Annotated in this window: 50 protein-coding genes; 18 read left to right on the forward strand and 32 right to left on the reverse strand. The window is 45.1% G+C overall.

What is annotated here, in order from left to right; genetic code table 11:
- Nucleotides 1-47: 47 nt before the first annotated feature.
- The 6 genes from ALT761_RS00935 to ALT761_RS00960 form a co-directional block, all read right to left on the reverse strand.
- Nucleotides 48-2,144 carry a TonB-dependent receptor gene (locus ALT761_RS00935; protein WP_129735730.1) on the reverse strand — a complete coding sequence of 699 codons (2,097 nt, stop codon included), beginning with the start codon at nt 2,142-2,144 and terminating at the stop codon, nt 48-50.
- A 93-nt stretch (nt 2,145-2,237) separates the two neighbouring features.
- Nucleotides 2,238-2,705: a group I truncated hemoglobin gene (locus ALT761_RS00940; RefSeq protein ID WP_129735731.1), complete on the reverse strand. Its 468-nt coding sequence runs from the start codon at nt 2,703-2,705 to the stop codon at nt 2,238-2,240.
- A 10-nt stretch (nt 2,706-2,715) separates the two neighbouring features.
- The gene (locus ALT761_RS00945) at nt 2,716-3,669 is read right to left on the reverse strand and encodes a DUF3034 family protein (RefSeq protein ID WP_129735732.1); all 954 of its coding nucleotides are present in this window, start codon (nt 3,667-3,669) and stop codon (nt 2,716-2,718) included.
- A gap of 73 nt (nt 3,670-3,742) precedes the next feature.
- A complete protein-coding gene (locus tag ALT761_RS00950; protein WP_129735733.1) occupies nt 3,743-5,680 on the reverse strand; it encodes a diguanylate cyclase in 1,938 nt (645 codons plus the stop codon).
- A 96-nt stretch (nt 5,681-5,776) separates the two neighbouring features.
- Complete coding sequence (locus tag ALT761_RS00955) at nt 5,777-6,370, reverse strand: class I SAM-dependent methyltransferase (RefSeq protein ID WP_013786049.1); 594 nt, start codon at nt 6,368-6,370, stop codon at nt 5,777-5,779.
- Nucleotides 6,367-7,254, reverse strand: a complete 888-nt coding sequence (locus tag ALT761_RS00960) for an ArgP/LysG family DNA-binding transcriptional regulator (protein ID WP_129735734.1) — start codon at nt 7,252-7,254, stop codon at nt 6,367-6,369. The genes ALT761_RS00955 and ALT761_RS00960 overlap by 4 nt, the downstream gene beginning before the upstream one ends.
- 150 nt (nt 7,255-7,404) lie before the next feature.
- Between ALT761_RS00960 and ALT761_RS00965 the strand changes: the two genes are divergently transcribed.
- Together ALT761_RS00965 and ALT761_RS00970 are read left to right on the forward strand one after the other, a co-directional pair.
- Nucleotides 7,405-8,007, forward strand: a complete 603-nt coding sequence (locus tag ALT761_RS00965) for a LysE/ArgO family amino acid transporter (RefSeq protein WP_129735735.1) — start codon at nt 7,405-7,407, stop codon at nt 8,005-8,007.
- A 58-nt stretch (nt 8,008-8,065) separates the two neighbouring features.
- Nucleotides 8,066-8,383 carry a DMT family transporter gene (locus ALT761_RS00970; protein ID WP_126872661.1) on the forward strand — a complete coding sequence of 106 codons (318 nt, stop codon included), beginning with the start codon at nt 8,066-8,068 and terminating at the stop codon, nt 8,381-8,383.
- Nucleotides 8,384-8,459: 76 nt separating this feature from the next.
- Here the strand turns inward: ALT761_RS00970 and ALT761_RS00975 are convergent, their stop codons facing one another.
- A complete protein-coding gene (locus ALT761_RS00975) occupies nt 8,460-9,176 on the reverse strand; it encodes a DUF1499 domain-containing protein (protein WP_129735736.1) in 717 nt (238 codons plus the stop codon).
- 227 nt (nt 9,177-9,403) lie between these two features.
- On the opposite strand from ALT761_RS00975, the gene ALT761_RS00980 reads away from it, so the two are divergent.
- The 6 genes from ALT761_RS00980 (at nt 9,404) to ALT761_RS01005 (ending at nt 18,202) form a co-directional block, all read left to right on the forward strand.
- Nucleotides 9,404-10,075, forward strand: a complete 672-nt coding sequence (locus ALT761_RS00980) for a DNA-J related domain-containing protein (protein ID WP_129735737.1) — start codon at nt 9,404-9,406, stop codon at nt 10,073-10,075.
- Nucleotides 10,076-10,502: 427 nt separating this feature from the next.
- A complete protein-coding gene (locus ALT761_RS00985; protein ID WP_129735738.1) occupies nt 10,503-11,645 on the forward strand; it encodes an efflux RND transporter periplasmic adaptor subunit in 1,143 nt (380 codons plus the stop codon).
- A 17-nt stretch (nt 11,646-11,662) separates the two neighbouring features.
- A complete protein-coding gene (locus ALT761_RS00990) occupies nt 11,663-14,761 on the forward strand; it encodes an efflux RND transporter permease subunit (RefSeq protein ID WP_129735739.1) in 3,099 nt (1,032 codons plus the stop codon).
- Nucleotides 14,762-14,782: 21 nt separating this feature from the next.
- Nucleotides 14,783-15,283: an alpha/beta fold hydrolase gene (locus tag ALT761_RS00995; protein WP_129735740.1), complete on the forward strand. Its 501-nt coding sequence runs from the start codon at nt 14,783-14,785 to the stop codon at nt 15,281-15,283.
- A 112-nt stretch (nt 15,284-15,395) separates the two neighbouring features.
- Entirely contained in the window at nt 15,396-17,237 is a 1,842-nt protein-coding gene (locus tag ALT761_RS01000) for a bifunctional acetyl-CoA hydrolase/transferase family protein/GNAT family N-acetyltransferase (protein WP_013786040.1), read from the forward strand.
- Nucleotides 17,234-18,202 (forward strand): histone deacetylase family protein, encoded by a 969-nt coding sequence (locus ALT761_RS01005; RefSeq protein WP_129735741.1) that lies wholly within the window; start codon nt 17,234-17,236, stop codon nt 18,200-18,202. The genes ALT761_RS01000 and ALT761_RS01005 overlap by 4 nt, the downstream gene beginning before the upstream one ends.
- On the opposite strand, the gene ALT761_RS01010 is transcribed toward ALT761_RS01005, so the two are convergent.
- The 8 genes from ALT761_RS01010 to ALT761_RS01045 all read right to left on the reverse strand — a co-directional run bounded on the left by ALT761_RS01010 (nt 18,199) and on the right by ALT761_RS01045 (nt 28,507).
- Nucleotides 18,199-18,732, reverse strand: a complete 534-nt coding sequence (locus tag ALT761_RS01010; RefSeq protein WP_129735742.1) for a DUF6436 domain-containing protein — start codon at nt 18,730-18,732, stop codon at nt 18,199-18,201. The genes ALT761_RS01005 and ALT761_RS01010 overlap by 4 nt on opposite strands.
- Nucleotides 18,732-20,213 carry a methyl-accepting chemotaxis protein gene (locus tag ALT761_RS01015; protein WP_129735743.1) on the reverse strand — a complete coding sequence of 494 codons (1,482 nt, stop codon included), beginning with the start codon at nt 20,211-20,213 and terminating at the stop codon, nt 18,732-18,734. Before ALT761_RS01015 ends, ALT761_RS01010 begins: the two co-directional genes overlap by 1 nt.
- Nucleotides 20,214-20,376: 163 nt before the next feature.
- Nucleotides 20,377-21,366, reverse strand: coding sequence for a zinc transporter ZntB (locus ALT761_RS01020; protein ID WP_129735744.1), 990 nt, complete (start codon nt 21,364-21,366; stop codon nt 20,377-20,379).
- 102 nt (nt 21,367-21,468) lie between these two features.
- The gene (locus tag ALT761_RS01025; protein ID WP_129735745.1) at nt 21,469-22,851 is read right to left on the reverse strand and encodes a DUF3300 domain-containing protein; all 1,383 of its coding nucleotides are present in this window, start codon (nt 22,849-22,851) and stop codon (nt 21,469-21,471) included.
- A 163-nt stretch (nt 22,852-23,014) separates the two neighbouring features.
- Nucleotides 23,015-23,629 carry a GTP cyclohydrolase II gene (gene ribA / locus ALT761_RS01030; protein WP_013786034.1) on the reverse strand — a complete coding sequence of 205 codons (615 nt, stop codon included), beginning with the start codon at nt 23,627-23,629 and terminating at the stop codon, nt 23,015-23,017.
- 154 nt (nt 23,630-23,783) lie between these two features.
- Nucleotides 23,784-26,645: a putative bifunctional diguanylate cyclase/phosphodiesterase gene (locus ALT761_RS01035; protein WP_232043513.1), complete on the reverse strand. Its 2,862-nt coding sequence runs from the start codon at nt 26,643-26,645 to the stop codon at nt 23,784-23,786.
- Between the two features lie 102 nt (nt 26,646-26,747).
- Complete coding sequence (locus tag ALT761_RS01040) at nt 26,748-27,056, reverse strand: DUF3630 family protein (RefSeq protein ID WP_129735747.1); 309 nt, start codon at nt 27,054-27,056, stop codon at nt 26,748-26,750.
- Nucleotides 27,044-28,507 carry a protein adenylyltransferase SelO gene (locus ALT761_RS01045; protein WP_129735748.1) on the reverse strand — a complete coding sequence of 488 codons (1,464 nt, stop codon included), beginning with the start codon at nt 28,505-28,507 and terminating at the stop codon, nt 27,044-27,046. Before ALT761_RS01045 ends, ALT761_RS01040 begins: the two co-directional genes overlap by 13 nt.
- 206 nt (nt 28,508-28,713) lie before the next feature.
- Here ALT761_RS01045 and ALT761_RS01050 point away from each other — a divergent pair, with 206 nt between their 5' ends.
- Entirely contained in the window at nt 28,714-29,382 is a 669-nt protein-coding gene (locus ALT761_RS01050) for a glutathione S-transferase family protein (protein WP_129735749.1), read from the forward strand.
- 137 nt (nt 29,383-29,519) lie between these two features.
- On the opposite strand, the gene recQ is transcribed toward ALT761_RS01050, so the two are convergent.
- Nucleotides 29,520-31,358: a DNA helicase RecQ gene (gene recQ / locus ALT761_RS01055; protein ID WP_129740536.1), complete on the reverse strand. Its 1,839-nt coding sequence runs from the start codon at nt 31,356-31,358 to the stop codon at nt 29,520-29,522.
- A 162-nt stretch (nt 31,359-31,520) separates the two neighbouring features.
- Between recQ and ALT761_RS01060 the strand changes: the two genes are divergently transcribed.
- From ALT761_RS01060 to rarD, 3 genes are all read left to right on the forward strand, one after another.
- Nucleotides 31,521-32,015 (forward strand): thioesterase family protein, encoded by a 495-nt coding sequence (locus ALT761_RS01060; protein WP_129735750.1) that lies wholly within the window; start codon nt 31,521-31,523, stop codon nt 32,013-32,015.
- A 30-nt stretch (nt 32,016-32,045) separates the two neighbouring features.
- On the forward strand, nt 32,046-33,383 hold the full coding sequence (locus tag ALT761_RS01065) for a magnesium transporter (protein ID WP_013785925.1): 1,338 nt from the start codon (nt 32,046-32,048) through the stop codon (nt 33,381-33,383).
- A 139-nt stretch (nt 33,384-33,522) separates the two neighbouring features.
- Nucleotides 33,523-34,473 carry an EamA family transporter RarD gene (gene rarD, locus ALT761_RS01070; RefSeq protein WP_129735751.1) on the forward strand — a complete coding sequence of 317 codons (951 nt, stop codon included), beginning with the start codon at nt 33,523-33,525 and terminating at the stop codon, nt 34,471-34,473.
- Here the strand turns inward: rarD and ALT761_RS01075 are convergent.
- Nucleotides 34,461-35,717, reverse strand: coding sequence for a GGDEF domain-containing response regulator (locus ALT761_RS01075; protein WP_129735752.1), 1,257 nt, complete (start codon nt 35,715-35,717; stop codon nt 34,461-34,463). The two genes, rarD and ALT761_RS01075, sit on opposite strands and share 13 nt — an antisense overlap.
- A 36-nt stretch (nt 35,718-35,753) precedes the next feature.
- A complete protein-coding gene (gene uvrD, locus ALT761_RS01080) occupies nt 35,754-37,925 on the reverse strand; it encodes a DNA helicase II (protein ID WP_013785922.1) in 2,172 nt (723 codons plus the stop codon).
- A 321-nt stretch (nt 37,926-38,246) separates the two neighbouring features.
- Here uvrD and cysE point away from each other — a divergent pair, with 321 nt between their 5' ends.
- Complete coding sequence (gene cysE / locus ALT761_RS01085; protein WP_129735753.1) at nt 38,247-39,065, forward strand: serine O-acetyltransferase; 819 nt, start codon at nt 38,247-38,249, stop codon at nt 39,063-39,065.
- Between the two features lie 40 nt (nt 39,066-39,105).
- Here cysE and ALT761_RS01090 read toward each other — a convergent pair whose 3' ends face one another.
- Genes ALT761_RS01090 through ALT761_RS01125 form a run of 8 tightly spaced genes read right to left on the reverse strand, consistent with a single transcriptional unit; the run spans nt 39,106 to nt 45,417 of the window.
- Nucleotides 39,106-39,828, reverse strand: a complete 723-nt coding sequence (locus ALT761_RS01090; protein ID WP_129735754.1) for an HAD-IA family hydrolase — start codon at nt 39,826-39,828, stop codon at nt 39,106-39,108.
- A 30-nt stretch (nt 39,829-39,858) separates the two neighbouring features.
- Entirely contained in the window at nt 39,859-40,782 is a 924-nt protein-coding gene (locus ALT761_RS01095) for a tyrosine recombinase XerC (protein WP_129735755.1), read from the reverse strand.
- A 5-nt stretch (nt 40,783-40,787) separates the two neighbouring features.
- Nucleotides 40,788-41,483, reverse strand: a complete 696-nt coding sequence (locus ALT761_RS01100; protein ID WP_129735756.1) for a DUF484 family protein — start codon at nt 41,481-41,483, stop codon at nt 40,788-40,790.
- The gene (dapF, locus tag ALT761_RS01105; protein ID WP_013785917.1) at nt 41,480-42,310 is read right to left on the reverse strand and encodes a diaminopimelate epimerase; all 831 of its coding nucleotides are present in this window, start codon (nt 42,308-42,310) and stop codon (nt 41,480-41,482) included. Before dapF ends, ALT761_RS01100 begins: the two co-directional genes overlap by 4 nt.
- A 35-nt stretch (nt 42,311-42,345) precedes the next feature.
- A complete protein-coding gene (lysA, locus tag ALT761_RS01110) occupies nt 42,346-43,596 on the reverse strand; it encodes a diaminopimelate decarboxylase (protein ID WP_129735757.1) in 1,251 nt (416 codons plus the stop codon).
- The gene (gene lptM, locus ALT761_RS01115) at nt 43,596-43,817 is read right to left on the reverse strand and encodes an LPS translocon maturation chaperone LptM (protein ID WP_129735758.1); all 222 of its coding nucleotides are present in this window, start codon (nt 43,815-43,817) and stop codon (nt 43,596-43,598) included. The genes lysA and lptM overlap by 1 nt, the downstream gene beginning before the upstream one ends.
- 12 nt (nt 43,818-43,829) lie before the next feature.
- Nucleotides 43,830-44,897 (reverse strand): MJ1255/VC2487 family glycosyltransferase, encoded by a 1,068-nt coding sequence (locus tag ALT761_RS01120; RefSeq protein ID WP_129735759.1) that lies wholly within the window; start codon nt 44,895-44,897, stop codon nt 43,830-43,832.
- Nucleotide 44,898: 1 nt separating this feature from the next.
- Nucleotides 44,899-45,417 (reverse strand): phosphatase PAP2 family protein, encoded by a 519-nt coding sequence (locus ALT761_RS01125; protein ID WP_057794702.1) that lies wholly within the window; start codon nt 45,415-45,417, stop codon nt 44,899-44,901.
- Nucleotides 45,418-45,774: 357 nt separating this feature from the next.
- Here ALT761_RS01125 and rraA point away from each other — a divergent pair, with 357 nt between their 5' ends.
- On the forward strand, nt 45,775-46,260 hold the full coding sequence (rraA, locus tag ALT761_RS01130; protein ID WP_013785912.1) for a ribonuclease E activity regulator RraA: 486 nt from the start codon (nt 45,775-45,777) through the stop codon (nt 46,258-46,260).
- Nucleotides 46,261-46,428: 168 nt separating this feature from the next.
- On the opposite strand, the gene ALT761_RS01135 is transcribed toward rraA, so the two are convergent.
- The 3 genes from ALT761_RS01135 to mpl form a co-directional block, all read right to left on the reverse strand.
- Complete coding sequence (locus ALT761_RS01135; protein WP_129735760.1) at nt 46,429-47,229, reverse strand: S1/P1 nuclease; 801 nt, start codon at nt 47,227-47,229, stop codon at nt 46,429-46,431.
- A gap of 78 nt (nt 47,230-47,307) precedes the next feature.
- The gene (locus ALT761_RS01140) at nt 47,308-47,943 is read right to left on the reverse strand and encodes a flavin prenyltransferase UbiX (protein ID WP_013785910.1); all 636 of its coding nucleotides are present in this window, start codon (nt 47,941-47,943) and stop codon (nt 47,308-47,310) included.
- Entirely contained in the window at nt 47,940-49,322 is a 1,383-nt protein-coding gene (gene mpl, locus ALT761_RS01145; protein ID WP_129735761.1) for a UDP-N-acetylmuramate:L-alanyl-gamma-D-glutamyl-meso-diaminopimelate ligase, read from the reverse strand. Before mpl ends, ALT761_RS01140 begins: the two co-directional genes overlap by 4 nt.
- A gap of 274 nt (nt 49,323-49,596) precedes the next feature.
- Between mpl and ALT761_RS01150 the strand changes: the two genes are divergently transcribed.
- From ALT761_RS01150 to ALT761_RS01160, 3 genes are all read left to right on the forward strand, one after another.
- On the forward strand, nt 49,597-50,574 hold the full coding sequence (locus tag ALT761_RS01150) for a class 1 fructose-bisphosphatase (RefSeq protein WP_129735762.1): 978 nt from the start codon (nt 49,597-49,599) through the stop codon (nt 50,572-50,574).
- A 118-nt stretch (nt 50,575-50,692) separates the two neighbouring features.
- Nucleotides 50,693-51,223: an inorganic diphosphatase gene (gene ppa / locus ALT761_RS01155; protein ID WP_013785907.1), complete on the forward strand. Its 531-nt coding sequence runs from the start codon at nt 50,693-50,695 to the stop codon at nt 51,221-51,223.
- A 96-nt stretch (nt 51,224-51,319) separates the two neighbouring features.
- The gene (locus tag ALT761_RS01160; protein WP_129735763.1) at nt 51,320-51,802 is read left to right on the forward strand and encodes a DUF3299 domain-containing protein; all 483 of its coding nucleotides are present in this window, start codon (nt 51,320-51,322) and stop codon (nt 51,800-51,802) included.
- Between the two features lie 91 nt (nt 51,803-51,893).
- Here ALT761_RS01160 and ALT761_RS01165 read toward each other — a convergent pair whose 3' ends face one another.
- A complete protein-coding gene (locus tag ALT761_RS01165) occupies nt 51,894-52,595 on the reverse strand; it encodes a 2OG-Fe(II) oxygenase (protein ID WP_013785905.1) in 702 nt (233 codons plus the stop codon).
- Nucleotides 52,588-53,022 (reverse strand): acyl-CoA thioesterase, encoded by a 435-nt coding sequence (locus tag ALT761_RS01170; protein ID WP_172602832.1) that lies wholly within the window; start codon nt 53,020-53,022, stop codon nt 52,588-52,590. Before ALT761_RS01170 ends, ALT761_RS01165 begins: the two co-directional genes overlap by 8 nt.
- Nucleotides 53,023-53,191: 169 nt before the next feature.
- Here ALT761_RS01170 and ALT761_RS01175 point away from each other — a divergent pair, with 169 nt between their 5' ends.
- The gene (locus ALT761_RS01175; RefSeq protein ID WP_129735764.1) at nt 53,192-54,691 is read left to right on the forward strand and encodes an Hsp70 family protein; all 1,500 of its coding nucleotides are present in this window, start codon (nt 53,192-53,194) and stop codon (nt 54,689-54,691) included.
- 131 nt (nt 54,692-54,822) lie between these two features.
- Here the strand turns inward: ALT761_RS01175 and uvrA are convergent, their stop codons facing one another.
- Nucleotides 54,823-57,657, reverse strand: a complete 2,835-nt coding sequence (uvrA, locus tag ALT761_RS01180) for an excinuclease ABC subunit UvrA (RefSeq protein ID WP_129735765.1) — start codon at nt 57,655-57,657, stop codon at nt 54,823-54,825.
- Nucleotides 57,658-57,671: the final 14 nt, after the last annotated feature.

The following is a 57,671-nucleotide window of genomic DNA, read 5'->3' on the forward strand; positions in this document are numbered from 1 at the left end:
TTGAGAGCTATATCTATATATAGCTGTAGGCTCATCCATGTATCCTCTTAATATTTAATCCCAAAGGTAAGCCTAACTGTTCTGGGCTCTACTGGGTGGTAGTGTAGGTCTTCTACCCCTTCTTCGGGCTCGCCAGGTAAGCGAGAGGCATAATAGTAATCAATGTCGTGAGCATCGCTATCAAGCAGGTTCAATACTTCTAAGCCTATCTGCCAATCGGTATCTTGGTAGGCAATTTGGGTGTTTAGTAAAAAGGTTGAAGGTGGCTCAATGGTATCGAAGCTGTCTACCGTGCGTGAGCTTAAATATCTTGCGCGTAAGGTATAACTGAAGCCTTGTTGATTGCTTTGCTGGTACCAGGTTGCGCCTGCACTCACCACGGCGGGAACTGTGCCATCGATGTGGTCGCCTTCGCCCGCGACGGTATCACTAAACCGCGCTTTGGTGTAAGCAGCTTCAATGTCTGCTGTTAGGTGGTGGCTTAACCAGTAATAGGCGCTTACCTCAATACCATAACGTTTAGAAGGGCGGCTAGCTTCCGTAAAACCAGCGTCGCCTACGTAAACTAATTCACTGTCTAATTCTAATTGCCATAAGGCGGCAGAGACATTATAGGTTTTGTTGTCTGTCCAGTTTATGCCGGTTTCGTATCCAAGTGAGCGCACTAATAAAGGCGCAGACGCTATAGACTCGCCTGTTGTCGGGTCTTGGGTAATGGTAACTCCCCGGGCATCATTAGAGTGATAGCCTTGGCCAATATTGGCAAACATCGTCATGGTGTCGGTGTATTGATATTTTAAGCCAGCTTTTAAGCTAAACATGCCGTCTTTTTCATCGCCACTATTTGCAGCTATTTGGCTGTCTACCTCAATGTCGAAGTAGTCGTAACGCCCACCTAAGGATAAGGTAAGTGAATCTGACAGTACGATATTAGATTGAGCAAACGCGGCGTACGAGCTGCTGTCTATGGCGTCTTCTCGAATGGTACTAAGGCGTTCTAGGTTTTGAGTACGATACAGTCCTACATTGCCAATATCATCGTAACGCCATTGGCCACCAAGGGTAATACTGCTACCTTGGGTTACGGCAAACGGTAAAGTGGTTGATAATTCACCGCCGTAAATTTTTCTATCATCAGCTTGTTCGAACTGATCGCCAGTTTCTGGGTTATCAAGGAAATAGGTGAAGTTTGAAAACAGAGTAAGGTCGGTATCGATAGCGTATAGCGATGCATTTACTGTGTCGCTATTGTATTGGGCAGACAAGCTGTACCGCGATGACTCGCCGCCAACTTGAGTATCAATCGAGCCTAAACGGTCTATCACACCACTTTCAATAGCTCTAGCGGGAACTTGGTCGGCGCTATTCCAGCTATTTTCATACGCCATGCCGCTAATGGCCAATTCACCATCAAATAAAGGCACTATATAACGCAGGTTAGCGTTTTTTTTCTTCACGTCTTCGTCGATGTCTGTCCATGGGCCGTCATACGTTTGGTATTCCAATGCAGCAATGGCTGTACCTTTACCAATACTGGCTGAATTTAAAGTGACGGCACGACGATAGTTATCTTCACCCAAGGTGACAAGAAGCTGGTTACTCTCAAGGCTATCTTTAGAGCTGAAGTATGCTCCGCCAGCGCTGGAGAAGTCGCCAATGTTGGCGTAATACGTGCCTTTGAAGTAACTCAAGTTGTCTACCATTTCGGGAATGACAAAATTGAGATCTGAATAGCCCTGTCCGTGGCCATGGCTTCGCATATTCACCGGCATACCATCTACACTGACCGCAAAGTCAGTACCATGATCTAAATTAAACCCGCGTAAAAAGTACTGATTCGCTTTGCCTGAACCGCTGTGTTGGGTCACCATCATGCCTGGAATAAACTCTAGCATTTCACCCGTGCGAAGCATGGGTCGCTCAATTAATGTATCGCCCGACACCCAACCTTGAGATGCTGAAACAAATTGTCCACTTTGTGTTTGTGCTTCGCCTTGAATACGTATTCGTTCTACATCTTGCTCTGTTTCAACATCAGGATCATCTAGTGCGAAACTGACGGGTATGAAAAGGGTTGAGGACAGCGCAATAGCAATAGCTATAGGAGAGAAACGTAGCGGCAATTTAGCAAAGCGTAAATACATGGAAATTTGTCTTTTTTGATAGTGATATTAACCTTACGTATAAGATAACGTATTAGACGCAGCTTTTTAGAGACAGCCGTTAAAATTTACATTTTATAGGTAAATGGTTTCAGATTTGATAGGCGCTAATTTTTGCAGAATTTGATTTTCTTGTTGATAGGTTAAGCCAACATCACGCATAGCGTCTTGCACATACTCCACTAAAATATAAAACTCTCGCTCTTTAATGTTTAAATCTTTGTGGGTCTCTAACATGGCCTTGCCTTCGTAAACACAAGGGCCGCCAATAAGCTCGCACGTTTGTGATACCAGTTGTTTTCGTAAATGGCTTTTCGGTACACCATTAAAATAGTGCCCTATAACCGGGTCTTTATAGATGCGATTAATGGCAACACCAAACACAGTATTAAGGGTTTTACTGCCACCGATTTCATCGTACAGGCTGGTAGCGTTTTGCTTGGCAGTGTGCGTGTTAGAACACCCACTGATACCGCCTAACAGAGTAAAAAGTAGTGTAATTACGGCTGTCGTTATTCTTGTTTTGTGTAAATAGGTACTCATCATCACCAACTTAAAAATTAGCAGTGGCAGTTAGATAGAAGCCTGTCGAGCTAGGCTGCATAGGCAAGTTGCCTAAATCTACATAAGCTGCGGTGAGGGAAAATGACTTATTGGGAAAGTAAGCAATGAAGGCGTCGGTTACCGTATCTTCTTCTGCTAGCCCGCCTAGGCGATTGGTTTGCGTTCTAAACTCAACGCCGGCCACGGTTGACGGGCTGGTTAGTAGCGCCAAAGAACCTTCCCATTCCACTTTATAACTATCGTCATTTTCACTAGCAAAACCAAGTAACCCAAAGGTGTTTGCTTTGGTATAGCGGGCGGTCAGATTGGTCAATAGGTTAAAACCGTTAATATGACCTAAATAAAGCTTGGTTGCAGAAACAAAAAAATCAGTGCCGCTATCATCTTTAGCCCCAAGTATGCGCGCTACACCTTGATTAGGAAGCGGGCCGGTGCCATCGGGCAATAGAAGCGTGGTATCAAAATCTCGGTGTTTTTTATATTGTGCGCCAACAGCCACTTGGGGTACCCAAGTGCGTTGGCTAAAAACGCCATCACCCAATATTTTCACTTTTGCAGATACAATATCCATGTCGATACGGGTAGATTGTGCGGCGTTAATTGCTCCATCGGTAAGTAAGCTGAAAACACTGCTGGTAATGCCTGATGAAATATCTAGGCTTTGGCGTTGTACGCTTATTTCAACGCGATCGTAAATGCCAAGGCTGGCACCAAAAGTGGTTAAGGTGTAGTCGTTTAAATGAAGGTATTGAACATTCGCGGTACCGTTTATTTCTTCTCTACTGCCATAGCCGCTAATAAAAGCCCAAGGCGTGATACCGCCACCGGCGGTACCTTCAAACCCAGTAATACCGCCCGTCGCAGTTAAGCGAGAGCCCGTATTTGCACAGCTTAAAAAGGAAACTAAACAAAAGCTTAGGCAAAAAAATATTGCTTTGGTCATATTGTCTTTTTCTTGAGGTTTAATTAAATAATAGGTAAGCCTTGCTAAAAAGAAAGCTCTGAACGAATTTTTCCTAAGCGGCTACGGTAAAACGGTTTTTGCCTGCACGTTTAGATTGATATAGCGCTGTGTCGGCAGACTCCATTAATGATTTTACATCAAAGGTAACGGACTTATTTTGATGATGATATGCCACGCCCAAACTCGCCGTTACACTAAAATCTGCGCCTTCTTTCGTGATGAATCGGTGGCTTCTTATATTTTCGAGGATTCGATTAGCTATTTCTTTGGCTTGCAACAGCGTAGTGCGGGGAAGGGCAATAATAAACTCGTCTCCCCCAATTCGTGCAATAACGTCATTAGTACGTAGTGTATTTGCCGCAGTTTGCGCCACAGTTTTAATGACTTCATCGCCCACGTGATGACCTAAATTGTCATTAATGTGTTTGAAGTTATCAATATCAAAAGAGATGAGTGCCAACCCTACGTGATGAGGGCTTAACTTAACGAGGTTATGCTCAAAATAATCAAAGAAGTAACGCCGATTGTGTAAGCCAGTAAGGTCGTCTCGAATAGAAAGCGCCAGTAGTTTTTTAGAGTTTTTATATTGAAAAATCACAAAAATAAGTAGCAAAGCGAATATTAGAACTACCCCTGACAGCATCATATTCTTCTGCCGCACTTTCAGAGATTGCTCCCTTGCCGTTACCGCTTGAAGTTGTGTTTGTTGTTTTAGGAGGGCAATTTCTTTGTCTTTACGCTCGGCCTCCATCGTGGTTTGTACTTGGGTGACATATTCTGAATTGTTTAAACGCTGTAATTCGAGGAAGTCTTTGTAATAACTATGAATAAATTCAAAAGCCTGCTCAAAGCGATTATCTTTAAATGCTACTAAGCCTGCAATATAATCAAGCTCCAAGTGCCATTGCGTATTGTGCAATGCTTCTATGCCGTTAAAAATAGTGCGTGCTTTCGATAAATCTTGTTTAGCCTCAGCTAAGTTATCAAGGGTTAAATTGCAAAGGGCGCGTTTTTTGTAAAGTTCTGCGTTGTAATCAATGGGGCCCGATAAGCCCAGCGCATCATCAATAGCACCAATAGCAGCGTTACACTCTCCTCTTTCTGCCATTGTCATAGCACGGCCATAATGCAAATAGAAATTTTCGCTGTGCTTGTTGGTAAAATTCAACGCTATTTCGTAACGGTCAAAGTAGGAAAGTGCATCATTCCAATTCTCCAGCTTTCGGTTCACCATAGCTAGGCCCAATAAGGTACTGGCAACATGGGGTTGGTAGCCAATGGACTCGAAGAAGGTAAGTGCACCTTCGTAATACTCAATGGCTTTTGTGTAATTACCTAAATAGTTATAGGTGTCGCCTAAGCTCTCTTCTAACAACCCATTAAAAAAGGGGTTGTTTAAAATGACGAGATTTTTATAAGCATCTTGCAGTATGAGGGTGGCCCGGTAGTAGTCTCCGGAAAGTGCAAATCCGTAACCTAACTCCCTAATAGCAAGCACGTAAATAGTACTGTTAGGATCTTCTTTAGCGACTTCAACTGCATACTTCAGCGTGTCGATAGCGCCAGAAATATCGCCTGTTTGGTGCATCCGGCTCCCTTTTAAATAAAGCCACAGTGCATTTTGTTCGTTCGTCATCACATTGGTGAAGGTTGCGACAGTGGCAAGGGTGGCATCCATTTCTTTGTATAAGGTTAATACACTCTCGGTTTGGGCTTTTCGTAACAACAGCCAAACTTTGCCGTCATCACTGAAGTCATTTGACTGCGCAAGTGTAACTAATTTTCGGTAGGTTTGCTGAGGGTTTAGAAAAATAGCATTTTCAAAGTCGTGTAATGCATTTTCACTAATTGTGCCTGGCATAGTGTCAGAAACAGGTACCGCTGTAGTTGCGGTATCAAGAGTTGCAGACACAGGAAAAGAAAGGCTAACCAGCACCCCCCAAATGGCGAAAAGCATCAAGAAACAGGTGCGTCTATGTACTACAGCCAAAAAAAGCCCTCCGAATGGCTACAAATTTGCTTAATTAACCTGCAATCTGGCACTAGGTTAGTATGAAAAGTGTTCGGAGTGAAGCGACATTTTTGCTTATTTTGTAAAGACTAGAGTTTGCCAACTGACACCTTGGCGGTGCAGTTTGTCGCTAGAATCTGTGTTATGAATTAAGGTTAAGCCACAGGATTTTGCGAACTCGATGGTGTCCCTAGCATTAACCGGATTAGCCACCCGTTCGTCATCAAATTTCCCGTGTCGCAAAGTAATGACTAGGAGCCCTTCGGTTAAAAGCAATTGGCTACATCGTTGCAAGCTTTGTTGTTGCTGAACGTGGGTTAAGTGCATCCATACCGCGCTAATCAAAATTAACCCGTAGTGTTGCTTTTTCTGTGATGTGAGTAAGGGCAGGGTATCTTTAATCCACGTTACTGACTCTCCCGTAAAGGCAATGCCTGATTGCATTAGCGCGGTTGCAGGCTCAATAGCGGTTACGTGATTTCCCAAATCGGCCAGGGCTTTCGCGTCTCTGCCTGCTCCTGCACCTATGTCTAAGATAGTGGTATGGGTTAGCGACGGTATATGTGACAACCAATCGCCATGTACATCCTCAAATGCAACACTAGTGTATTGTGAAGCAAGCTTTGAAGCGTGCTGGTGGTAATACGCGATGTGTTTATTGTACTTCATGGTGTTAGCTGTTCTTTTGAAATGTGTTTAACCACTTGGCTAAAATCGCCAAGGGCATGTGATGCCTGTTCTGTCCAATGCCAGAACAAAGACACACCTAATTGTTTGCTAGGAAATAGCGAAATGAGCTGGCCCGATGCCACTTCTTGTTTAACTTGTAAGGTTGGCAACATCGCCCACGCTACGCCTTCTACGGCCATTTTTGCAAACCCATGAGACGACGGATACCAATGACATGTGGTTAGCGACGGCGGAAAGTCTAAACATTCTCGCTGATAGTCGGTGAGTAGGGTGACATCAAATTCGTCATAAAGTAACCCCGGAGTGCTCATTACTCGTTCAGGGCTTATGTCATTTTGAAGGTAACGCTGTATAAAGCCAGGCGAAGCATAGAGTTGATAATTCATAGTACCTAGCCTTGCTGATTGCCCGCCGGTAATGGGAGTGCCAGTTTGGCTAATGCAGGCCATGACTTTACCTTGCTGCAATAAGGTGCGAGTTTGGGTTTGATCAGCATTATAAATATGTACGGGGTTAGAACGTATTTCACTGAATCTTGCCATCACCTCAGTAAACCAGGTAGCCAGCACATCGTTGTTTACTGCAACACTTAGTGGCGAAGCATAGTCAGCCGCCCCGCTGCGTGTGGTTAGCTGCTCTTCTAGCACACTCACTTTTTGCACGTGAGATAAGAGTTGTTCGCCAAGTGGCGTGGCTTTAAGCGGTTTCATGCGCACTAAAACCGGCCCGCCTACTTGTTGCTCTAGTCGCTTTATCTTTTGTGAAACTGCCGACTGAGTCAAGTTGAGCGCTTGAGCGCCGCGCTCAAAACTACCGTAGCGTAGCACTTCGCGAAAACTGTGTAGGGCAGCATAATCAAGCATGATGAAAGTAGGCACTCTTATTTAAATAGGCCTTTCTACTGTTATTAATTAATTTAATAACAAAGAAAAATTATTAATTTAATTTAGTTGAAAAGGGTGGCTAAAATCAACGCCTATTTTTTATTCATTCCAATTTTTGAGGTTTAGTTCATGTTTGCGGCAGCGTTGAGTGGTTTTGTGATGGGCGGCACCCTAATAATTGCCGTTGGTGCGCAAAATAGTTTTTTAATCGAACAGTCTTTGAAGCGTCAATGGACAGGGTTGTTCGTACTGCTGTTTATAGTGAGCGATGCCATTTCTATTAGCTTAGGAGCGATGGGATTCGGGTTACTGTTACAAGAATACCCGTTATTGGTATCAGTCACTAAGTGGGCGGGCGTGGTCTTTCTCTTGTGGTTCGCGTTTAACAAACTCAAAGCCTCTATGGCTGATGATGCGCTGGTACTTGAAATGTCGAAGAAGCAAACGTCATTCAAGCGTGCGTTTCTGATTGCTATGGCGGTGACGTGGTTGAATCCTCATTTTTACTTAGATACGCTGCTATTAATGGGTAACTTGGCCAGCCAGTGGCAGCTAAATAAATGGTGGTTTGTCCTCGGTGCAGTTTGGGCATCTATCGTATGGTTTGTTGGGCTAAGTACCCTCACCGCTAAATTTGCGCACCATATGCAGCGCCCGTCATTTTGGCGTTGGTTTAACCGCTTAAACGCAGCGGTACTAGGGGCGGTAAGCATTCAATTGGCTAGCTTGTAGTATAAAAATATTAGTGAAAGCTTTTCGGTAAGCAGCCAATCGCAAGAAGGAGAGGCATATGAGCTGGATTTATTTGATTGTGGCTGGCTTATTAGAAATAGGTTGGCCGGTGGGGTTAAAGCTATCTCAAGAAGCTGAAACCCGCGTGCTGGGGATACTGTTAGCCGTAGGATTTATGGCGGCCAGTGGTTTTTGTTTATGGATGGCGCAAAAAAATATTCCGATAGGTACTGCTTACGCGGTGTGGACTGGCATAGGTGCGGCGGGTACGTTTCTAGTTGGGGTTGTATTTTATGGCGATCCGACTTCTGTCGCGCGCTACTTTGGCGCAGCACTTATCGTGGCGGGCGTAGTGGTATTGAAATTAGCCCACTAACCCCACTAAAAGAATGTGGCGTATAAAAAAGCTCAGGGAATACCTGAGCTTTTTTGTGTGCGGCTAACAGTAACTTTTAGTTTGCGTTTAGCTGGGCGCGAAGTGCAGTTAAAAAGGTGTCGATGCGTTCGGCGTTTTTACCTAAATCGCTTTTTCCAACCCGAGATTTACTGCGAATATCTACAAGGGTGTTATCGTCTTTTGCTTTTAGGCGAATAACCACATCATCTTTGAATCCAAACCACTGGGTGGTGTCAGTCGCTTCTAACGTATAGGGCAATGCGCCATCGGACACACGCTCCCAGCCTAATACGTCAATAGTTTGTTCACTAGCTGCAAAGACTTCATCAATGCTTTGCGCCAATAATTGGGTTCTAATTTCAGGGTAAGCATCGATTTGCTGACGTGTTACCTCACCACCCTCATAAGCAATAGGGTTAGGTGCATTTTCACGTAGCGGCGCAATGGCCACAAACGCCGGAGGGTTAGTCACATCGGTAGTAATATCGTGAATAGGCGGTACGGTACTGGCTTTGCCCATCATGCTAACCGGCATGGCGACGGCAATTAACGCGAGTACAGCGAAAACAAATGTACTGCCCCAGCTGACGCTTTTACGTTTTATTAGCACTTGTAGAATGATAAGTATAATGGCTGCGCCACCTACATATACGCCATAGCGCAGAGAGGTAAATGCAGTACCTAAATCAACGCCTGCGTACTGATATAGCGGGCCTGGTAATACCACCATCAAAAATCCGATAATGCTGGTCAGTGCAATGAGTGCTTTCAAGTTAGCTCCTAATTATTATTGTTGCTTTGAATAACATAACTTTAACAGCCATTTGGCTATTTTGGTTCAAATTTTCCACTAAATTTGTTGAGGAGGTGTTTGATATATTACAAAAATCATATAAAGCAGTGAAATTACAAAGGTGTCAGAAGCCCGAGTGGATTTTACATAAGGGAAATTGAGAATCCTCTGCTATGCTATAAGCTGATAAAAACATGAGGTTTACCATGGGAAGTTCCCAAGAGATACCTTCTTTTAACGCGACTAATGCGCAAAAAGTCGAGTTGTTGCTAGATATACTTTCTACCCAAAAAGCAGAGTTTGAAGAAGGGATGACAGAGTATGCGCTAATTTCCCAACTTAAGTCGCCACCCTATCAGCTGTTCAATGACAATGCGCTGCGCGATTCCCTCGCTTTGTTCAATACTCACTTCATCCTGTTTCATGCCCTGTATTTACTAAGAAATCTTTGGCGAGATACCTCGGTGGGGGAGCTAGATATTCATACCACACGTATAGTACTACGGCCCTTGAAAGCAAGTAGCCAATGCGACTGTGGAACTAACGCCACTACATTAGATAAAAGCGACCCGCTTGCAGACTACTACCTGAATTGGCAAAACTTGGTCAGCACTGGGGAGGCTGATGTAGAGGCCTTATTGAATGGCTTTTGGCAGCGAATGATGGGGGCTGAGCCCGCTTTTGATTCAAAAGAAAGTATTGTGCAATGCCACGCTTTACTTAACTTAGACGAGTCTGTGCCAATCACGCTACCGACGCTTAAAAGGCACTACAAAAAGCAGTTGGCAACAGTACACCCAGACAAAGGAGGCAGCCACGAGGCGGCGCAAAATGTTATTTCGGCTTACCAAACTTTATTGCGATATTACGGGCTTTAATGCTCAAAGTTGAATGAAAAGCGAGTTTTTCATTCTTAGGCTACCGCTATAGTATGAAAATACTGCAACTGACCGATAAGATCTGCATCTTTAACTCCCTTTACTTTTAATCTTTAGTATAAGCGCACACAATGTAAAGATTGTGTCAGATATGTCATGAATAGGGTGCCCCATTATTCATACTAGCTGATGAGTAACCCTTTCGTCACAGTCATTTGCTACTTTGCTGAGTTACTGCAATGTCGCGCTGTATTGGAAGCGTATGATCTCATTAGTCCAGTTGATGTGATCGGGCTGACTAATGCCAAGGTATTTATAACTCGGCGCATGGAAGCTACCTAAATTATTACAGGTTCAAAATTTAAGTTTATGGGTTAAACGTTCTCGTTTGCCGGTAATCGTCAGTTTTTAAATTCGAGAAATTATTATGAAACGCGTTTTTTATGTCATCACTACCCTAGCTTTGTTGGTAGGTGCGATTGGGTGTTCGTCTGAGTCTGAACAGGCGGGCGCAGGGCAGCAAGCTATGCCGCCACAGTCCGTGTCGGTGCTTACTATTGCACGCCAATCAGTAACCCATGAAATGATTCTGCCAGGAAGGGTTACGCCGTCTCGTCAGTCTCAGGTACGCCCCCAGGTTGATGGGGTGATTACAGAGCGTTTATTTGAAGAAGGTGCACAGGTTGAAAAAGGCCAGCAACTCTATCAAATTGATGATGCGCGTTATCGTGCCCAATTAAACAGCACCATTGCTGACGTTAAAAGTGCAGAAGCGAATTTAAAAACCTTAGAAGCCAAAGCTCGCCGCTACGATGACCTAATTAAACAAAATGCGATTAGTCGCCAAGAATACGATGATGTTATTGCGCAGAAAGAACAAGCGCAAGCAGCGATTAGTGTTGCTCAAGCGGCGGTAGATTTAGCGCGAGTGAACTTAGGCTATACCAAGGTGTATGCGCCAATTAGTGGCCGTATCAGTCGCTCGTTTGTAACTGAAGGTACGCTAGCGACCACAAACCAAACGCAGCAACTTGCCACTATTACCCAGTTAAACCCTATCTTCATCGATATGCAGGAGTCGGGTCGGGCCATACTGACTCTTCGCCAAGCCATGCAAGAACAGGGCTCTATGCCTGTGGAATTAACTGTGGACGAGGCGACGGGTAAGAAATACGAACATACGGGTAGCGTGAAGTTTTCAGAAGTTACCGTGGATGAAAGTACCGGCTCAGTCGCCCTTCGCGCCGAAATGCCAAATCCAGACGGGTTGTTGTTACCAGGCTTATTCGTGAAAGGCCACGTTATTACAGGTACAGAACAGGCTCTACTCGTACCTCAGCGCGCTACTATGCGTCAGCAAGACGGTTCATTGTCAGTCTATGTGGTGAACAGTAACGACGAGGTAGAAGCGCGTGCACTGAAAACTAGCGACATCTACAAAGACCAATATATTGCCACCTCGGGTATCAAAGAGGGTGACAGACTTATTGTTTCTGGTTACCAAAAAGTGAAACCTGGCAGTAAAGTAAACACCAGCGAGTGGCAGTCATCGTCACGCGGCTCACGTTAAGATAGGATTAGTTTACTATGGCTCGCTTTTTTATCGACAGACCCGTCTTTGCGTGGGTACTTGCAATTATTACGATGATGGCAGGTGTACTTGCCATTTATACCCTGCCAATTGAACAATACCCTAAAGTTGCGCCGCCCACGGTGACGATTACTGCAACTTACCCTGGCGCCTCAGCAGAAACTGTTGAGAACTCGGTCACGCAGGTGGTTGAGCAAAACTTATCAGGCATCGATAACTTACGTTATTTTTCTGCCAGTAGCTCTAACAGCAGCATGTCTATTAGCCTTACTTTTGAGCCAGGCACCGACCCAGATATTGCGCAGGTTCAAACCCAAAATAAAGTGCAAGCTGCACTGCCATTGCTGCCGACACAGGTGCAGCAACAAGGCGTGACGGTTGCGAAATCTAACTCGGCGTTTTCATTAGCCATTGGCTTTTATGACGAAACGGGGCAAATGAGCCAGTACGACTTAAGTGACTTATTGGTGTCTCAATTTCGCGATTCGGTATCCCGTGTTAACGGCGTGGGAAGTGTGCGGGTGTTTGGTGCCCAGCGTTCGATGCGAATTTGGTTAGACCCAGACAAACTGTACAGTTACAACTTAACGCCAGTAGATGTACAAGCCGCTGTAGAAGTGCAAAACACCGATGTATCTGCGGGGCAACTCGGAGGCTTACCTGCCATTCAAGGCCAGCAAATTAACGCCACTATTCAAGCTCAGTCACGTTTACAAACTGTAGATGATTTTGAAAGCATTGTGCTGCGGGTAAATACCGATGGTTCTCAGGTTCGAGTCCGCGATGTGGCGCGGGTTGAACTCGGTGCGCAAAGCTACGACGTTATCGTTCGTTACGATCGTCACCCTGCCTCAGGTATGGCTATTAGCTTAGCTTCCGGTGCGAACGCGCTTGATACTATCAATGCGGTAAAACAGCGTGTTGAAGAGCTACGAGTCAACCTCCCAGACAGCGTTAAAGTGGTTTATCCGGTTGATGCGTCGCCCTTTATTGAATTGTCGATTGAATCAGTGGTACACACGCTGATTGAAGCAGTGGTATTAGTGTTCTTCGTCATGCTGCTATTTTTGCAGAACTGGCGCGCTACCCTTATTCCTACTATTGCGGTTCCGGTGGTATTGCTAGGTACCTTTGCAGTACTACTGGCATTTGGTTACAGCATTAACGTACTAACGATGTTTGCCATGGTGCTAGCCATTGGTTTGCTTGTTGATGACGCTATTGTCGTGGTTGAAAACGTTGAACGTATTATGGAAGAAGAGGGCTTACCGCCCGCTGAAGCGACTAAAAAATCCATGACACAAATTACTGGTGCGCTAGTAGGTATTGCCGCAGTGTTATCCACGGTATTTATTCCTATGGCCTTTTTTAGTGGGTCTGCTGGGGCTATTTATCGCCAGTTCTCAATTACTATCGTGTCTGCCATGGGCTTTTCGGTTTTGGTAGCAATTATACTGTCACCTTCATTATGTGCCACGCTACTGAAACAACACGATCCTGAACATGACAAAGACAAAGGCTTCTTTGGTTGGTTTAACCGCACATTCAACAAAGGCCGCGACCGCTATCAGCGCACCACTACCCACATGGCGAAACGTGCTAAGCGTTACTTCGCGGTATACGGTATTTTAGTGGCAGGAATGGCGTATATTTTCGCCCAATTACCTGGTGCATTCTTACCCGATGAAGACCAAGGCCGCCTAATGGTGCTAATAAGTACGCCTCCTGGCGCAACCGCTGGGCGTACCTTAGAGTCGGTTAAAAAGGCAGAAGACTTTTTCTTAGACCAAGAGCAGGGTGCAGTTAACGGCTTGTTTACGGTGGTCGGTTTTAGTTTTGCAGGCCAAGCACAGAACGCAGGTATGGGTTTTGTAAACTTGAATGACTGGAGCGAGCGCGATGATAGCGATTCAGCCTTTGCATTAGTGGGTCGCGCCTTTGGGGCGTTTAGTCAAATTGAAGATGCTTCGGCATTCCCAATAGTGCCGCCGCCTATTATGGAATTAGGTAACGCCACAGGGTTTGATATGCAGCTTGTGGATCGCGGAAGTAATGGTCACGAAGCCTTAATGAATGCCCGTAATCAGTTACTCGGCATGGCTGCACAAAACCCTAAACTTGCTGGAGTTCGCCCGAACGGTTTAAGCGACGTACCTCAGTTCAAGGTGAATATAGACAGCGAAAAAGCATCGGCGCTGGGATTAAACCTAAGCGAAATTAACAGTGCACTGCAAATTGCCTGGGGCTCAAGTTACGTAAATGACTTTATTGATAAAGGCCGTATTAAACGGGTTTATATGCAGGCGGATGCAAAGTATCGCATGTCGCCCGACGATTTAGACAAGTGGTTTGTGCGTAACGCAGACGGCGACATGGTGGCCTTTAGTACCTTCGCTTCTACACAATGGGTGTATGGTTCGCCAAAACTAGAGCGTTTTAACGGTATTTCATCGGTTAACATCCAAGGTAGCCCCGCTGAAGGTATTTCATCTGGTGAGGCTATGGCAGAAATGGAGAAACTGGTTGCTCAATTGCCTGATGGTTATGCCATTGAATGGTCCGGCCTATCTTTTGAAGAACAACAAGCTGGTTCGCAAGCGCCTATGCTGTATGCTATTTCTATTCTCATCGTATTTTTATGTCTAGCGGCATTGTATGAGAGTTGGTCTGTCCCATTTGCGGTTATGCTGGTGGTGCCTTTGGGTATATTGGGGTCGGTGACGGCAGCGTTTTTATTCAATTTACCAAACGATGTTTACCTACAAGTTGCGTTTTTGACCACGGTGGGTCTGGCGGCGAAAAATGCCATTCTTATTGTTGAGTTCGCAAAAGAGCAATACGAAGAAGGCGTAGATTTAATGACGGCAGTATCAAACGCAGCTTCTCAGCGTTTTCGCCCAATATTAATGACATCTATGGCCTTTATACTCGGTGTAACACCGCTGGCAATGGCTAGCGGTGCAGGTTCAGCAAGCCAAAACGCGATAGGTATTGCGGTGATGGGGGGCATGTTTGCTGCCACCTTCTTAGCTATTTTCTTCGTACCTATGTTTTACGTTATGGTTGAAAAGCTGTTTCATAAACAAGATAAATAACTTAGACGTTGAGGTTTTACGATGACAACTGTCATTTTTTCTCATGGAAAAGAAAGCGGCCCTTGGGGCAGTAAGATCACTACATTGTCTAACGTAGCTAGCGATGTTGGCTTTAATGTTATTAGTGTGGATTACCAAGATTTACCTTCGCCAGAAGATCGCATCACCCGATTGGTTGATACGGTAGAAGAGCAAGGCGACGAAGTTATACTGGTAGGATCTAGTATGGGCGGTTACGTGTCTTTGGTGGCCGCTGAGCGTGTGTCTGCACGGGGTTTATTTTTGCTAGCGCCGGCGCTATATATGCCAAACTACGAAGTGCAAGAATATAACTACACTGGCAAAACCAGTGTAATCCACGGCTGGAATGATGATGTCATACCTGTCAGCCACAGTATTGATTATGCGAAGTTGCGTAATTCTCAGTTGTTACTGTTAGAAGACGGTCACAGACTGTCAAACAGCATGTTTGCGATATCACCTTTCTTTCGCAATTGGCTGCATCCGTTCACACTGAACTAACGGAAACTTTACTGCTGTAACGTTTTTCCTGTTGTCTTACCAGCTTGGTAACGCACAACGGGAAAAATGTGTCATTATAGAGGTACAGATTAGCGGGAATAAGGCCGAGGGTATGGCAATAGGTTTACCGTCTGAACCAGATTGGAAAGCGCTGATAAAGTCGGGCTGTCGATTATTTGTGGGTGGCAATGCATCAGTACCTTACGCACTGATTCAGCACCTAATCGATAATAGCGATGGCTTTAGCGATATTGAATTAGTACACATGCTTGCACTTGGCGATACACGCTGGGTCAATGATGAATATAAAAATCTATTTAAAGCCAATACCTTCTTTATTGGTGGTCAAGCGATGCGGCAAGCCGTTGATGAAGGCCGAGCCGATTACACCCCCGTCTTTCTCTCTGAAATTTCAAGTTTGTTTAGTGATGGCACGCTTTCTTTAGACGCCGCACTGGTAAATGTAAGTCCTCCTGATGAATTCGGCTATTGCTCCTTAGGTGCGGCGGTTGATATTGCTATGTCGGCAGTGCGTCAAAGTAAATATGTGATTGCACAAATTAACCCGCAAGTTCCCCGAACGGCTGGTCATTCCTATATTCACGTCAGTGAAATTACCGCCTGTATTGAAGCGAATGAACCCTTAGTTGAAGTGATGCCGCCACCTATTGATAGCGTGGCCGAACGTATTGGGCAGTACGTTTCCATGTTGGTTGATGATGGGGCTACCTTACAGTTCGGTATTGGTAAAATTCCAAGTGCCACCCTTAAATACCTGTGCCATCACAAAGATTTAGGTATTCACAGCGAAATGCTGACAGACAGTATTATTGAGCTGTTAGCATCAGGTGCGGTTACCAATAAGAAAAAAACCTTCCACCCAGGCAAGGTAGTGACCAGTTTCGCTATTGGTACCCGTAAGCTCTACGATTTAATCGATAACAACCCGCATATTGAATTTTACCCTAGCAGTTATGTGAATAAACCCACCAATGTTGCCAAAAACGATAACATGGTGGCAATTAATAGTGCGTTGGAAGTCGATTTAACGGGGCAGGTAGTTGCCGACTCGCTAGGATATGATTTTTATAGTGGTATTGGGGGGCAGGTCGATTTTGTAACAGGCGCCTCTATTAGCAAAGGGGGGAAAGCCATTATTGCGCTGCCATCAACGGCAAAAAATGAGACCATATCTCGCATTACGCCACGGCTTGCTGAAGGGGCTGGCGTAGTAACCTCGCGGGGGAACGTGCAATATGTTGTTACCGAGTACGGTATTGCCTCGCTTAAAGGTAAAAGTATTCGTGAGCGCGCGCTTGAGCTTATTCGGGTGGCGCATCCTAAATTCAGATCTCAGCTATTGGAAGAAGTTAGGCAGCATTATTGGGTACCGCATTACCAAGAAAAGTACCCAACAGATATCCCCGAGCTAGGCGCTATTCAGCTTAAACGGCTGAATATTCAAGGCGAAAAATTTTATATGCGCCCGCTGAATCCCGCTGATGAACGCCGCTTACAAGAGTTCTTTTATTCTCACACCAAAGAAACGCTGCGATTGCGCTACAACTACGACCCAAAACAAATGTCGAGAGAGAAGTCGTGTAACTTAGTGAGTGTAGATCAAACCTCTGACGTAGCCTTGTGTATAGTACGCCAAGAAGGGTCTCGAATTACCATTCACGCAGTAGGTCGATTTTATTACAACGCCAGCAATAACTCCTGTGAAGTGGCGTTTGTTACCCGAGAAACGCAGCAGGGTAAAGGTATGGCAAGCCGCTTGTTGAACGAGCTTATTCGTATAGCGAAAGCCCGTGAGATTAACCAAATGGTGGCCTATGTCAGGGGAGAGAACACCCCCATGATCACTATCTTTGAACAAATGCAGTTTAAGCGGCTTTTTACCGGTGACCCCAGTGACGTTGAATTAGTATTAAACGTGAGTGAGTTACCATGACCATTCGAATTTACCGCACTAAACATGGCGTTAAACATGATTTAGGCCCAGAGCATCCTGAGTCGCCAGACAGGCTATACGCAATAGACGATCAGCTATTAGCGTCAGGTTTAGAAATGGTGTGTGAGCACGCCGATGCAAAGCCCATCGCTGAGGCTTACCTTACTTTGGCGCATAGCCCAGAGTACGTGCAAAGTGTATTTGCTCGCGCGCAACACCTGTCCGAAGCCACGAAAGCGCACCCCGATGCAAATCATAGCGATAGCAACCCCGTTACTTGGTTAGATGACGATACTGGCATGATGGAGTACACCTTGCCCGCCGCTTTGGAATCGGCCGGAGCGGGTTGTAACGCAGTAGATTGGGCCATGCAGGGCGAAGATAGACAGGCATTTTGTTTGGCTCGCCCCCCTGGTCATCACGCTACCTACGATGGCTCAATGGGTTTTTGCCTGTTTAATAATGTGGCCATTGCTGCACGCTATGCATTACAAAACTATCAACTCTCTCGCGTGGCTATCATCGATTTTGATGTGCATCACGGTAATGGCACTGAAAATATTATCGCAGGAGATCAGCGCATCATGATGTGCTCTAGCTTTCAGCATCCGTTTTACCCTCATAGCGGTGCGCCTGTGTCAGCGAGTAATATTTTATCTGTGCCTATTGAAGCGGGCTCCACCGGCGAGGTGTTTCGAGAAAAAGTATCCCATTGGTTTAACGCGCTAGAGAACTTTCAACCCGAGCTTATATTTATATCGGCTGGGTTTGATGGTCATGCTGAAGATCCTATGGCGCACCTTCGCCTTACCGAAGATGATTATTTTTGGGTGAGCCAGCGTATCAGGCGTGTTGCTGATAGTTGCTGTAATGGCCGTGTTGTGAGTACGCTTGAAGGAGGATACGATTTAAGCGCACTTGGGCGCAGTGTAGTGGCACATTTGAAAGGGCTATCTCACCCCTAACGGTGCGGGCTGCAAAAACACCCATCGGCTTCGGTTTTTACTACGGCATTGATGTAAGACGAACTTGATGCATACCCGCTAATTTCATCCACTAAATTTTTACCGGTGAAACAACCGTACCCTGTAGCGTAAGGCCCTAAATAGCGAAGGTTATACTGGGTGTCTACAACAATAAGGGTAGGTACCGAAGGCAATATAGAGGCGAGTTCTGGCACATCTTCAATGTCTAGTCTTAAGCCGCTGTAGCCTAATTGACTTAGTTTGTTGATCAGCTGAGTTTGATGAGAATCGGTAAGGGTGTCGCAATAACACTTCTCCTGCGTACCCACATGAACAATACTGCCAGCAGGCACATCATAGTTTTTAAGCAGAGATATCAACGAAGCGTCAAAGGTGACGCTTGTTGATTGATGCAGTAAGGTGCCTTTAGGGTCGAACTCAGAAATTTGACGCTGGCTATAAAACAAAACAGCACTTAGTAAACTAATTGCCCATACGAGCAACAGCGTCCAACTTCCCTTTTTCGACATTACAGCTTAAAGCGACCTATAGCAGAGCGCATTTGTTGTGAAATTTGTGACAAAATTTCTACTTCTGCTGACAACGATTCCGCCGTAGCGAGCTCTTCAGAAGTCAGTTCACTTAACCGAGCTGTACTTTCTGCGATGGAAGCCGATGCGGTTTCTTGCTCAACGGCAGAGGTCGCAATTTCAGTCATGCTTTCACTGGCAAACTGAATTTGCGTGGTGATTTCAGACATTGCTTGGGTAGCAGTATCAGCCGACAGTACAGCTTCATCAACAAGCTGAATACAGGTTTGCATTTGGTCTACCGAACTTGCCGTTTGGCTTACTAATTGCTCGGTTACCGAGGTAATTTGATCAGCACTTTCTTTTGAACGAATGGCCAAGGTACGCACTTCATCAGCAACCACAGCAAACCCTCTACCGTGCTCACCAGCACGCGCCGACTCGATGGCCGCATTTAGCGCCAGTAAGTTAGTCTGCTCTGCCACTGAAGTAATGGCACGCATAGCTTCTGAAATGTGCGAACATTGCTCGTTAAGTGCAGTGTTAGTTTTAGCGGCATTATTTAACGTACTACGCAGCGAATCAATGGTTCGACCGGTGGTTACAATAGTGTCGCGCGTTGAACCTGAAGAGGCCTCTGCCGCAGACGCTTTGTCGCTAGCACGGGTGGTTTGTTCGGCAGACATTTGCATAGTTTGCGCAATTTCTTCAGACGAAGCAGACACCATGGCAATTTCTTGATCGGTATTACGGCTAATTTCAAACATATTGCTAGCCGCCGTTTCCATTTTCTCACAGCCCTTTACGACCTCATTCATTAATGAAGCCGCTAACGCCACCAAGTCTCTTACTTGATCAATCAGTTCGCCAAAGGGACGGAGTATTTCGTTTTCTCGCTCAAAGGGTACAGATAAATCTATTTGCCCTTCAGATTTTTGCATATTTTCTATAGCGACACGTAATTCTGCGGCGCCCGCTCCTTCTTGATGGGCTTGTTTGGCCATGTACATTAGAAGGCCGCCTTCTACCAATGCAAAAGCGGCATGCATTAATAGTATAGGGAACGTTAAATCACCTTCTTGAAAGATGAATACCGGGGCTCCCTGAATAGCCAGAATATAGAAACTGATATGGTGTACCGCAACCACCGCAGTGGCTGTTGCAATCACCTTCCAGTCTCTAAAATAGGAAAGAAACGCCAGTGTCACGAATATTTCAAAGTGCATTTCAATAAGCCCGAAGGTTTGATGAATATGCAAGGCGGTAAGTAATTGTATACCTATTGCAACAGCATGCTTACTTACTACAGCATGGGGCTGTTGAAGGCTGAAATATAAAGGCACAACAGCAATAGGAATGCCAAGTACAACGGCAGTGATGATATCGCCAGTAACAAAGCCAATAACAAAAGAAATGACTAATTGGATCAGTATTACAACTCGAAAGATCTTGTGTCCTTCTAGTATCCAAGGGTACCGCATGTTGTTCTCCACTGAAGCGTTTTGCCTAAGTGTAGGCAAGAAATGCAAAGAGCGCTATTTTGAACAATCATACGAATTAAAAAAATTAAAATATATTAGCCTTTGTGCTAATGCGTTGAATATTAATTATTTTTAATGGTATTAAAGGTTAGATAAACACTAGCTAAAGCCATCGCCTCCACAGCATCGCCACCAACATAAAGATGCTTAATGCTCCCATACCTAGCATTAAGTAAATAAAAGCATTAGCAGACTCAGTGCCTGGTAATCCGCCAACGTTCATACCAAACACACCCGTTAAAAAAGATAAGGGCAAGAAAATAGCCGTTACCATAGACAAAACATACATTCGCACGCCTTGTTGCTCCGCTATGCGGTTTCGCAACTCGTCTTGAAGTACGATTGCTCTTTCCCGCAATAAGTCCATGTCTTCTACATAACGGCTCATGCGGTCGGTTTGCTCACGTAGTTCAAAACTCTGATTTTGGGACAATGCATCGGGCAAACGAAACAGGGCATCTAATGCATCGCGTTGTGGCGCAAGGTAGCGTCTGATTGAGGCGGCTTGGCGTCTTACGATAGATAAATTTTGTCTATCTTCTTTTCGAAGTTGTTCGCTGGTTTCAAACCCTACTAAGCTCTCGTCCATTTCATCAACGGTGTCTAAAATGGTATCAGCGACTTTAGCAATCATGTTCAGAAAGAGGGCCGGTGGGCTAATTGGCACCTGTTCTGATGCTATTTCATCTCGAAGGTTTTGGATGGAGGTTAATCGCCTGTTTTTACGACGAGCACTAATAATAATATCTTTGTTATACCAAGTACGTAGCGACACCATATCTTCTGGGTCGGCATCGGGATTTTTATTAATGCCTCGCAAATACACCAAGGTACCCTGATGCAGGCTCATGGCTCTAGGCCTTGTTTCTAAAGCAAGTAAGCTGTCTATAACCGTTTGGTGTAAGCCACTAAATTGTAATAAGGTGCCAGCGTCTTCAGCATCTGACTGTACGTGTAACCACAGGTAATCATCACTAGCCGAACATTGTGCTAAGGCGTCGGGAATGGCTTTCGCTTCAATGGTTTTAACTTCACCATTGGGAGATAGTAAGTAAGCCCATAATAGGGCTTGAGGAGGTGAGGCTGCGTGCATTTGAAACCAAAACCATCAAAAAAGTTGCCTCATACTACGCAGAGATAAAGCCGCTTGCCATCTAAAAAACGCGCTTAGGTGAAACTAAGCGCGTTTAATATTCTATCTTTCACGGTTTTGGGTTCGTTTCACTTTCGGCGTGGAGCGCTGTTGCGACATCGCCGAACGGTTAGACGAAGAACGATTACTTCTAACATCTGTTTTAGCGCGTTTTACATGCGTAGAAGCGCGCTGCTGATACTTCTGCCCTGATACCCGATTACTGTCTCTTTTTACGGTTTTAGTTGTGGTTACCGTACGCGTTGTGGTGCGACTTTTAGGTTCCACATGCTGACGTGGGTTTTTAACGCTGCGAGGTGCAGTAACCTGCCTGTTATTGCTGTTCACATTCCGTGCAGTGTGTTCTTTGATACGGTTCTTTTTAACCTGGCGCTCCTTAAGCTGGCTTTCGCGCAACTTATTTGACGACTTATTGTTAGGTGATTGGGCATGCAGCGGTGATTGCTGACGCACAATATTTCTATTCACTGTTTTGGTATGACTTACCTTATTGTGACTCACCTTAGTAACGGCTCGCTCGTTGCTTCTTACTTTCACTGAACGAGTGGCGCTATATCGTTTCGGTGCACTATGCACTACGCGGTTAGAATAACGGGCTCTGCGATGGTCAGCATTATGCTGCCAGCGTTGATACCCTTTACTATAAACACGTTTATTCGGCGTCCCTCTGTAATAGTGGCGCACAGGTTCTCTGTGGATCACTACATGGCGGTTGCTCCAACGAATACCGCCAAAGTAGAAGAAGCTTGAAAGCCTAACTTGCGGTGCCCAGAAAAAATTCCCGCGATGGCGGTAGCTAACCCTATGATGCCAGTGTACAGGCGCTATCGCATGTGACCAAAGCCCGAACACAACAAGCGGGTCGTAATATGGCACGTAAACCACATCTCTATGGCGAGGGGCGATAACAATCACGCTGCGTTCTTGTTCTATCTCCCGTTCTACTTCAAGGTAATCATTCGATTGTAAGTTACCCGTGTTGAGGGCGTGTTGGCGAAGCAACTGTACTCTATCAAGTACACGGGCTTCGCTAATTAGCACGTTATCACCAAGTTGCTGTAACCAGTTTAGATCTTCGGCCATGGTGTGCAGAATATCGGTAAATGCAGCCAAGGCTTTTACACTTGGATCCCATGTAACCGGGTCTAGCGCTTGCTCTACTTGTTCAGGGGTAAGGTGCAAATTGCTTTGACGCCACCTGTCTGCAGCCACAACGTCAAGAGGGTAGGTGGCCGCAATCATAATATGAGTAAGTAAGGTGTCGGGGTAAAGTGCAATAGGCGCAAGTAAGCTATCTAGCTCAGCATCTGAATACTGGTAGTTATCTACCTTGGTTTCTGGCTCAACCGATGCTGAAGCCAGCATGGGGAATGAGGTAGATAGGGTTCCCATGGCTACGAGTAAAGCTAAAGTCAGTTTTTTCATACGTTCTCCTTACATTACTCTGCATGGAAATGCTTAAACTAAGCACTTTTTACAGGCAATGTCACAAAGTCTGTATGTGTTATAACGCTTCTGGTATTAACGTAACCTGAACCAACCTGAATTAATGTTATTCAGGTTGGAATAGATTGAAGGGAAAAATGACTTACTTAAAAGAGTGGGGGTCGAATGCATGACCAAGTTTTTCAGTCTTGGTTTTGATGTAGTTCTTATTGTCTTTTGTAATACCATGATCAATAGGCTTGCGTGCCACTACATCAATGCCTAACGATTTTAACGCCGCTAACTTCTTGGGGTTGTTGGTCATCAACTCAACGCGCTGTACACCCAAGGTATCAAGCATTAGCTTACAAATATCATAGCTACGCAAGTCGGCATCAAAACCTAAATGTTCATTGGCTTCAACCGTATCCATGCCGCTATCTTGTAAATTATAAGCGCGAATTTTATTCAGCAACCCAATACCACGACCTTCTTGACGAAGGTAAAGCAACACGCCAAAGCCATTTTCGGCAATGTTCTGCATGGCTTTTTCTAACTGAAAACCACAGTCGCAACGGGTGCTGAAAAGGGCATCTCCCGTTAGGCACTCAGAATGAATGCGGATGGGCACTACATCGTTTTCTTTCCATTCACCATAGGAAAGCGCCACGTGCTCCTGTCCACTGGTTTCAACGAAACCATGGATTTTAAAATTACCATGACGAGTAGGTAATTTTGCGGAACTGACATATTCGTATTTAGGTTGTTTGCTGCTCATGTTACTTCTACACCTGGATCATAAGCGTTATGTGGGGGTGTTCTTGCCTTTTACAAGGGCTTGAGACAGGTACAGCTCCCCATTCATTAATTCGCGAATGTTACAATATACCCCTTTTAAAGTGTAGCAATACCATAGCCTAATCGGTTTTAGGTTATAACGGTTTGAAGTCGTCAAGCAACGCGGGCTCGGCTACACCGTAACCTTGGGCGAAATCAATGCCCATATTGCCTAGCTGTGTCATAGTGGCATCAGACTCTACGAACTCACCTACAGTCTGCATTCCTAGGGCTTTCGCAACCTCTTTAATGGAAGACACCATAGCGACATCTACAGGATCTGCTCGCATGTCTTTAATGAAGGTACCGTCAATTTTGACAATATCTACAGGTAGGTGTTTTAGATAACCATATGACGCAAACCCTCTGCCAAAATCGTCTAACGCAAATGAACAGCCTAAACGATGGAAAGTACGCATGAAGTCGATGGTGTACTCCATTTTGATAATAGCGACAGACTCAATCATCTCGAAGCAAATTTTATCGTAAGGAATGTTGTAACGTTCAAACGCGTTTAACACGAAGAGTTTGAAGTCTCTGTCGGCTAATGAATGGCAGTTTAAATTAATACTACAGCGCTTTAATTCAGCCAAATGCTCAGGATGCTCATTTAGCCAATTAAAGGTATTAACAATAACCCACTTATCTATTTTGACGTTCATCTCGAAGCGTTCAGCGGTAGGCAGAAATGCGGCGGGCTCTACAATACGACCATCGGTTTCTTTCATACGCAGAAGCACTTCATAATAATAGCCGTCATTGGGTCGACTTAATGGTCTAAGCGGCTGGTAGTAAAGTAGGAATCTGTCTTCTGATAACGCCGATTGAATGCTGTTTACCCAATCAAGCTCATTTTGGTAGCGCAGCATGCTTTCATCGTCTTTGCTGTACTTATGAATTTGATTACGACCCTGCTCTTTAGCGTAATAACACGCGGCATCTGCCATGCAGATATATTGCTCTGCACTGGCGTCGGGGTCGGTGCACACTACCATACCAATGCTAACCCCCAAGCTAAATATGCGGTTTTCCCATGAAAAGCGGTAATCCTGAACGGCATTTAATATTGCGGTTGCCTGTAAGTAAGCTTGTTCTTCTGGCTGGTTTTCAAAAATAACACCAAATTCATCGCCGCTTATCCGCGCCAGCATTGCCTCATTAGGAAGTGATTTTTCTAGCAAGTGAGCAATATCTTTAATAAGGGCATCGCCTGCCTTATGACCAGAGGTGTCGTTAACAATTTTAAAGCGATCTAAATCGAGATACAGCACGCACGGTGGAATGGGCGACTTTTCGCTTAGCCTAGCGGTCAGAGTAGTTTCAAACTGACGCCTATTATAAACCCCTGTTAGCGAGTCGTGTGTTGCCATAAATTGTAGGCTAGAGTCTGACTGCTTTTTCTCGGTAACGTCGATAATAGAGCCATATAAAAAGCTACCACTGTCATTTTCACGTACCTGACAAGATATAGAAAACCAAAATGCACTACCGTTGGCGCGCATTCCTTTAATTTCACGCGCCGCTACCTGCCCGCTATGAAGTAGCTCTCCTACCAGTACGTCGCGGTCTTCTGAGTTGGCGTAAAACTGCTTAGTGTTTTTTACTTCTGCTAGCATTTTCGCTTCATCGGTATAGCCAAACAGGGCGCACATGGCAGGGTTAACTGTTTTTAATTCCCCGTCTAGGGTAGAGGTGTATAGGCCTTCACTGGAATTTCTAAACAAATCGTAAAAGTGATGAAGGCTGCTGATCGTGGCTTCACTTTCAGACAATTGTAACCGGCTCACGTTCTGCTCTTTTAATTCAACAGCAAACCCGATGCAAAGAAGAGCTAAGGTCAGTAGGGTTAGAATAATCATGACAATGGGCGCGGTGTAAAAGGCATTGTCGAAGGCGATTTTTACGAATACAGCATAAAGCATGAATACGAACACCCAAGCGAAGGCGAACAATCGGCTTGATGCAAGATTTTGTTTATCCTTAAAAATAAACGCTAAGCCAATATGATAAGCAGCAATAAACGGGCTGGCGGCAAAAAGGATGCGGGTCGCATCGTATGCGCTTGTCATCACCGCTGCGATAGCCATAGCAATAGGGAGTGCAAAGGTAAGTATTCTTAGCACTAATGGAATAGGGGAAAATAAACTGTGAGTCACTTTTGCGAGCGTCACAAAGCTAAGGCTAATGAGTGCGGCAAAGGTTATTTCGCTCGCGTTCGTTAAAGAGGGCCATGTCGCAAGCCCGCCTTGCGCCATAAAAAACAGTGCAAATAAGACAAAATTTGTTGCCGCCAACCAGAATCGGGCCGGGGTGCGCTGATATAAATAAGATAGCAGGAAGTAGCCGGTTAATACCGTGAGCATTCCTAGCACGATGCCAAGTAGAATAAGCAAGGTTTCATCGTATTGTTGAATCGCCTGTTTTTCCCATAGCGAGATTGGGAAATAGCGAAGACCATCGTCATATACGCCAATAACCAGCCGAACATTCTCTTGTGGCGTCAGTGAAAAGCTTAAGCGGATGGCAGAGAAAGGTTTCTTTAGTGAAAAATCCCCTTTACCCGCTTGGTAACGATAAGACTTAATGATTCGAGCATTGCCATCAAGCAAATAAATTTGAAGGTCGTTAATATTAAGCCTATCTATATTTAGCACTAGGGGAATAGTGCTAAATCCCTCGTTCCTCAATTCATTAGAAATCCAGAGTCGACTATTATGTCTATCAAGCGGAATACTGCTGGTTAAGGGGCTAGAAGGGTGGAGTACATCTAGGTACGTCATGGATTTGTGCGCGACAAAATACGAACTGCTTTCGTTAATGGTGGCAACACGGAAAGATTGGTCAATGGTAAGCTCTGACGCAACAGCTGAATTTTGGATGGCGTCGCTTAACGCCCAAGTAGATAAGGTGATACAAGCAATGAAGAATGCCAACATTCCTTTTCTTTTGAATGGCATAGCTACCTTATTAACGTAAATTCTCAAAGATCAGTAAACTAATAGTAACGGAAGATCCTGATTTTGGGGAAAGAAATAATGAAAAGAATGATGAAAAGTCATTCACGTTTCATCAAATAGATAGTCGTACAGGTCCTGCGCATTTTCATTACTTCCTATTGGCTCAAGCCAAATGGCTTCGCAAAGCCATTCGATAAATAACATACAGCTGAAGCTGCCGTTACTTAACGTGACTTGATAGCGGTCGGCTCCCCACTCTTGATTTGTCGCCGTTAAATCAAAAAGCGTACAGAAGGTTTGCTCCCATTGCTGAGTTTTTAACGGTGTACTGGGAAGTGGGGTATCGATAAACAAAGCTTGGCCGTCTATTTTCGACAAGGCTTTGAGGTTTTGAATGGTTAACTGCTGCATGACAAACTCGTGTGTGTTGATGATGAAGGTGGCTTTGAAAATGCATGCGTATCCCATCTAGCATCAAATGGTGTGCTAGTAGCTTCTAACAAAGATTCAGAGAGTGAGAAGTCACCCTTTTCTGCTAATTCAATCGCCTGTTGAAGTAAATGAGTACGAGGAATGACCGCAGGGTTTAGCGACAAGAGCTCAGTTTCTTCTTCTTTTGCTAAACGCAGTTCACGGTAGCTTTCCCACCATGCATCTGCTTTTTCTTGGTCAACAAGTGTTACGTGATTGAAACGGTTTTCCTGACTAACGAAGATATCGTTAAAAGGACACTGAGCCTTGCTTATATCTGCCAACGCCAACTGACGGAAGCAATACGTATAATCTTGATTCTCGGTCTCAAGTATTTGTAGCCAAGACTGCATTAGCGCAAGGCTTTGCTCTTGCTCATTAGTTTCAAGGCCCATACGAGAGAGCATCACGTGTTGATATTGGGAAATGAACGTTGGCTCGAAGGTAGATAAAGCGGCTTTTATTTCATCAACAGAGCAATGACCTGAAAAGGCATGGGCAAGGGCATTTAAGTTCCAAAGGGCAATACCCGGCTGTTGATTAAAGGCATAGCGGCCCTGATGGTCAGAGTGATTAAAGACCGCGCCAGGCTCGTAATTATCCAAAAAGGCAAACGGCCCATAATCAAAGGTAATGCCATGAATAGACATATTATCTGTGTTCATTACGCCATGCACAAAACCGTGGCTTTGCCACAACGCGACTAATCTAGCAGTACGCGTTACTACTGCGCCCAGTAAAGCAGCATAAGGATTTGTTGCCGCTTTGCATTCGGCAAAATGATGCTCAATGGTGAAGTCGAGTAACCGCTGTAATTTATCCTTTTGACTGGCATAAAAATAATATTCAAAGTGACCGAAGCGTATATGACTAGGGGCAGTTCTTATCATCATGGCACCGGTTTCAGGGCGCTCTCGGTACACGGTATCTGCACTGGTAAAAAGGCACAGCGAACGGCTAGAGGGTATACCTAAATAATGCAGTGCCTCAGCGCCAATATACTCCCTTAGTGTAGAACGCAGTACGGCTCGACCATCAGCGTGCCTAGAGTAGGGGGTAGGGCCGGCGCCTTTTAAATGAAGATCGTGGGGCTGCGCGTTTGAATCGATAACTTCTGCTAAAAGCAATCCACGGCCATCGCCTAATTCAGGGTTCCATTGACCAAACTGGTGGCCACCGTATTTTTGTGCAAATGCCTGTTGTGTAAGGGGCGTAACAGGAGAGTATAACCAATCAAGCATGTTTTGAGGCTGCAGTAAGGGGGCGGGAAGTGCAAGCTCGTTGGCTAGCGTGGTGTTAAACAAGCCTACTCGCATGTCTTTAAGCGGTTCTGGAAGTACAAAGCTACCCAGTTCCGATAGGGTTTCTGCATAGCGATTTAATAAACCCATTAGTTAGTTGTTTCCCGATGGCGTGTCACAGTCTATAGGGCGGAAAGTAGCAAAATGTGAAGGCTAATAAAAGCGCCATTTACATCAGTGAGACACAGTGCAACTTATCACAGATTAAAATTAAACTTCCCTTCTACAAAGCGTGTATAAAAGAGGCAAGCCAGCAATAATAAAAAACGGCCTTCTTTGGGCCTAAAGGAAGCATTATGCTCACGCTACATCACTTAAATAATTCTCGGTCTCAACGTATTTTATGGTTATTGGAAGAACTAGGCGTTGATTACAATATTGAACACTATCAGCGAGATAGCACTACTAATCTTGCACCAGAGTCGTTACGTGCAGTCCATCCATTAGGCCGATCGCCTGTACTGACTACTCCAGAGGGAGTCATTGCTGAGTCCGGTGCTATCGTTGAGTATTTAGTACGCAGACATGGGCAAACCAGTTTTACCTCTCCAGAGAGTGGTGAAAACCTGCAGCAATATTTATTTTGGTTACACTTTGCCGAAGGCTCGCTAATGCCGCCCTTAGTAGCCAGGTTAGTGCTGGAGAAAGCCCGTGAAAAAGGGTCTAAGCCTTTCTTTATCAAACCCATTACGAACAAGTTGATTGATGGAATTTTAAATGCCTATTATGGGCCCAATTTGGCCCAAAGCTTGCGCTATGTAGAGTCTTACCTTGCCCATCACACGTGGTTTGCCGGCGAACAACCCACCGCCGCAGATGTACAAATGATATTTCCACTGGAGTCATTGGTGGCAAGTGGGAATGCCAAAGATTTTCCTGCCATTCGGGAATACGTGAAACGGGTACATGCAAGGCCTGCGTATAAGCAAGCGCTAGAAAAAGGTGGCGAGTACGCGTACGCCTAATACCCAATGTTGAGCCCTTCTCTGTCTAGATGTAGGTCTATTAAGATATAGGCCTGTTTAAATGCAGGCCTTTTTGGACATAGACCTTGGCGAGGAATAGGCTTTAACTAAAGCCATATGCTAACTAAATGCTGCCGCTACTGCTCGCGATGAATGTAATCGTTTATCAGCTGCATAAAAGCGTCGCCGTAGCGTGATAGCTTGGTTTGCCCTACGCCGCTTACATCTAGCATAGTATCGCGTGTGGTCGGGAGCTTAGCGGCCATATCTACCAATGTGGCATCACTGAATACCACATACGGCGGCACTTCGTTTTCTTCTGCCAGCACTTTACGTAAGTGCTTTAAGCGCATAAATAAGGTGCGGTCGTAGTTAGCCGGTGCTTGTTTCGCCTTTTTATCTGGCTTGAACTCTAATCTAGGTACCGCTAGCTGTACGGCCACTTCGCCTTTTAATACAGGGCGGGCAGCTTCAGTCAAGCGAAGCGCAGCGTTGGCGGTAATATCAACCCGTATCAACCCCTTATGGATAAGCTGGTTAATCATGTTGTGCCAATAGCTGTCAGATTTGTCTTTGCCAATGCCATAAGTTGAAAGCTGGTGGTGCCCGGCTTCTTGCAAGCGCTTCAGTTGTTTGCCGCGCAGTACATCAATAAGGTATTGCGTAGAAGCTTGCTGTGAAAGCCTGAGAATACAAGACAGTACTTTTTGGCTAATGACCAAGCCGTCAATCATGGTGGGTGGATCTAAACAAATGTCACAGTTACCACAAGCACTATCACTAAATTGTGAGAAGTAGTTAAGTAGCACTTGTCGGCGGCAGGTTTGCGCTTCAGAAAAGGCCTCCATGGCCGCAAACTTTTGCAGTTCGATGGCGTTTCTATCGGCCTGCTCACCTTGCTCAATCCACTGACGTACCCGAGCCGCATCTTTTTCATCGAACAGCAGCATGGCTTCAGACTCAAGGCAATCTCGTCCAGCGCGCCCAGTTTCTTGGTAGTAACTTTCAACACTTCGAGGTACATCGTGATGCACCACGTAACGCACGTTCGATTTATTAATCCCCATACCGAAGGCGACCGTGGCCACAACAATATCAATTTTATCGTTCAAAAATTGGCGCTGAACTAATTCTCGTTCATCGGCATCCATACCCGCATGGTACGCCGCGCAGCGAAAACCTTGTTTGAATAGCTTGGCGTGTAAGTCGTCTACTTTGGCGCGACTATTACAATAAATAATCCCGCTGCCTTCTTGTTGCTTAACGTAGGTAACAACCTGCTCGAAGGCCTTGTACTTCGACATCACCCGATAACGAATATTCGGTCTATCGAAACTGCCTTTATAAACTAGCGGGTCATTAAGTTGCAGTTGGGTAAGAATATCGCTCTGGGTAGCGATATCGGCCGTGGCGGTTAACCCAATAACAGGAATATCAGGAAAGCGGGCTTTAATCTGGCCGAGTGCGCGGTAGTCGTGCCTGAAATCGTGCCCCCAATGGGATACGCAGTGGGCTTCATCGATAGCAAACAAGGCTACCTCTGTAGTACGAAGCGTTTGCTGAAAGCCAAATTGAAGCAATCGCTCAGGGGAGACATACAATAAATCTAACTGGTTAGACACCATTTGCTCTGAAATACTGGCTTGGTCTTCCTGACTAAGTGTTGAATTTAGGTAAGCGGCTTTCACACCCAAGGCTTTTAACTGTTCTACTTGATCTTGCATCAACGAGATAAGTGGCGACACCACAATGCCAGTACCTGCGCGGATAAGCGCTGGAATTTGATAGCACATAGATTTTCCACCACCGGTAGGTAGCAATACAAGTGCATCTCCACCGTTGCATACATGGTGGATGACGTCTCCTTGTCCCTCGCGAAATTCATCGTACCCGAACACATTTTTTAAAACGTTTTCAGGGGTTAGCGCATCGGGAACGGGAGAACTAATAGTGGTGTCGGCAATTACAGTAGTCATGGCGGGGGATTTTACGCGTTTTTCCATCGTTCTTCACGAAACAAACGCAAAAACTGGACTAAAATTCAGAAGTCATATGAAAAGGTATAATAAATTAAAACAGTGCATCCCTTCAAAGTAGGCTAACGTCGATGTAATGCTACTCATAAGAAAGGATGCAATATGCGCACTTCAGACAATAAAAATATGCCTAGCCGCAACGATATGATTGCACATGTTATTAGTTTATTTCGTGATACTATGCCGTTTAACCAGTTATTAGGGCTAGAGTTTATTCGCTCGAATGAAGGGTTAGAAAGTGACAGCATAGAACTTCATGTTTCTTGGCGTGAAGCCTTAACCGGAAATCCACTGCAAAAAATTCTTCATGGCGGCGTGACTGCCTCTATGCTAGATACCATAGGCGGCTTGGTCGCTATTATCGAGGCGATTAAACGAACTAACGATGCCGACCTAGCAAGCTTGCAAAGCCGTTTACCGAAAATGGGCACCGTAGATATGCGCGTTGACTATTTACGACCAGGCCGAGGTGAACAATTCATCGCTACGGCCAAAGTTATTCGCGGTGGGGCTAAGCTGGCGGTTTGTAGGATGGAGCTTCATAACGAAAAAGGCGACCATATTGCCTTTGGTACGGGTACCTATATGTTGGGGTAGCCGGTAGAAAATGTATTTTGGAGGTGTCGAGTGGCGGAGCCATTACCCGATCTTATCGAAGAGTTTGTAACAGATGGTATGGGTGATGACCCAGCGTCTATTCTTACCGCATTAAGTGGGCAGGATACTGTCTATATTGCTTCCTTATTAGAATCGTTACCCCTAGAGCGACGTCTCGTTGTTTGGGAAGGCATTCCACGTGACCGCAAGCTTAGCGTGCTGGTGGAAATGCGAAGCGACCCCCGTGAAATTCTTATCGACGCCACGCCGCATAACGAGTGGGCGTCTATCTTTGCTGATATTGACGCAGAGGACTTACTTGAACTCCTCGACTCATTACCCACACGGTTAGTTGATGTTGCGTACGAAGCACTTGATAGCCAAGAGCGTAAGTATTTCCGCGAAGCGACGCAGTTTCCCGATGAACAAGTGGGTCACTGGGTCAGTCACGAATTATTAGTACTACCGGCCAATGCCAAAGTGAAAGAAGGCTTACGCCTATTACGCCGAGACATACCTCAGCACTGCGATAGTATTTACTTGGTGAACCGTTCTGGTCAATTTACTGCATTGGTGAAAATTCATCGTCTTTTTGCGGCGCAAGAACACAGTTCACTAATTAGTATGGCCGAAGAAAATGTCACTATGCTAGTGGGCACTGATGAATCTACCGCGGCGTCATTGCAGGTGCAGCGTTCGGGGCTATCATCGCTGCCTGTGGTAGATGAATCGAACAAACTTATTGGTCGTTTAGATATTGCTTCGGCCAGTGAGTTAATGAACGAGTTTTACGAGCGTCAAGTCATGGCCTCGGCAGGTATGGATGAAGACGAAGATTTATTCTCACCTGTGGCCAAGAGTGCGCGAAACCGTGCACTGTGGCTAGGTATAAACTTGCTTACCGCGTTTTTGGCGTCTTGGTTTATCGGGTTGTTTGAAGCTACATTACAGCAGGTGGTTGCGCTGGCGGTATTGATGCCAGTAGTCGCCAGTATGGGGGGGATAGCAGGTAGCCAGACGCTTACGTTGATTGTTCGCGGGCTGGCACTAGGGCAGGTAACCCCTGCCAACTTACGTGCGCTTATGATGAAAGAACTCAAGGTCGGGGGGCTAAACGGCGTGATATGGGCGTTAGTCATAGGCATTGTGGCCTATTTCTGGTTTGCCGATGCACTGCTTGGCATGGTGATTTGCTTAGCCATCCTCTTTAATATTGTTGCGGCTGCTCTTGCTGGTGTGTTTGTGCCCTTTATTTTGGATAGACTAAAGATAGATCCAGCGTTATCTGGCTCAGTTATTCTTACCACAGTAACTGACATTGTAGGCTTTGTTGCCTTCTTAGGTTTGGGAACGTTATTTCTGCTTTAGCTAGAACTATAAGTCGTCATCACCCCTAAACAAACTTTATCGATAAATACCCCATTCTGGGCGTTATAGGCTTGTTATCTTAAGTAAGGTAATGAACACTAGGCGCCTTTTTCTAGCCCTAAAAAAGTGATAGTTAACTATGCGCGCCCAGCAAGCCAGTGCTGCCCAAGTCGGAATAATTTTTGCCATTGCGGCTTACACCATGTGGGGCATAGCGCCAATCTACTTTAAACAGCTTACTGTATTGCCCGCAGCAGAAATTCTAATGCATAGAATAGTTTGGTCGGTATTGGTGCTGGTGGGGTTGATTGCGGGGTTAAATCAATGGCCCAAGGTTGCCGCAGCCTTTCGTAATAAAAAAGTGATGCAGGTATTGTTTATTGCCGGCATTTTGCTTGGCGCCAACTGGTTACTATTCATTTGGGCAGTGAATAACGATCACCTTCTAGATGCTAGTTTAGGTTATTACATTAACCCCCTCATTAATGTATTTCTTGGTCGGCTTTTTTTAGGAGAAAGGCTAAGAACATTTCAGCGAGTGGCGGTAGTACTAGCCATTGTGGGTGTGGCTATTTTGATTTTCTCTTACGGTCACGTGCCTTGGATTGCACTTATATTGGCGGGCAGTTTTAGTATTTATGGCATTTTACGCAAGCAAGTAGCCGTAGATTCTTTACCGGGTCTTTTTATAGAAACCTTAATGCTGTCACCGTTGGCAATAGGGTATTGGCTGCTATTTGGATCGGAATACAGCAACCTTTTTAATAACGATGCTAGCTTAAACATGCTTATTTTAGCGGCCGGTGTTGTGACCACCGCGCCCTTGTTATGCTTTACTGCAGCGGCGCGGCGTATCATGTACTCAACGTTAGGCTTTTTACAATATATAGGGCCAACACTCATGTTTGTGCTGGCGGTTTACTTGTACGATGAACCGTTAGATGAGGCTAGGCTAATTACCTTTGGTTTTGTGTGGTTAGCGCTTGCAGTATTTAGTGTCGATTCCCTTATCGCCTACAAAAAGCAACGAAAAGCCCTAAGGGCGTCGGTACAGGCGGCTAAGGCAACCGGAGAAACTCAAACTTCTTGAGTTTCTCCGGTTACATGAACTTGGTTACGACCTGCATTTTTTGCTTTGTACAAAAGCTTATCGGCACTACTTAGCAAGGTTTCAATATTTTGCGTAGGGGTATTGCAAAGGCCAATACTGCAGGTGACCTTCACGCTTTCTTCGCCTAATTGAATTGGCGTTTTCTGAAGCGCTATTCTGAATCGGTTTAACCGCTCTTGTGCATTAAGAATGTCAATTTTAGGCAAGTACACGCAAAATTCTTCCCCACCAAAACGTGCAACCAGCGTATCGTTAAAATGAACTTGTAACAGGTTAGCTACCGCTTTGAGCACGAGATCACCTGCATCATGCCCGTAGGTATCATTAATGCGCTTAAAATGATCAAGGTCGATAAGCGCTAAAGCATGTTGCTCAGGTAGCTTTTTATACTGCACGGTAACGGTATAAAAGAAATGGCGGCGGTTAGGCAGGCCAGTTAAATAATCGGTATTAGCCGCGCGTCGAATGGCTTCTACGCTTTCAATATATTCAATATTCTGCATTACCCGGCATAAAAACTCTTCATGGCAGTAAGGTAAATGCAAAAAGTCGTTAGCACCGCTTTTTATGAAATGAGCAGACATCAGTGGGCGTTGGTCACTTGCAAGACCAATTATGGCTAACTGCTCTTTTGAAAAGGCTTTACGCAAGCCTGAAATAAACTGCGTGCCGGTCATGTCCGGAAGCGCGTTATCTGTGATAACCAATCTGATATGCGCATGCTCAGCCAGTATGCTCATAGCATCACTGGCGGTAGGGCAGTCATAAACCACAAAATTGTGTCGATAAAGCAGCGAAAGCATTTTTCGTCTAGATGACCGGTGAGTACTCACTACTACAACACCTGTCGACTTGTTCTTCTCTAATCGAAACAGTAAACGGCTTAAGTAATCGTAATTTTGTGCGTTTTCTTTGGGAATATAATCAACAACGTCTTTTTCTAAGACCTTGTCTCGGGTTTTTGCCTCTAGCGTATCGGTAGTGACTATGGCTGGAATAAAGGCATCAATAGCGAAGTCGATGGCTTCGCCATTCGGGGCATCAGGTAAGTTATGAGCAACAATGGCGCACAAGAAACTTTCAGGCATCATAAGCGCAAAACGGGCGCTCGCTTCCGTTAACGAGTGAGCGCCAACAGGGGTTAGCCCTGCTTTTCTGACAAGTTTTGATACAACGTCTAAATTTTTATCACTGTTTTCTATCACCAGCACATTTTGCGGCATATTTCTCTACTTGGGTTCAGGCTTCTTGCCAGATTGCTATGCTTTTTCCAATTTAGCATAGGCGAGAACGAGCCATTTTGTACCAAATTCGTCAAAATTAACTTGTACCCTAGCGTGTTCACCACTGCCTTCGTAGTTTAGTACTATCCCTTCACCAAATTTACGGTGAACAACTTTTTGGCCCAACTGAAAGCCGGTTTCTTCAAATGAGGCGTGTGAAGTTGCTTGGCTGAATCGGTTATGTATCGGTCGAGAAATCGTAGACTTGAGCCTTACTTCTTCAACACAGTCAGCTGGAATTTCACGAATAAAGCGAGATGCCGTGTGGTATTTGTCTTGCCCGTATAAACGACGGCTTTCCGCGTAAGTAATATATAGCTTTTCCATGGCGCGAGTCATGCCCACGTAACACAGGCGGCGTTCTTCTTCCATTCTGCCTGGTTCATCATTGGTCATCTGGCTTGGAAACATGCCTTCTTCAACACCGGCCATAAATACCATAGGGAATTCGAGCCCTTTAGCAGTGTGAATAGTCATCATCTGCACGGCATCTTGGTCTGTACCTGCTTGGGTTTCGCCCGCTTCTAACGAGGCATGAGCAAGGAAGGCAGAAAGTGGCGTCATTTCTTCTGCTTCATCAGGTACGGTAAATTGCTTACACGCGGTAACCAATTCTTCTAAGTTTTCTAGTCGCGCTTGGGCTTTTTCGCCACGTTCGGCCTGATACATGGCATATAAGCCTGATTGCCTAATGGCCACATCAGCGTGTTTTTCTAAAGGCTCATCTACGGTAGCTTGCTCAAGCTCGGTAACTAACAGCACAAAACTTTGAAGGGCATTAAGTGCACGGCCTTTTAGCGCGTTTTCGTTAATGAGTAGTTGGCTAGCCTGCCACATTGAGCAGTTATGTGTTCTTGCGGCTTCTCGTACCTGTGAGAGGGTTTTTTCACCCATACCGCGAGTAGGCGTGTTCACCACACGTTCAAAGGCGGCATCGTCATGAGGGTGATTCATCATGCGAAGATAGCCAAGTGCATCTTTAATTTCTTGGCGTTCGAAGAATCGAAGGCCGCCATAAATGCGATACGGTGTACCTTGGTGCAGTAAGGCTTCTTCTAATACCCGCGACTGGGCGTTATTGCGATATAAAATGGCAGTGTCTTTTAACGCATTACCTTGGTTCAGCCAGTCTTTAATTTTCGACACAATAAAGCGGGCTTCATCTAACTCATTAAACCCCGCATAAACAGAGATGGGCTCGCCATCGTTGCCGTCTGTCCAAAGCTCTTTGCCTAATCGGCCCGTATTATTATCAATAACCGTGTTGGCAGCTTTCAAAATGGTGCCGGTAGAACGGTAGTTTTGTTCTAATCGAATGGTTGTGGGGTTATTGAAGTCTTTCAAGAAGTGCTGAATATTATCAACATTCGCGCCGCGCCAGCCGTATATAGATTGGTCGTCATCGCCCACAATCATAATGTTGTTTTGATTGCCGCTACACAGCATGCGTAGCCATGCGTATTGAATGTTGTTGGTGTCTTGGAATTCGTCAACTAATACGGCGCGGAAACGTCGTTGGTAGTTGGCGAGCACTTCAGGGTTTTTAGCCCAAAGCTCATGTGCACGCAACAATAACTCGGCAAAATCCACAAGCCCTGAGCGGTCGCACGCGTCTTGATACGCGGCATAAATCTCACGCATTTTTTGCTGGGTTTGGTCGTTGTGGGTTTCAATATGTTGAGGGCGTAGGCCTTCGTCTTTATTACCATTGATGTACCACTGAATTTGACGAGGCACCCAGTGCTTTTCGTCTAAATTCATGGCTTTTAAAATACGTTTAATCAAACGGTATTGGTCGTCTGAGTCAAGAATTTGGAAGTTTTCAGGCAAATTAGCTTCTGCATGGTGAGCGCGAAGCAGCCTGTGGGCTAATCCGTGGAAAGTACCAATCCACATATTATTCAGACCACGACCCATTAATGATTCTATTCGGCCACGCATTTCTTTCGCGGCTTTGTTAGTAAAGGTTACGGCTAAAATAGAAAAAGGGGCAATATTTTCCACTTCCATTAACCATGCTATGCGATGCACCAAAACCCGAGTTTTACCGCTTCCCGCGCCAGCTAATATGAGGGCGTTAGAAAGAGGGGCTGCTACCGCTTCACGTTGTTTGTCGTTAAGCTCGTCAAGCAGTCGGGATACATCCATAATATGGTCAACCTAATTTGTCTAGTTTCAATGCTGCAACATTATGCCAGCTGACTGTGAATTTATACAGGCTTGTTTGATGAAGCTTAGCGGCTAGGGGGAATTTTTAGCGATGAATTTAGCCATGTTTAGATGATATCAGCCGTATTCACGGGCGGGTTATCGATAAGTTGAACAATTTTCACGCTTGAAGCGTAGTCTGTAGGTGTTGTTTTAATTGTGGCTCATGTACACTTCGAGCCATTATATTGCCTAATACAATGTAGGCCTTTTACCCGCGTTTAAGTGGGCTCTGAACTTTATTTTTACAGGAACTGCCTCATGCACGCACTCTCTCCATCGACTGACTTTTGGTTATCGTTAAAAAAAGAAGCGCAAACTGTGGCAGAAAGCGAGCCGCTACTAGCAAGCTATGTTCATGCCTGTATTTCAGCACATCACAATTTTGAGTCGTCGTTAAGCTTTATATTATCAAGCAAAATGGCTGATGAAGTAATGCCGGCTATTGCCATTCGTGAAGTGTTCGATGAAGCCTATTTGTTAGAGCCGTCAATTAGTGAGTCGGCAATGGCAGATATTAATGCTATTCGTGCTCGAGACGCCGCAGTAGATGATTTCTTAGTGCCACTGTTGCACTTTAAAGGGTTCCACGCAGTGCAAGTTCACCGCATGGCGCATTACTTGTGGTTGCATGGTAGACATCAACTTGCTTTGTTCTTACAAAGCCGTAATTCGGCTACCTTTGGCGTAGATATTCACCCTGCCGCAAAAATAGGTAAAGGGGTGATGTTCGATCATGCTACCGGAATTGTGGTGGGTGAAACAGCAGTTATAGAAGACAACGTGTCTATTTTGCAAAGCGTAACCCTTGGCGGAACTGGGAACGAGTCGGGTGACCGTCACCCTAAAATTCGCCAAGGCGTGTTGGTAGGCGCGGGTGCTAAAATTCTTGGCAATATCGAAATTGGCGAAGGCTCTAAAGTGGGAGCGGGTAGTGTTGTGTTAGACAATGTACCGCCGCACGTTACCGTAGTCGGTGTGCCGGCTAAAGTGGTTGGACGCCCGGTATGCCAGCGCCCTTGCGATTCTATGCGCCAGAACGTGCTAGAAGATAACGCGCCTTACTCGCAAAAGCCTTAAGCGCCAGTACCTTAAGAGAAAGCGCTACTTACTGATTTACTTACAAGAAGTAAGCTAATTCGTCTAATGAATCTAATGCCACGTGAGGGAGTACAGATGCTCTCTCACGGGGTAAATGCATTTCTCGGTTGCATGCAAACCAAGCAGACTGAAACCCCGCATTTATCGCCCCATACACATCTTTAATGATGTTATCGCCCACATGCAATATATTTTCCGGCGCTTCTCCTATAAAGCTTGCTGCTTCATCGAACATAGCCCGTGAAGGTTTCATAGGTCGGCTAGTGCTGGCATGTAAAATGGTATCGAAATACGGCGTAATACCTATTTGGTCAGCGTTTACATTGCCGTTAGTAATACCTACCAGTGTCATATTTTCACTTAAAGTTGATAAGGTTTTATGTACATCATCAGCCAAATCAAACTCGCTTCTGGCATGGTAAAAACAGTCGAAACAAGCTTGCACGGCAGCATCTAACGTGTGGGTGTCTTGGGATGGAATATCATGAATCAATGCCGCATTTAACACCGCTAAGCGAAGCTTTCCCATATCAGATGAATAAGTAGGATTGGCAGCAATTGCGTCGCGCTTTAGTCGTTGCCAATGAGCAGACGGTAAGGCAGCCGCTTTAGGATGATATTGCTTTAAATGCGCAGTTAAGGCCGCTTCTGCTTGGCGAATAATAGGTTCGTTATTGTATAAGGTATCATCAAGATCGAAGGTCATTGCCTTCACGGAATTTATGGCTCTGAAGAACTGCATAATAGTTAAAGGCCTATTTTCAAAAGAGGATTATTTTTTGTGTGCTCTAGGGTGCGCGGCATCATAAACCTTGGCTAAATGCTGAAAATCTAAATGAGTATACACTTGCGTGGTAGATAGATTGGCATGGCCTAATAATTCTTGCACCGCCCGTAAATCGCCGCTCGACTCTAATACGTGCGTAGCAAAAGAATGGCGCAGTTTATGTGGGCTTACTTTCTGGCTAAGGCTTTGCAATTCTGCCATTTGATTAAGCCGGTTTGCGACTTGGCGATTTGAAATGCGGGTTTTGCGCTTGCTAACAAATATAGCGGGTTCATAGGGTGAAGCATAAGCAGGGCGCACTTTAAGCCAAGCATGTAGCGCCTTTTGCGCTTGTCGGCCTAAGGGCAATATACGCTGTTTACTGCCCTTACCGGTGACTTTAATAGTGCCGTCTTTCGGGTAGTCACTTAAGTTTAAACCCGTAAGTTCGCTTAATCGAAGTCCGCAGCCATAGAGTAATTCAAACATGGCGACATCGCGGCAAATAATGCCTTCGTCGGTATCGCCGCTGGCGGCTTGTTCATTTGCTAACAACTGCTGCATTTCATCAACACTAAGTTGTTTAGGTAATGGTTTGCCTTGTTTGGGCGCTTGAATACCTTCCACAGGGTTACTGAAAAGCTGTTCGTTATCAATAAGGTATTGGCAGAAGGTACGAAGAGCAGACAACCGCAATGCTATGCTACGGGGTTTATGCCCGTCCATTTTTGCTGCCGCCATCACGCGCTTTACATCAGAGGGCGTCATACCTGACCACTCGTAAAGCCCTAAAGTAAGGGCTATGCTGGTAAGTTGTCTGCGGTAGTTACTGATAGTAAGCGGTGATAAACCGCGTTCAACTTGTAGGTGGAGAAGAAACTTTTCAAGCCAAAGGTGGCAAGGTTCGCTCAGCACAGTTTCCGTTGTCACGAAAACTAATACCCCATCATCTCAGGCAAAATAATATTAAGCACTTGTTGTAGCTGTTGTAGCAACAAGGTGTCCATATCAGGGGTGAAATGGCTTGGATCACTGCTGCTAATACCTAAAATACCAATTTCTTGGTTGTCGCCTAATAGCATTAGGGCAACAGATTCTGCGCTACTATCACCAAACAATAGCTGGCGTTCGTGCTGCGATAATCGTCCGAAAAAGAAGTTCGACGTTTTAAAGCGCTTCTCGGTAAATAACCTGCGTTGTAGCTCGGGAATAGCATGAGGGCCTTTAAAGCTTTTTATCACCGCAGAAGACAACTCCAAACGCTCTTGCAACACATCTTCAAGGGTGAACTGAACTTCTGCCACACTTTCGCAACGCAGTAATTGTACGTTGAGGTCGGTGTACACGCGGTAAATTTTTTCGTTTTGCTTGGCAATACTCACCAGTTGGGTGAGTTTATAATTCAACTGGCGAACTTTTTTGCGCAATTGCTCACTTTGAATTTCAACCAGCGAGACGCTGCCTTTATGAGAATGAGGAATTTTAAGTTTTTCGAGTAGTTCGGGGTATTGAGCAAAAAAATCAGGGTTTTCTAACAAAAAAGCGCGAACCTGCTCTGAGGAAACATCGCTGTCGCCTGAAAACACGTCTACTACCGCTGATGCGCTAGCTTGTCCTGATAATTCACTCATAAATTTATATGTCCGTCGTACACATGGTCGGCGGGCCCTGTCATTTTTAATACATTATCTGGGCCTGGCCAACGGATCCGTAAACTGCCGCCGGGCAAATCTACCCGAACATCTTTGCTTAATTTACCTTGAATCTGACCAATTGCAACTGCTGCGCATGCACCGCTGCCGCATGCCAAGGTTTCACCCGAGCCGCGTTCAAATACACGCAATCGAATGTGCGATTCATTAATAATCTGCATAAAGCCTACATTTACGCCTTCTGGGAACCGTTCGTTGCGTTCAACGAGTGGACCTATTTCTTTAACAGGCGCGGTATCTACATCTTCCACTTCCATGACGCAATGCGGGTTACCCATAGACACGGCACCGTAAAACAAGGTTTTATCGTTTACGCGTAATATGTAGGTATTTTCTTGTTTGTTCGCTTTAAGAGGAATTTTAGCTGGCTCGAATTCGGGCTTGCCCATATTCACGGTAACTTGGCCATCTTTCTCCAAGTACAACACCATTTTTCCAGCTTTAGTACTCACCACAATTTTATTGCGGTTAATTAGCCCTTTTTGCTTTACGAAGCGCGCAAAGCAACGAGCACCATTACCACATTGTTCAACTTCAGAGCCGTCAGCGTTAAATATGCGATAGTGAAAATCTTGTTCAGGATCGTAAGGCGGTTCAACCATAAGCAATTGATCGAACCCTATACCGAAGTTTCGATTTGCTAATTGCTGTATTTTGTCCTTCGAGAAAAAGACGTTCTGGGTGACATTATCAATCACCATGAAGTCATTCCCCAGACCGTGCATTTTTGAAAACTGAACCTGCATTAACCGCGCATCTTTATTATGAGTTTAACCCTAGTTTACGTAAGTTTGTGCTCACCTTTCCAGAGATCTTTTAGAATTTCTCTTTCACGCACCACAATTGTTGCATCTCCATCTACCATAATCTCCGCTGGACGGCAGCGGCTATTGTAGTTTGATGCCATTGCAAAGCCATACGCACCGGCACTTCGCACTGCTAGTAGGTCAGTTGGCTCGATAGCAAGTTCACGGTCTTTACCGATGAAATCACCGGTTTCACAAACTGGGCCTACCACATCGTAATTACGCGCTGTAGCAGTACTTTCTTGTTTTACTGGGATGATATTTTGCCATGCAGAGTAAAGTGCAGGTCGAAGCAAGTCATTCATGGCTGCATCAACAATAGCGAAGCTTTTCTCTTCACCTTCTTTGATAAATTCAACCTCAGTGACCAAAATACCTGCGTTAGCAGCAATAGCGCGACCTGGTTCTAGTATGAGTTTAAGGTTTTCACGGCCTACCATTTTTTCTGCCATCGCAGCAGCGTAAGCTTTCGGATGCGGCGGTTCTTCGTCGTTATAAGTCACACCTAAGCCACCACCAACATCTAAGTGATCAATGGTTATACCGCGCTCGGCTAATTCATCAATCAGCAGCAATAATCTTTCTAGTGCATCAACAAAGGGGCCAATTTCAGTTAATTGCGAACCAATGTGGCAGTCCATACCCACTACGTTCAAGTAAGGAAGTGATGCAGCGAGTTCGTAGGTTTGCAACGCGCGTTCACGGGCAATACCAAATTTGTTTGCTTTCAATCCTGTTGAAATATAGGGGTGCGTTTTTGCATCTACGTCAGGGTTGATGCGAAGCGAAATAGGCGCTTTTTTGCCAAGGGATTCTGCTACCGCGTTAATACGGTGCAATTCAGGCTCAGACTCTACGTTAAAGCACATAATACCTTGTTCTAACGCATAACGTATTTCATCAGCTTTTTTACCTACACCCGAAAATACCACCTTGCTGGCATCGCCACCGGCTTCAATAACACGTGCTAATTCACCACCAGAAACAATGTCAAAACCAGAGCCAACTTTGGCTAGTGTACTGAGTACACCTAGGTTTGAATTGGCCTTTACTGCATAACAGATAAGGTGAGGGTGTTCACCAATTGCATCATTAAAGGCATGCCAATGACGCTCTAGCGTTGCCCGTGAATATACATAAACTGGGGTTTGGTACTGTGCAGCAATATCTGCAACGGCTACATCTTCAGCGAAAAGCTGACCGTTTTTATAAGCGAAAAAATCCACTAGTGAGATTCTCCTGGTGTGGAGGCGGGTTGGCTTTGCGTGTTTGGTGAAGACACTGTTTCGTCTGGCTTTTCAGTAGGCGTCGTTTGTTCTGGCGCTTGTGGAATATACAGCGCCCCTTTATAACCACAACCACTAAGTAGAATGGCTGTGAATGTCACTAAAACCCACTTTTTAAGCACGAAAAATCCCGCGTATACGACAATAAATGCCGTTATCATCGCATTGCGTGATTAAAATGCAAGAGACAATAAGCGTTCTTGTGTTTTATCGCCGTAGCGAACTTCTTTCCACAGTGAATTACATAGGCTTTGCGTATCTTGCAAGTCACCTTTTTTCAGCCAATCAATTAACACATTAGGGTCATCGGGGAACTGAATGGCCTCTATGTCTGCTGCTTCTAGCCACTCTTCAACAATATCCGTATCCAGTTGAAATAAGGTATGGCAAAGATCGAGCTTATTAAGGGTTAGTACATTCGATAACTGCTCAAATTGGCCATGAAGGGGTTTGATAAGTAGCTTTTTACCTAGTTGTAAGGCTTCGCTTGAAAGTTCAAACCCTCCGTTCGCAATAACACCGTTACAGTGTTGTAGTGCACGCTGGAAATGCTGTTTTGACGTAGGGTTCCACTGAATATGTCCCGCGTCTTTAATTTCGCTAATATCAGGGTGGAAGCACTGAAATTTTTGGTCGCTTAAAGGTTCCAGCATTTGTTGAACGTCGCTAACATCTTCAAATGGTAAGTAAACCAACACATGGCCCTTACCTGGTACTGATACCGGTTTCTCTGCCACAAAAGGCGGAATGATCGGTTGATTAAAGTGAAACCAATGCACACCTAATTGAAGGTCGGTAGGGGCGAATTTTTTCATTAGCAGCCTATCAATAATGGTGTCGCCAGATTTTGGCACATCATACGAAAATGCGGCTTGGTGGCTAATTGAAATTGACGGAATATGCTGACGCTTTGCCGCCCACGCTGTGACAGGCTCAAAGTCGTTAACGAGAAGATCGTATCCGCTTGCATCAAAACGTTTCACGTCTTTTAGAAATTGACTGATATTAGCTTCTTTAATGGTTTGCCACCGGTCGACACGGCCACTTTTAGTGATAAAGCTTAAGCCAGTGAAGGTGCGATAGTCGCCAAATACATCCATATCGAAATATTTATCGGGTTCACGCCCGGTGAAAACAAAATCTACTTCAACATCTGAACGCTTGGCTAGTGCTGCCGCCATAATTCGTGCACGAGCAATGTGCCCGTTTCCGGTGCCTTGCACGCCATACAATAATTTCATGTTACCCCAGGATGGAAATACTCAACGATGCGATAGTGATACCAAGTAACATACCTGCGACTACATCTGATGGGTAGTGCACGCCTAGCAAGACGCGAGACAGGCCGATTAGGGCTGCCCAACTGTATGCCAGTACCGCGAATGGTGGATAGTAATGCGCCACAATACTTGCCATTAAGCAGGCTGCAGCAGTGTGCCCAGAAGGCAGAGAGAATTTATCCGATGGCGTAACGTGTGCTGTTAAATCCAATAGAAAATCACAAGGGCGCGGGCGCTTGAACATTTTCTTAAGCAGCACATAGATAGGTAACTCCAGCGCATATGCCATCAGCGCTGTATAGAGGAAAAGTTCGCCATGCTCGGGTTCAAAAGCCCATAATAAGGCCCCAATAACCAAGTATAGGTATCCATCTCCGGTTTTTGACAGCCAGATAATACTGCGACAGTCTCGTTTTACGGTAAGACTGTACAAGCGGTAGAACAAATTTGTATCGTATTTGGTCAAGGATTTAAGAAGCATTAGCCTTGCCCCCTTTCGATTGATTATTGAACAATTTAAAAGCATTCTGTGACCAACCAGTGACAGAAAAAAGAAACCTTTATGACAGATGAAACGGTGAGCTGATCACGCTGTACTGCACGTATTAACTTCTATTAGGTGCGGTGTGGTAGCGAGTTAGTCTTTTATAAAAGGTAAGCAAGTTACGTGCTAAGTAGGTGAAAATGTCTTTGCTAATAAAAGTGGTAGTCTATTTAGTGGAAGGGTTGTTGCTGTTTCCCTGAAACTTCATAAATCAGGCGTTTTCAACGACCAAATTAATGCTATGCTAGAACAAGGTAAATAACCTACTACTCTCAATTAAAGTAAGGTAGAGCAATGGATTACAACACTTCTGAATTGTGCGATTTATTTGCAGACAGCGTCGACGTAGTTGACCCTATCTTTGCAAGCTTTGGCGGCCGTTATTCTTTTGGTGGCGAAATCACCACGATTAAGTGTTTCGAAGACCGTGGTCTTATTGACCGTGTATTGGCTCAACCTGGTGCAGGTAAAGTACTGCTAATTGATGGTGGTGGTTCTACACGTCGTGCCTTATTCGATGCAGCCCTTGCTCAAGTAGCAATAGATAACGACTGGGAAGGTATCGTGTGTTACGGCAGTGTACGTGAAGTGGATAACTTGGCCGAAATGGATATTGGCGTATTAGCGGTAGCGGCAATACCTGTTAATGCTGAATGTGAAAGCATTGGTGATGTTGACGTGCCGGTTAATTTTGGTGGCGTTACCTTCCTGCCAGAAGATCACCTTTATGCTGATAGCACGGGTGTTATTCTTTCACCTGAGCCTCTCGATATCGACTAAGCTTTGATACTAGGGTCTTGGCGACGTTTGAGATTTATTACTCAAATAAACAGGCTTAAGACAACAAAAAGCGGAGACAGCTGAATAAAGTGCCTCCGTTTTTTTGTGCTCAGGATTCAGCAACTACCAATAGCCGCTAGCAGAACCCTCTGCGGTATGTATTATTAATTACTTATCAAACGTTTCGTTCAAGTACATGGCAAGTCGAATACCAGCCATTTGTAAACGCTGCTTAGCCGTTGGAAGATGCTGATATAAGTAGTCATAACTCATGTTGTTGGCATCTTCGGGGTAGATTTCATCACGGATTTTAGTGCTTTCTTCAATCCACACTAACGGATCGGTAGTTGCCCAGCTACGAATATCATCCGGCGTGATGTGTTCTGTAAGCCATGTTGTCCATTCTGTATAAGACAGCTTACGTTGTTCTAGCATTTGAGAGTCCCACACCCGATGTAAATTAGAGTTCTGCCAAAAGAAATTTACTTTTACATCGTTACCGCCGCGATCGCTGCCATCACCCGCATGCAACGGTTGGTGCAAATCACCAATGATGTGCACAACAAAACGTAGCGCTAAGCGTTTTTCTTCAATAGTGGCCGAATCGCTTTTTAAGGTCTTTGTATAGGCTTCAAGTGCGGTAACGGCATCACCTTGTTTAGGTGCACCAACTTCAGCATAGTCATTCCCTTTAGGCACTGTTACATAGTGCCAATGGGTAGACATCTTTTGCCAAAACTCACTTGGGTTTGAGCGCATTTCATCTGCATAAGTTGATGCTTCTGCTAGCGAACTGTTTGGCAATAGTTCTGCTACAGCAGCTTGAGACAATGGGCTTAAATACTGCTGCGCAATGGCGCCAGTAACCCGATGGCCTGTTTGGCCCCAGCCAAACGCTGGCGACGAAACAAATAACGTAATAAGTGAGCTTAGCGCAACGGCGAAAGTCCTATTTCTCAACGCTGTCATCAATTTTCCTTTGTTTTATTTTTAAATTTTGCAAGTCGCTATTTTTAGTGACTGTTTTTATTAGCAATGAACTATTAGCTAAGCGTTACCACTATGTTTAGCAGTTTCATAACCCCAGCGTGCCACTAAAGATTGTTCAACGCCAAGATGATCAAGAATACGCGCCACAACAAAGTCGACCAAATCTTCGATGGTCTTAGGATTATGATAAAAACCAGGCGCCGCTGGCATTATTGTCGCACCCATTTGTGACAATTTAAGCATATTTTCCAAATGGATTGAGGAAAGAGGCATTTCTCGTGGTACCAGAATAAGCTGGCCTCTTTCTTTTAATACTACATCGGCTGCCCGTTCTATTAAATTGTCGCTAGCACCAACAGCGATAGACGAAAGCGTGCCTGTAGAGCAAGGGCAAACTACCATTTTGGCCGGTGCTGCTGAGCCTGATGCAACAGGCGAAAACCACTCTTCTTTTCCAAATACTTGCACTTGACCAGGCTTTCCGCCGCAGTGCTCAATGAAAAAAGCACTAGCGTCTTCAGGCCTAGCGGGAATTTTTATATTTTCTTCTGTAGCCATCACTACTTTGGCGGCAGAAGAAATAAGCACATACACTTGGTAGTCAGCTTTCACTAACGACGTTAATAGTGAGAGTGCGTATGGTGTGCCGGAAGCACCCGTAATAGCTAGCGTAATTTGCTTATCATGTTTCATTTTTCTACCTCGATTGACGGGGTAAGTACGCGTAAAACACGGTTGTGGATGCCTTCAAAACCACCATTACTCATAATAAGAATATGATCGCCAGGGCGCACTTCGCTTTGCAATACTTTTACAATGTTTTCAACATCATTGAATACGGTGGTGGGCGCTGGGCTAGTGGCTGCTGCTTCCTTTAACGACCAATCTAGTCCTTGAGGTTCATACACATAAACCGCATCAGCGGCCTGCCAAGAGTGGGCAAGGGTATTCTTATGTACCCCCATTTTCATGGTGTTCGAACGAGGCTCCAGCACAGCAAGTATGCGGGCATTACCTACTTTCTTGCGAAGTCCATCAATAGTGGTGGCAATGGCGGTGGGATGATGAGCAAAATCATCATAAACCGTCACCGGTTTACCGCCAGCTGCGAGTGTCACCGAGCCCTTTATTTCCATGCGGCGCTTAACATTTTTAAAGCTTGATAGTGCGGCAATAGCATCGTTGAGGCTAACACCGGCATGATGAGCCGCAGCAATAGCCATGAGTGCGTTATCTACATTGTGCTGGCCAAGTAGTTCCCACTGTACTGCGCCAACAATCTCATTGTTAAATAGCACGTTAAACTGGCTACCCTCTTTATTGATAAGTTCTGCCGACCATTCTTTGCCTAGAGATTGGCGTTGTGTCCAACAACCTTTTTTAAGGGTTTCTTCAATAGCGGGCGTGTGATTGGGCGTAAGAATAAGGCCATTTTCTGGCACCATACGCACAAGGTGGTGAAATTGGGTTTGAATGGCCGCTAAGTCGGCGAAGATGTCAGCATGATCGAACTCTAAGTTATTAATCACCAGCGTTTTAGGACGGTAATGGACAAACTTAGAGCGCTTGTCGAAAAAGGCGCTGTCGTATTCATCTGCTTCAATGACAAAAAACGGACTTTCTCCAATCCGGGCCGACACGCCAAAGTTTTCAGGCACACCACCAATAAGGTAGCCGGGGTTCAATTCGCTGTACTCTAAAATCCACGCCACCATACTGCTGGTGGTGGTTTTGCCGTGGGTTCCTGAGACACCAATGACCCATCTATCTTTTAATAAGTTATCAAGCAGCCATTGCGGGCCACTGGTATATGGCAAGTTTCTATTTAACACATACTCAACCGCTGGATTTCCACGAGACATGGCGTTACCAATAATAACTATGTCAGGAATGGGCTCGAATTGGTCGGTATCAAAACCTTCGGTAAGTTCGATGCCAAGGGCTTCAAGTTGGGTACTCATGGGCGGATACACGTTGGTATCTGAGCCTGTGACCTTATGGCCCAAGGCTTTCGCAATGGCTGCGATGCCACCCATAAAGCTACCGCAGATACCTAAAATATGTACATGCATAGCGAATTCTCATTTTTTACTGCATTGAATACCGGCTACTTTATCAGAACCGTTGCAGGTTAAATAATGCATTTTTACGCATAATGTCTGCTTTCACTGGTATGTTGTGTAGATTGGCAGCGCCTGCCTTATTCCACTTCAGTGCATTCACGGTTACAATCAATTTAACAAGCATATAAAGCAGTGCTTGTTGGTAGTGCAAGAGAAAGCCGGTAAGGAAAGCTGCGCGCCTTGTATTGTCATACCCTACACACTAAAAAAAGGCTTAACTAAGATGAAACGTTTAAATTCCCAGTTGCAAGAAGATGGTGCCCCGCTAGAGCTCATATTGCTTATAAGAACCTTATTGGCGAGCTGCAAAGAAATTTCGTTCCGGGTGAGTCAAGGTGCGCTTGCTGGCGTATTGGGTTCTACTTTGTCAGAAAACGTACAAGGTGAAACACAAAAGAAGTTAGATGTTATCTCAAATCACATTATCAAAGATACGCTTCGCGAGTCGGGCTACGTAAAAGCCATTTCATCGGAAGAAGAAGACGATGTGGTACCGTGTCATCCTGATGGCAAATATCTTGTTAGCTTCGATCCACTAGACGGCTCATCGAACACCGAGATTAACAGCTTAATTGGTACTATCTTCTCAATCACCCACGCGCCTCAGTGGATGGAGCCGGATGACCCATCAGCGTTTCTTCAGCCGGGAACACAAATTGTTGCAGCGGGTTACGTACTTTACGGACCTTCTACTATGCTTGCCCTTAGTACTGGGCGTGGCACACATATTTATACCTTAGATAAAACCCATGGTGGGTTCCTGCTTACTCACCCGAATATTCAAGTACCAGAAGCTACTTCTGAGTACTCTATTAATGCATCGAATCAGCGTCATTGGGAGCCGGCTATGCAAGCCTATATTGCCGACCTGATAGCGGGTAAAGATGGCCCTCGTGAGAAAAACTTCAATATGCGTTGGGTTGCTGCCATGGTTGGTGATATTCATCGCTTGTTATGTCGCGGTGGTATTTTCATGTATCCATACGACAAACGTGACCCATCTAAGCCGGGTAAATTGCGTTTACTTTATGAAGCAAACCCGATGGCCTTTTTGATGGAACAAGCCGGTGGTAAAGCGGAAACCGGTGCAGGGCGAATTCTTGAAGTCATGCCTGAAGAAATACATCAGCGCGTACCATGTATTATTGGTTCTAAAGAAGAAGTAGAAACCTGTTTAAGCTATTACGGTAAAAGTGAATAGAATTATTGCTAAATAAAGGCGGTTTTGTGTGTGATTAGCGCTAAACCGTTTTTATTTTGCCGCCGTCACCGTATACTTAGCGCCACATTTTTTAAAACATCATTGAAAGGACCTTAGAATGAGCTTGAATGATATTCCTGCTGGCAAGAACTTGCCTGAAGAAGTGAATGTAGTTATCGAAATTCCAGCACACGCTGACCCGGTAAAATACGAAGTAGACAAAGACTCAGGCGCTATGTTTGTTGACCGTTTCATGGCAACTTGCATGCACTACCCAACTAACTACGGTTACGTGCCTAACACCTTGTCTGAAGACGGTGACCCAGTTGACGTATTGGTAATGACGCCGTTCCCACTATTGGCGGGTTCAGTAATTCGTTGTCGTCCAATTGGTGTTTTGAACATGACTGATGAGTCGGGTAAAGACGCTAAAGTATTGGCAGTGCCAATCGACAAGCTTTCTACTATTTACCGTAAAGTGCAAGAAACTGAAGACGCACCTGAGTTGCTACTACAGCAAATCGAGCACTTCTTCTCTCATTACAAAGATCTTGAACCTGGTAAGTGGGTTAAGATTGACGGCTGGGCTGGTTCAGCAGCAGCGAAAGAAGAAATTGTCGCAAGCGTTAAGCGTTTCGAAGCAGAATAATTCACGCTGCTTACAAGACATGCTAAAAAGGGGTCGGTGCTGGTAAGTACCGACCCTTTTTATTTTAAGAGCGACCTTTTTATTTAAGTGAGTGTTATGTTGAAAGTCATGGGAAAGGCATTGGTTTTAGCCTTAGTCGTATTGCTTCCGGCGTTCTCAGCGTTTAGCGACGAAGAACCTATTGAAGTGTATTGGGAAGATTTGGTACCAGAAGGGTTTAATGAACTTGCGCCTCCCGCCGTTCAGCACAATGGTGAAATGTCACAGTTGCAGCCTGATGCCCCAGTAGTTGATAAATTTGATGGTAAGCGGGTAAAAATTCCTGGCTTTGTGGTGCCCCTTGAAGGCACGCCTGAACTTACAACCGAATTTTTACTAGTACCTTACTTTGGCGCTTGTATTCATGTACCGCCGCCGGCGTCGAATCAAATTGTGTACGTAACGTTTGAAGAGGGTATTCCTCTTGATAATATTTACGACGCGATATGGGTAACTGGCGAACTTACCACTGAGGGGTGGAAAGGTGATATCGCGTCGGTAGGGTATCGACTTAAAGGTATCGCAGTAAGTGCTTTTTAGACCAGCGTAAGCGTTTAGGCAGGCCAAGCAGTTTTTATACGTAAGGAAGCTCCTTATAGGCTAAGAAGCTCCTTACAGGCAAAAATATTCTCTAGCCTTGTGGTGTATAGATTTGTTCTGCGCGATTGAACAGCAGCCACGAGGTTAGAATGTACTTGTCGTTGCTTTTAGGTATTTGCCCACGGTGAGTATGGGTAAAATAAGCAGGGGCAATCACCATTCTGCCCGCTTTAGGCTTTACGGCTTTATCTTGATAATAAAATTCGGTTTCCCCACCATCTTCCACATCATTTAAGTAAAACATAAACAGTAATACGCGATGCAAAGCTTCATTATGAGGTGCTTGTGGATAAACCTCTGAATGCCAGTAAGGGTAACCGCCATTACCTGCACTGTAGCGCTGTGCGTTAATGTCGCCAATACGAAAAAGATAATTAACCAAGTTGTGAAGGTTAGGTTTACCTACTTCTTCAAAGTTTTCACCGGTTAGTTTAACGGGCTCGCCGGTTTTTGGATGGCGAACGGTCAACCCTATTGGGCCAACCAGAGCGTAATAGTATTTCTCAATGTACTTAACCAATTGCTCGCCTGTTAACTGCATTACCTGCTTAAACAAGTCAGCAAACTCAGGCTGTTGAGAAATAGATACATCAACACTGCGCTTCTTATCTAAATCCACACCACCGCCGGTTTTCCCTTGAGTGAGGTTGGGGCTTTTTTCAAAGCGCGCGATAAGTTGGGTACACAATTCGGGTGACAGAACGTCATCAATAACGTCAATTAAATCAGCCATTAGGTAGCGCCTTAAAGTGTGCTTGCAATGTCGCTTTTATATCGTCAGGAATAGGCGCTGAGCGCTGCTGCTGATAATCGAAATGTACCATAGTCGTGATGCCCGTTGAGCACAGGTTCCCGTCTTGCCAAAGCTCTTGATACACATCAAACGCACTGTTCCCTAAACGACTGATAAACGTTTTTACGGTAACGGTTTTTCCGTAAAAAATTTGCGCAAGAAAATCGACTTTGTAGCTTGCTAAAATAAGCGGCCAGTTCTGTAAATCCATCGTTGGCGTAAATATTCTGAAGATAGGATCCCGCGCCGCTTCAAACCAGCTGACTAATGCGGTATTACTTACGTGTTGCAGGGCATCGGTCTCACAAAACCTAACTTCGAATGACATTTCCATAGAGATGATTTCTGATGGAGTGGCTACTGACATATCGCCTCTTATTTTTATCGTGATGTTCCCTCACTTTATCACGCTATATTGGGTTTTTCAGTAATCTGGCTCAACCTGAGCGGCCATTGGAAACGAAATTAAGATGAAAAGTGATTCCAGCGTGGTTTTAAATTACAATCTGCGCCAAATTTCTGATTAAACAATAATTATGACTGCAATTGGGATTGATTACGGTACCTCAAATTCTGAGGTGGTGTACTTTGATGGCGCTACCCATAGACATATAAAGCTCGACCCATCACTTGAACAGGGTAATAAAATTCGCTCGTCTGTATTTATATACTTTGAGGATGAACTGCCGCCTCCGCCTGATGCCATGGTGGAAGCTAAAGTGTCGCAGTTGCAGCGTTTAATCAACGAGCAAATAGATAAAGCCAAGCAGGGCTATTACGATGCTAAAGACCCCAAAGAGCAGTCGCGCTATAGCAACCGCATTGAATCGCTTCGTGGTGAATACCATAACCGACCTGCATTGCAACGAAAGGCCATTCAGCAACTTATGCATGCTATGTCGCTGGAAGAAATTCCATTATTGCGACTAGTAGAACACGGTAAGTTTGCCTTCGGTGAAGAAGGGTTTAAGCGCTTTTTAAAAATGCCTGATAAAGGCCGGCTTATCTACTCACCTAAAAACTTCTTAGGTGCATCTTTAGATGGCGACCAGAAAAAGGCATTTATTGGCATTATTGCCAAACAGCTAGCCTACTTTAAACAGTGTGCCGAAACCCAATTAGAAAAGCCTGTTTCATCGGTAGTTATCGGTCGTCCGGTTAAGTTTCACGGTACCCGTGGTGAAGTGGGGAACACTCAAGCTATTCAGATTATGACTGAAGCTGCATCTAACGCTGGCTTTAGTAAAATTAATTTTTTGGATGAGCCCATTGCGGCTGCGTATAAAATTGAGCAGACATTACCCCGCGATACCACTGCGCTTATTGTGGATATTGGCGGTGGTACCACAGATATCTGTTGTATTAATCTTTCACCTGAACGAAATAACCAACTGGATAGAAAGCAAGATGTGCTATCGGTAACGGGAAGACGCTTAGGCGGCATGGATTGCGATAAGAGTTTGTTGCTGAAAGTGGTAGCGCCTGAAATGGGAATGGGGCTAAAAATGATTAACGGCCTGCCCATCCCCCCTACCTATTATTCAGATATGTGTGCGGTTGATAACATTCCTGCACTTACTCGGTTCTTTTCTGATGACTACGGATTAGAAATCTCGCAAACCATGTCAGTCACTAAGCACCCTGAGCAACTAGAGCGTTTGTTGCTAGTACAAGAAAATAAATTGTCGGCGCGGGTGGTTAACTCGGTGAGAATGGCAAAAGAACTGCTTTCTAGTAAAGATAAGATCACTTTACCGCTGCATTACATTGAAGATGATTTTGATGTAAACATTAGTACCGAAGACTTAAAAAGCGCATTAAAGCCTTGGTTAAGCAAGGTAAAAGCGTTAGTGGTGGAATGTTTAGAGAAAAGCAGCGCAGCACCCGAGGTAGTAATGGTTACCGGCGGTATGAGCTTATCACCCATTATTATCGACGCACTGTATGAAGAACTACTTACCGGGCTACCTCGACTAGAAAATGATGCATTTAACTCGGTGTGCGAAGGCTTAGCCATTCAAGCTTCTAAGTTTTAAAGTTTTTTATTCAAAAACCTTAGTTTCAAAGCTTCGCCAGTTAAGTGCCTAGGTATTTAACCGAGCTAAATAAAAAACGCGCCGAGGCGCGTTTTTTTGTTTTTGATACTAAGCCATTAATGCTCTAAAGCTTAGGCTTGTGCTTCCAGCATTGGCTTTAAGAAGCGGCCAGTATGAGACACTGTAGATTCAGCTACCACTTCTGGCGTACCTTCAGCAATAATTTGACCACCACCTGAGCCACCTTCAGGGCCTAAGTCGATGATCCAGTCGGCAGTTTTGACCACATCAAGGTTGTGCTCAATAACCACCACTGTATTGCCATGGTCACGGAGTCTGTGCAGTACGGCGAGTAACTGTTTAATATCGTGGAAGTGAAGCCCAGTAGTGGGTTCATCCAAAATATACAGCGTTTGGCCGGTATCGCGTTTAGATAATTCTTTGGCTAACTTAACTCGCTGTGCTTCACCGCCAGATAACGTCGTGGCTGCTTGCCCTAAACGAATATAGGCCAAGCCTACTTCTTTCAGCGTTTGCAATTTACGGGCAATGGCAGGAATGGGGTCGAAGAAATCTCGAGCATCTTCTACCGTCATTTCTAGCACTTCGTGAATGTTTTTGTCTTTGTATTTTACTTCCAAAGTTTCACGGTTGTAGCGCTTGCCCTGGCACACGTCACACGGCACGTACACATCAGGCAAAAAGTGCATTTCTACTTTAATTACACCGTCGCCCTGACACGCTTCACAGCGACCCCCTTTCACGTTAAAGCTAAAGCGACCTGGCTTGTACCCCCGAGAGCGAGCCTCCTGCGTTCCGGCGAATATTTCACGAATAGGCGTGAAAATTCCAGCGTAAGTTGCAGGGTTAGAACGGGGCGTTCTACCAATAGGGCTTTGGTCAATATCGACCACTTTATCGAGCTGATCTAACCCCGTCATTGAGGTATAAGGCGCAGGCTCTGAAGTGGTGGCCTTGTTTAATTCGCAGTGGGCGATTTTATAAAAAGTATCGTTAATCAGGGTAGATTTACCCGAACCAGAAACCCCTGTTACGCAGGTCATTACACCCATAGGCACTCTCAAGTCTACCGACTTCAAGTTATTGCCAGTGGCCCCTTTTAATTCCAACCATTTATCATCTTTAATGGGGGTGCGAACTTCAGGGATAACTATTTTTTCACGACCAGATAGGTATTTACCAGTAAGTGAGTCTTCACTTGCTAGAATGTCTTCAAGCTGACCTTCGGCAATAATCTCGCCGCCATGTACACCGGCGCCAGGGCCAATATCCACAATATAATCGGCTTCACGAATGGCGTCTTCGTCGTGCTCTACCACTAATACGGTGTTACCTAAATCACGCAAGTGTCTTAGGGTTTTCAATAAGCGTTCGTTATCTCGTTGGTGAAGCCCAATCGAGGGTTCATCAAGAACATACATTACGCCAACTAGCCCAGCACCAATTTGGCTAGCAAGGCGAATACGCTGTGCTTCACCGCCTGACAAAGTATCGGCGCTGCGTGAAAGTGATAAATAGTTCAAGCCAACGTTAACCAAAAAGCGTAAACGATCGAGAATTTCTTTTAGAATTTTCTCTGCAATTTGCGCTTTCTGGCCTGTTAGCGATAAATTTTCGAAAAAGTCGTATGCATCGGCAATTGATTTATCAGCAATGGTGGGCAGTGTCGTGTCTTCAATAAAGACATTACGGGCTTCTACACGCAGACGTGTGCCATTACAGCTGCTGCAGTGCTGTTGGCTTAAGTATTTAGCCAGCTCTTCACGCACCGCGTTAGACTCAGTTTCCCGATAGCGGCGCTCCATATTCGGAATAATGCCTTCAAACGGATGCTTACGCTCCATCACATCGCCGCGTTCGTTAATGTATTTAAACGCTAACGACTTACCTTTAGAGCCATACAACACAATGTCTTTGTGCTTTTCGTCTAACTCGCCAAAGGGGCCAGTAAGGTCGAATTCATAATGGTCGGCAACCGATTGCAGCATCTGGAAATAGTAATAGCTGCGTTTGTCCCAACCACGAACCGCGCCGCCTGCAAGGCTTAACTCGTCGTTACCCACCACACGTGTTGGGTCGAAAAACTGTCTTGTGCCTAAACCATCACAGGTTGGGCACGCCCCAGCAGGGTTGTTGAACGAGAACAATCTAGGCTCTAATTCACTAATACTGTAACCACAGTGCGGGCAAGCGAAGTTAGCTGAAAATACAATTTCTTCAGCATCGCTGTTGTCCATGTCGGCTACAAGCGCATTCCCGCCAGCCAACGCTAATGCGGTTTCAAACGATTCTGATAAGCGCAGCGCTAGGTCGTCACGCACTTTAAAGCGGTCTACTACCACTTCGATAGTATGCTTTTTGTGTAAGTCTAATGGCGGTGGATCGGACAGGTCACATACATCGCCATCTATTCGCGCACGAATAAAACCTTGGGCAGACAAATTCTGCAGGGTTTTTAAATGTTCACCTTTACGTTCTTTCACGATAGGCGCCAGCAGCATTAATTTGCTGCCTTCTGGCATTGCCAGCACCTTATCTACCATTTGGCTCACGGTTTGTGCATCTAGCGGCACATCGTGGTCAGGGCATCGTGGCGTGCCAACACGGGCGAACATTAAACGAAGGTAATCGTAAATCTCAGTAATAGTCCCCACGGTTGAACGTGGGTTATGTGACGTTGACTTTTGCTCAATGGATATAGCCGGTGACAAACCCTCTATATGATCAACATCAGGTTTTTCCATCATAGATAAAAACTGACGAGCATACGCAGACAACGATTCAACGTAACGACGTTGACCTTCTGCGTATAGGGTGTCGAATGCTAAAGACGATTTACCTGAGCCTGAAAGCCCAGTTATCACTACCAGCTTGTCTCGTGGCAGTGTTAAATCGATATTTTTCAAATTGTGGGTGCGGGCACCGCGTATCTCGATTTTATCCATTGAAGCCTAAGTGC

Origin of the sequence: Alteromonas sp. 76-1 (genome assembly GCF_900654235.1) — a bacterium.
In the GTDB taxonomy this organism is placed as follows: domain Bacteria; phylum Pseudomonadota; class Gammaproteobacteria; order Enterobacterales; family Alteromonadaceae; genus Alteromonas; species Alteromonas naphthalenivorans.

Bases quoted from the DNA above. Each gene is read 5' to 3' on its own strand.
- ALT761_RS01040 (WP_129735747.1), bottom strand. From the start codon at position 27,056: ATGCAGCAGTTAACCATTCAAAACCTCAAAGCCTTGTCGAAAATAGAC.
- ribA (WP_013786034.1), bottom strand. From the start codon at position 23,629: ATGAGCAGCAAACAACCTAAATACGAATATGTCAGTTCCGCAAAATTA.
- ALT761_RS00965 (WP_129735735.1), top strand. From the start codon at position 7,405: ATGTTTGCGGCAGCGTTGAGTGGTTTTGTGATGGGCGGCACCCTAATA.
- mpl (WP_129735761.1), bottom strand. From the start codon at position 49,322: ATGCATGTACATATTTTAGGTATCTGCGGTAGCTTTATGGGTGGCATC.
- ALT761_RS01160 (WP_129735763.1), top strand. From the start codon at position 51,320: ATGTTGAAAGTCATGGGAAAGGCATTGGTTTTAGCCTTAGTCGTATTG.
- ALT761_RS00945 (WP_129735732.1), bottom strand. From the start codon at position 3,669: ATGACCAAAGCAATATTTTTTTGCCTAAGCTTTTGTTTAGTTTCCTTT.
- ALT761_RS00935 (WP_129735730.1), bottom strand. From the start codon at position 2,144: ATGTATTTACGCTTTGCTAAATTGCCGCTACGTTTCTCTCCTATAGCT.
- ALT761_RS01035 (WP_232043513.1), bottom strand. From the start codon at position 26,645: ATGCCATTCAAAAGAAAAGGAATGTTGGCATTCTTCATTGCTTGTATC.
- ALT761_RS01045 (WP_129735748.1), bottom strand. From the start codon at position 28,507: ATGGGTTTATTAAATCGCTATGCAGAAACCCTATCGGAACTGGGTAGC.
- recQ (WP_129740536.1), bottom strand. From the start codon at position 31,358: ATGACTACTGTAATTGCCGACACCACTATTAGTTCTCCCGTTCCCGAT.
- ALT761_RS00995 (WP_129735740.1), top strand. From the start codon at position 14,783: ATGACAACTGTCATTTTTTCTCATGGAAAAGAAAGCGGCCCTTGGGGC.
- ALT761_RS01075 (WP_129735752.1), bottom strand. From the start codon at position 35,717: ATGCCGCAAAATGTGCTGGTGATAGAAAACAGTGATAAAAATTTAGAC.
- ALT761_RS01120 (WP_129735759.1), bottom strand. From the start codon at position 44,897: ATGAAATTATTGTATGGCGTGCAAGGCACCGGAAACGGGCACATTGCT.
- rarD (WP_129735751.1), top strand. From the start codon at position 33,523: ATGCGCGCCCAGCAAGCCAGTGCTGCCCAAGTCGGAATAATTTTTGCC.
- ppa (WP_013785907.1), top strand. From the start codon at position 50,693: ATGAGCTTGAATGATATTCCTGCTGGCAAGAACTTGCCTGAAGAAGTG.
- ALT761_RS01125 (WP_057794702.1), bottom strand. From the start codon at position 45,417: ATGCTTCTTAAATCCTTGACCAAATACGATACAAATTTGTTCTACCGC.
- uvrA (WP_129735765.1), bottom strand. From the start codon at position 57,657: ATGGATAAAATCGAGATACGCGGTGCCCGCACCCACAATTTGAAAAAT.
- ALT761_RS01050 (WP_129735749.1), top strand. From the start codon at position 28,714: ATGCTCACGCTACATCACTTAAATAATTCTCGGTCTCAACGTATTTTA.
- ALT761_RS01100 (WP_129735756.1), bottom strand. From the start codon at position 41,483: ATGAGTGAATTATCAGGACAAGCTAGCGCATCAGCGGTAGTAGACGTG.
- lptM (WP_129735758.1), bottom strand. From the start codon at position 43,817: ATGATAACGGCATTTATTGTCGTATACGCGGGATTTTTCGTGCTTAAA.
- ALT761_RS00985 (WP_129735738.1), top strand. From the start codon at position 10,503: ATGAAACGCGTTTTTTATGTCATCACTACCCTAGCTTTGTTGGTAGGT.
- ALT761_RS00955 (WP_013786049.1), bottom strand. From the start codon at position 6,370: ATGAAGTACAATAAACACATCGCGTATTACCACCAGCACGCTTCAAAG.
- ALT761_RS01015 (WP_129735743.1), bottom strand. From the start codon at position 20,213: ATGCGGTACCCTTGGATACTAGAAGGACACAAGATCTTTCGAGTTGTA.
- cysE (WP_129735753.1), top strand. From the start codon at position 38,247: ATGCACGCACTCTCTCCATCGACTGACTTTTGGTTATCGTTAAAAAAA.
- ALT761_RS01000 (WP_013786040.1), top strand. From the start codon at position 15,396: ATGGCAATAGGTTTACCGTCTGAACCAGATTGGAAAGCGCTGATAAAG.
- uvrD (WP_013785922.1), bottom strand. From the start codon at position 37,925: ATGGATGTATCCCGACTGCTTGACGAGCTTAACGACAAACAACGTGAA.
- ALT761_RS01140 (WP_013785910.1), bottom strand. From the start codon at position 47,943: ATGAAACATGATAAGCAAATTACGCTAGCTATTACGGGTGCTTCCGGC.
- ALT761_RS01175 (WP_129735764.1), top strand. From the start codon at position 53,192: ATGACTGCAATTGGGATTGATTACGGTACCTCAAATTCTGAGGTGGTG.
- dapF (WP_013785917.1), bottom strand. From the start codon at position 42,310: ATGCAGGTTCAGTTTTCAAAAATGCACGGTCTGGGGAATGACTTCATG.
- ALT761_RS01165 (WP_013785905.1), bottom strand. From the start codon at position 52,595: ATGGCTGATTTAATTGACGTTATTGATGACGTTCTGTCACCCGAATTG.
- ALT761_RS00980 (WP_129735737.1), top strand. From the start codon at position 9,404: ATGGGAAGTTCCCAAGAGATACCTTCTTTTAACGCGACTAATGCGCAA.
- ALT761_RS01150 (WP_129735762.1), top strand. From the start codon at position 49,597: ATGAAACGTTTAAATTCCCAGTTGCAAGAAGATGGTGCCCCGCTAGAG.
- ALT761_RS01060 (WP_129735750.1), top strand. From the start codon at position 31,521: ATGCGCACTTCAGACAATAAAAATATGCCTAGCCGCAACGATATGATT.
- ALT761_RS00970 (WP_126872661.1), top strand. From the start codon at position 8,066: ATGAGCTGGATTTATTTGATTGTGGCTGGCTTATTAGAAATAGGTTGG.
- ALT761_RS00990 (WP_129735739.1), top strand. From the start codon at position 11,663: ATGGCTCGCTTTTTTATCGACAGACCCGTCTTTGCGTGGGTACTTGCA.
- ALT761_RS01020 (WP_129735744.1), bottom strand. From the start codon at position 21,366: ATGCACGCAGCCTCACCTCCTCAAGCCCTATTATGGGCTTACTTACTA.
- ALT761_RS01025 (WP_129735745.1), bottom strand. From the start codon at position 22,851: ATGAAAAAACTGACTTTAGCTTTACTCGTAGCCATGGGAACCCTATCT.
- ALT761_RS01090 (WP_129735754.1), bottom strand. From the start codon at position 39,828: ATGCAGTTCTTCAGAGCCATAAATTCCGTGAAGGCAATGACCTTCGAT.
- rraA (WP_013785912.1), top strand. From the start codon at position 45,775: ATGGATTACAACACTTCTGAATTGTGCGATTTATTTGCAGACAGCGTC.
- ALT761_RS01135 (WP_129735760.1), bottom strand. From the start codon at position 47,229: ATGACAGCGTTGAGAAATAGGACTTTCGCCGTTGCGCTAAGCTCACTT.
- ALT761_RS01005 (WP_129735741.1), top strand. From the start codon at position 17,234: ATGACCATTCGAATTTACCGCACTAAACATGGCGTTAAACATGATTTA.
- ALT761_RS00940 (WP_129735731.1), bottom strand. From the start codon at position 2,705: ATGAGTACCTATTTACACAAAACAAGAATAACGACAGCCGTAATTACA.
- ALT761_RS01170 (WP_172602832.1), bottom strand. From the start codon at position 53,022: ATGTCAGTAGCCACTCCATCAGAAATCATCTCTATGGAAATGTCATTC.
- ALT761_RS00960 (WP_129735734.1), bottom strand. From the start codon at position 7,254: ATGCTTGATTATGCTGCCCTACACAGTTTTCGCGAAGTGCTACGCTAC.
- ALT761_RS01010 (WP_129735742.1), bottom strand. From the start codon at position 18,732: ATGTCGAAAAAGGGAAGTTGGACGCTGTTGCTCGTATGGGCAATTAGT.